62 protein-coding genes, 1 tRNA gene and 1 pseudogene (1 of these 64 running past the window's edge) are annotated in these 54,649 nt (G+C 60.5%); 36 read left to right on the plus strand and 28 right to left on the minus strand.

What is annotated here, in order from left to right; all coding sequences use genetic code 11:
- Positions 1–293 precede the first annotated feature (293 nt).
- Entirely contained in the window at positions 294–1,631 is a 1,338-nt protein-coding gene (gene xseA / locus AAIL66_RS15120; protein WP_156507073.1) for an exodeoxyribonuclease VII large subunit, read from the minus strand.
- A 450-nt stretch (positions 1,632–2,081) separates the two neighbouring features.
- Here xseA and AAIL66_RS15125 point away from each other — a divergent pair, with 450 nt between their 5' ends.
- Both AAIL66_RS15125 and AAIL66_RS15130 read left to right on the plus strand, forming a co-directional pair.
- Positions 2,082–2,714, plus strand: coding sequence for a MotA/TolQ/ExbB proton channel family protein (locus tag AAIL66_RS15125; protein WP_034358265.1), 633 nt, complete (start codon positions 2,082–2,084; stop codon positions 2,712–2,714).
- A gap of 19 nt (positions 2,715–2,733) precedes the next feature.
- A complete protein-coding gene (locus AAIL66_RS15130; protein ID WP_045839514.1) occupies positions 2,734–3,165 on the plus strand; it encodes a biopolymer transporter ExbD in 432 nt (143 codons plus the stop codon).
- 75 nt (positions 3,166–3,240) lie between these two features.
- On the opposite strand, the gene AAIL66_RS15135 is transcribed toward AAIL66_RS15130, so the two are convergent.
- Positions 3,241–4,161 (minus strand): Dyp-type peroxidase, encoded by a 921-nt coding sequence (locus tag AAIL66_RS15135; RefSeq protein ID WP_343497116.1) that lies wholly within the window; start codon positions 4,159–4,161, stop codon positions 3,241–3,243.
- 176 nt (positions 4,162–4,337) lie between these two features.
- Between AAIL66_RS15135 and AAIL66_RS15140 the strand changes: the two genes are divergently transcribed.
- Positions 4,338–4,414: transfer RNA gene (locus AAIL66_RS15140), tRNA-Val, on the plus strand.
- A 146-nt stretch (positions 4,415–4,560) separates the two neighbouring features.
- Here the strand turns inward: AAIL66_RS15140 and AAIL66_RS15145 are convergent.
- Positions 4,561–5,010: an SRPBCC family protein gene (locus tag AAIL66_RS15145; protein WP_034358272.1), complete on the minus strand. Its 450-nt coding sequence runs from the start codon at positions 5,008–5,010 to the stop codon at positions 4,561–4,563.
- 812 nt (positions 5,011–5,822) lie between these two features.
- Here AAIL66_RS15145 and AAIL66_RS15150 point away from each other — a divergent pair.
- Complete coding sequence (locus AAIL66_RS15150) at positions 5,823–6,665, plus strand: CHAD domain-containing protein (RefSeq protein WP_343497117.1); 843 nt, start codon at positions 5,823–5,825, stop codon at positions 6,663–6,665.
- Between the two features lie 21 nt (positions 6,666–6,686).
- Here AAIL66_RS15150 and dkgB read toward each other — a convergent pair whose 3' ends face one another.
- Positions 6,687–7,493 carry a 2,5-didehydrogluconate reductase DkgB gene (gene dkgB / locus AAIL66_RS15155; RefSeq protein ID WP_034358278.1) on the minus strand — a complete coding sequence of 269 codons (807 nt, stop codon included), beginning with the start codon at positions 7,491–7,493 and terminating at the stop codon, positions 6,687–6,689.
- 147 nt (positions 7,494–7,640) lie between these two features.
- Positions 7,641–7,775, minus strand: a complete 135-nt coding sequence (locus AAIL66_RS15160) for a hypothetical protein (RefSeq protein ID WP_274522619.1) — start codon at positions 7,773–7,775, stop codon at positions 7,641–7,643.
- Between the two features lie 144 nt (positions 7,776–7,919).
- On the opposite strand from AAIL66_RS15160, the gene AAIL66_RS15165 reads away from it, so the two are divergent.
- From AAIL66_RS15165 to adk, 6 genes are all read left to right on the plus strand, one after another.
- Positions 7,920–8,822, plus strand: a complete 903-nt coding sequence (locus AAIL66_RS15165) for a LysR family transcriptional regulator (protein WP_343497118.1) — start codon at positions 7,920–7,922, stop codon at positions 8,820–8,822.
- A 179-nt stretch (positions 8,823–9,001) separates the two neighbouring features.
- Positions 9,002–10,411, plus strand: a complete 1,410-nt coding sequence (locus AAIL66_RS15170; RefSeq protein ID WP_034409953.1) for a GntP family permease — start codon at positions 9,002–9,004, stop codon at positions 10,409–10,411.
- A gap of 95 nt (positions 10,412–10,506) precedes the next feature.
- On the plus strand, positions 10,507–11,550 hold the full coding sequence (gene lpxK, locus AAIL66_RS15175; protein ID WP_343497119.1) for a tetraacyldisaccharide 4'-kinase: 1,044 nt from the start codon (positions 10,507–10,509) through the stop codon (positions 11,548–11,550).
- Positions 11,551–11,646: 96 nt separating this feature from the next.
- Complete coding sequence (locus AAIL66_RS15180; protein WP_003054006.1) at positions 11,647–11,838, plus strand: Trm112 family protein; 192 nt, start codon at positions 11,647–11,649, stop codon at positions 11,836–11,838.
- A 3-nt stretch (positions 11,839–11,841) separates the two neighbouring features.
- The gene (gene kdsB, locus AAIL66_RS15185) at positions 11,842–12,618 is read left to right on the plus strand and encodes a 3-deoxy-manno-octulosonate cytidylyltransferase (protein WP_343497120.1); all 777 of its coding nucleotides are present in this window, start codon (positions 11,842–11,844) and stop codon (positions 12,616–12,618) included.
- A gap of 389 nt (positions 12,619–13,007) precedes the next feature.
- Positions 13,008–13,664 (plus strand): adenylate kinase, encoded by a 657-nt coding sequence (gene adk, locus AAIL66_RS15190; RefSeq protein WP_003054002.1) that lies wholly within the window; start codon positions 13,008–13,010, stop codon positions 13,662–13,664.
- Positions 13,665–13,938: 274 nt separating this feature from the next.
- Here adk and AAIL66_RS15195 read toward each other — a convergent pair whose 3' ends face one another.
- The gene (locus AAIL66_RS15195) at positions 13,939–14,922 is read right to left on the minus strand and encodes an asparaginase (RefSeq protein ID WP_343497121.1); all 984 of its coding nucleotides are present in this window, start codon (positions 14,920–14,922) and stop codon (positions 13,939–13,941) included.
- A gap of 82 nt (positions 14,923–15,004) precedes the next feature.
- On the opposite strand from AAIL66_RS15195, the gene lexA reads away from it, so the two are divergent.
- From lexA to AAIL66_RS15215, 4 genes are all read left to right on the plus strand, one after another.
- Positions 15,005–15,676 (plus strand): transcriptional repressor LexA, encoded by a 672-nt coding sequence (lexA, locus tag AAIL66_RS15200; RefSeq protein WP_034358608.1) that lies wholly within the window; start codon positions 15,005–15,007, stop codon positions 15,674–15,676.
- Positions 15,677–15,844: 168 nt separating this feature from the next.
- Entirely contained in the window at positions 15,845–16,264 is a 420-nt protein-coding gene (locus AAIL66_RS15205) for a hypothetical protein (protein ID WP_343497122.1), read from the plus strand.
- A 419-nt stretch (positions 16,265–16,683) separates the two neighbouring features.
- Positions 16,684–16,929, plus strand: coding sequence for a hypothetical protein (locus AAIL66_RS15210; RefSeq protein WP_034358289.1), 246 nt, complete (start codon positions 16,684–16,686; stop codon positions 16,927–16,929).
- 142 nt (positions 16,930–17,071) lie between these two features.
- The gene (locus AAIL66_RS15215) at positions 17,072–17,533 is read left to right on the plus strand and encodes a universal stress protein (RefSeq protein WP_034377594.1); all 462 of its coding nucleotides are present in this window, start codon (positions 17,072–17,074) and stop codon (positions 17,531–17,533) included.
- 304 nt (positions 17,534–17,837) lie between these two features.
- On the opposite strand, the gene AAIL66_RS15220 is transcribed toward AAIL66_RS15215, so the two are convergent.
- The gene (locus AAIL66_RS15220) at positions 17,838–18,164 is read right to left on the minus strand and encodes a hypothetical protein (RefSeq protein ID WP_238585665.1); all 327 of its coding nucleotides are present in this window, start codon (positions 18,162–18,164) and stop codon (positions 17,838–17,840) included.
- Between the two features lie 307 nt (positions 18,165–18,471).
- Here AAIL66_RS15220 and AAIL66_RS15225 point away from each other — a divergent pair, with 307 nt between their 5' ends.
- From AAIL66_RS15225 to AAIL66_RS15265, 9 genes are all read left to right on the plus strand, one after another.
- Positions 18,472–18,918 carry a hypothetical protein gene (locus AAIL66_RS15225; RefSeq protein ID WP_343497123.1) on the plus strand — a complete coding sequence of 149 codons (447 nt, stop codon included), beginning with the start codon at positions 18,472–18,474 and terminating at the stop codon, positions 18,916–18,918.
- Between the two features lie 18 nt (positions 18,919–18,936).
- Positions 18,937–19,245, plus strand: coding sequence for a hypothetical protein (locus tag AAIL66_RS15230; RefSeq protein ID WP_003053988.1), 309 nt, complete (start codon positions 18,937–18,939; stop codon positions 19,243–19,245).
- Between the two features lie 98 nt (positions 19,246–19,343).
- Positions 19,344–19,748, plus strand: a complete 405-nt coding sequence (locus AAIL66_RS15235; protein ID WP_003062872.1) for a hypothetical protein — start codon at positions 19,344–19,346, stop codon at positions 19,746–19,748.
- An 84-nt stretch (positions 19,749–19,832) separates the two neighbouring features.
- On the plus strand, positions 19,833–20,474 hold the full coding sequence (locus tag AAIL66_RS15240) for a heme-binding beta-barrel domain-containing protein (protein WP_034409793.1): 642 nt from the start codon (positions 19,833–19,835) through the stop codon (positions 20,472–20,474).
- A 169-nt stretch (positions 20,475–20,643) separates the two neighbouring features.
- Positions 20,644–20,976, plus strand: coding sequence for a hypothetical protein (locus tag AAIL66_RS15245; protein ID WP_034358296.1), 333 nt, complete (start codon positions 20,644–20,646; stop codon positions 20,974–20,976).
- Between the two features lie 233 nt (positions 20,977–21,209).
- Positions 21,210–21,656 (plus strand): universal stress protein, encoded by a 447-nt coding sequence (locus AAIL66_RS15250; RefSeq protein WP_003062865.1) that lies wholly within the window; start codon positions 21,210–21,212, stop codon positions 21,654–21,656.
- Positions 21,657–21,852: 196 nt separating this feature from the next.
- On the plus strand, positions 21,853–23,331 hold the full coding sequence (locus AAIL66_RS15255; RefSeq protein ID WP_343497124.1) for an amidohydrolase family protein: 1,479 nt from the start codon (positions 21,853–21,855) through the stop codon (positions 23,329–23,331).
- Positions 23,332–23,340: 9 nt separating this feature from the next.
- The gene (locus tag AAIL66_RS15260) at positions 23,341–24,102 is read left to right on the plus strand and encodes a YfaZ family outer membrane protein (RefSeq protein WP_034358301.1); all 762 of its coding nucleotides are present in this window, start codon (positions 23,341–23,343) and stop codon (positions 24,100–24,102) included.
- Positions 24,103–24,460: 358 nt separating this feature from the next.
- Entirely contained in the window at positions 24,461–25,321 is an 861-nt protein-coding gene (locus AAIL66_RS15265; protein ID WP_343497125.1) for a hypothetical protein, read from the plus strand.
- A gap of 491 nt (positions 25,322–25,812) precedes the next feature.
- Here AAIL66_RS15265 and AAIL66_RS15270 read toward each other — a convergent pair whose 3' ends face one another.
- Entirely contained in the window at positions 25,813–26,115 is a 303-nt protein-coding gene (locus tag AAIL66_RS15270) for a hypothetical protein (RefSeq protein ID WP_198528664.1), read from the minus strand.
- Between AAIL66_RS15270 and AAIL66_RS15275 the strand changes: the two genes are divergently transcribed.
- The 3 genes from AAIL66_RS15275 (at position 26,100) to AAIL66_RS15285 (ending at position 27,663) form a co-directional block, all read left to right on the plus strand.
- Positions 26,100–26,447, plus strand: a complete 348-nt coding sequence (locus AAIL66_RS15275; protein ID WP_012838823.1) for a PRC-barrel domain-containing protein — start codon at positions 26,100–26,102, stop codon at positions 26,445–26,447. The genes AAIL66_RS15270 and AAIL66_RS15275 overlap by 16 nt on opposite strands.
- Positions 26,448–26,970: 523 nt before the next feature.
- The gene (locus tag AAIL66_RS15280) at positions 26,971–27,219 is read left to right on the plus strand and encodes a hypothetical protein (protein ID WP_343497126.1); all 249 of its coding nucleotides are present in this window, start codon (positions 26,971–26,973) and stop codon (positions 27,217–27,219) included.
- Positions 27,220–27,468: 249 nt separating this feature from the next.
- The gene (locus AAIL66_RS15285; RefSeq protein WP_003053971.1) at positions 27,469–27,663 is read left to right on the plus strand and encodes a hypothetical protein; all 195 of its coding nucleotides are present in this window, start codon (positions 27,469–27,471) and stop codon (positions 27,661–27,663) included.
- A 333-nt stretch (positions 27,664–27,996) separates the two neighbouring features.
- Here AAIL66_RS15285 and AAIL66_RS15290 read toward each other — a convergent pair whose 3' ends face one another.
- Together AAIL66_RS15290 and AAIL66_RS15295 are read right to left on the minus strand one after the other, a co-directional pair.
- A complete protein-coding gene (locus AAIL66_RS15290; protein WP_034358610.1) occupies positions 27,997–28,377 on the minus strand; it encodes a cupin domain-containing protein in 381 nt (126 codons plus the stop codon).
- A 572-nt stretch (positions 28,378–28,949) separates the two neighbouring features.
- Complete coding sequence (locus AAIL66_RS15295) at positions 28,950–29,195, minus strand: DUF333 domain-containing protein (RefSeq protein WP_034377602.1); 246 nt, start codon at positions 29,193–29,195, stop codon at positions 28,950–28,952.
- A 320-nt stretch (positions 29,196–29,515) separates the two neighbouring features.
- On the opposite strand from AAIL66_RS15295, the gene AAIL66_RS15300 reads away from it, so the two are divergent.
- Both AAIL66_RS15300 and AAIL66_RS15305 read left to right on the plus strand, forming a co-directional pair.
- Positions 29,516–30,733, plus strand: a complete 1,218-nt coding sequence (locus AAIL66_RS15300; RefSeq protein WP_343497127.1) for a GGDEF domain-containing protein — start codon at positions 29,516–29,518, stop codon at positions 30,731–30,733.
- A 149-nt stretch (positions 30,734–30,882) separates the two neighbouring features.
- Complete coding sequence (locus tag AAIL66_RS15305) at positions 30,883–31,662, plus strand: YoaK family protein (RefSeq protein WP_343497128.1); 780 nt, start codon at positions 30,883–30,885, stop codon at positions 31,660–31,662.
- Positions 31,663–31,676: 14 nt separating this feature from the next.
- Here the strand turns inward: AAIL66_RS15305 and AAIL66_RS15310 are convergent, their stop codons facing one another.
- Entirely contained in the window at positions 31,677–32,843 is a 1,167-nt protein-coding gene (locus AAIL66_RS15310; protein ID WP_034358315.1) for a GGDEF domain-containing protein, read from the minus strand.
- 687 nt (positions 32,844–33,530) lie between these two features.
- Positions 33,531–33,704 (minus strand): annotated as a pseudogene (locus tag AAIL66_RS15315) (alpha/beta hydrolase); the annotation flags it as partial.
- A gap of 190 nt (positions 33,705–33,894) precedes the next feature.
- Between AAIL66_RS15315 and AAIL66_RS15320 the strand changes: the two are divergent.
- Positions 33,895–34,914 (plus strand): D-2-hydroxyacid dehydrogenase family protein, encoded by a 1,020-nt coding sequence (locus AAIL66_RS15320; protein ID WP_034358613.1) that lies wholly within the window; start codon positions 33,895–33,897, stop codon positions 34,912–34,914.
- Between the two features lie 25 nt (positions 34,915–34,939).
- Here the strand turns inward: AAIL66_RS15320 and AAIL66_RS15325 are convergent, their stop codons facing one another.
- The 3 genes from AAIL66_RS15325 to AAIL66_RS15335 are packed head-to-tail and all read right to left on the minus strand — an operon-like array spanning position 34,940 to position 37,772.
- Positions 34,940–35,725: a hypothetical protein gene (locus AAIL66_RS15325; RefSeq protein ID WP_343497129.1), complete on the minus strand. Its 786-nt coding sequence runs from the start codon at positions 35,723–35,725 to the stop codon at positions 34,940–34,942.
- Positions 35,726–35,728: 3 nt separating this feature from the next.
- Positions 35,729–36,160 (minus strand): DNA polymerase III subunit chi, encoded by a 432-nt coding sequence (locus tag AAIL66_RS15330; protein ID WP_034377606.1) that lies wholly within the window; start codon positions 36,158–36,160, stop codon positions 35,729–35,731.
- 52 nt (positions 36,161–36,212) lie between these two features.
- On the minus strand, positions 36,213–37,772 hold the full coding sequence (locus AAIL66_RS15335) for a leucyl aminopeptidase (protein ID WP_343497130.1): 1,560 nt from the start codon (positions 37,770–37,772) through the stop codon (positions 36,213–36,215).
- Between the two features lie 23 nt (positions 37,773–37,795).
- Between AAIL66_RS15335 and lptF the strand changes: the two genes are divergently transcribed.
- Genes lptF through AAIL66_RS15360 form a run of 5 tightly spaced genes read left to right on the plus strand, consistent with a single transcriptional unit; the run spans position 37,796 to position 42,644 of the window.
- Positions 37,796–38,905 carry an LPS export ABC transporter permease LptF gene (gene lptF, locus AAIL66_RS15340; protein WP_003062830.1) on the plus strand — a complete coding sequence of 370 codons (1,110 nt, stop codon included), beginning with the start codon at positions 37,796–37,798 and terminating at the stop codon, positions 38,903–38,905.
- Positions 38,902–40,005, plus strand: coding sequence for an LPS export ABC transporter permease LptG (gene lptG / locus AAIL66_RS15345; RefSeq protein ID WP_343497131.1), 1,104 nt, complete (start codon positions 38,902–38,904; stop codon positions 40,003–40,005). The genes lptF and lptG overlap by 4 nt, the downstream gene beginning before the upstream one ends.
- A 3-nt stretch (positions 40,006–40,008) precedes the next feature.
- Complete coding sequence (locus AAIL66_RS15350) at positions 40,009–40,437, plus strand: CbiX/SirB N-terminal domain-containing protein (RefSeq protein ID WP_343497132.1); 429 nt, start codon at positions 40,009–40,011, stop codon at positions 40,435–40,437.
- A 58-nt stretch (positions 40,438–40,495) separates the two neighbouring features.
- Positions 40,496–41,437 (plus strand): CysB family HTH-type transcriptional regulator, encoded by a 942-nt coding sequence (locus AAIL66_RS15355; RefSeq protein WP_003062823.1) that lies wholly within the window; start codon positions 40,496–40,498, stop codon positions 41,435–41,437.
- 55 nt (positions 41,438–41,492) lie between these two features.
- On the plus strand, positions 41,493–42,644 hold the full coding sequence (locus tag AAIL66_RS15360) for a pyridoxal phosphate-dependent aminotransferase (RefSeq protein WP_343497148.1): 1,152 nt from the start codon (positions 41,493–41,495) through the stop codon (positions 42,642–42,644).
- Between the two features lie 118 nt (positions 42,645–42,762).
- Here the strand turns inward: AAIL66_RS15360 and AAIL66_RS15365 are convergent, their stop codons facing one another.
- The 11 genes from AAIL66_RS15365 to AAIL66_RS15415 form a co-directional block, all read right to left on the minus strand.
- Positions 42,763–43,872 (minus strand): YeeE/YedE family protein, encoded by a 1,110-nt coding sequence (locus tag AAIL66_RS15365; RefSeq protein ID WP_343497133.1) that lies wholly within the window; start codon positions 43,870–43,872, stop codon positions 42,763–42,765.
- A gap of 96 nt (positions 43,873–43,968) precedes the next feature.
- Entirely contained in the window at positions 43,969–45,702 is a 1,734-nt protein-coding gene (soxB, locus tag AAIL66_RS15370; RefSeq protein ID WP_343497134.1) for a thiosulfohydrolase SoxB, read from the minus strand.
- Positions 45,703–45,884: 182 nt separating this feature from the next.
- Entirely contained in the window at positions 45,885–46,538 is a 654-nt protein-coding gene (soxX, locus tag AAIL66_RS15375; protein ID WP_343497135.1) for a sulfur oxidation c-type cytochrome SoxX, read from the minus strand.
- A gap of 9 nt (positions 46,539–46,547) precedes the next feature.
- Positions 46,548–47,357: a sulfur oxidation c-type cytochrome SoxA gene (gene soxA / locus AAIL66_RS15380; RefSeq protein WP_034377614.1), complete on the minus strand. Its 810-nt coding sequence runs from the start codon at positions 47,355–47,357 to the stop codon at positions 46,548–46,550.
- Between the two features lie 78 nt (positions 47,358–47,435).
- Complete coding sequence (gene soxZ, locus AAIL66_RS15385) at positions 47,436–47,747, minus strand: thiosulfate oxidation carrier complex protein SoxZ (protein ID WP_003053938.1); 312 nt, start codon at positions 47,745–47,747, stop codon at positions 47,436–47,438.
- Between the two features lie 32 nt (positions 47,748–47,779).
- On the minus strand, positions 47,780–48,235 hold the full coding sequence (gene soxY / locus AAIL66_RS15390; protein WP_034361536.1) for a thiosulfate oxidation carrier protein SoxY: 456 nt from the start codon (positions 48,233–48,235) through the stop codon (positions 47,780–47,782).
- A 47-nt stretch (positions 48,236–48,282) separates the two neighbouring features.
- Positions 48,283–49,353, minus strand: a complete 1,071-nt coding sequence (locus AAIL66_RS15395; RefSeq protein WP_343497136.1) for a c-type cytochrome — start codon at positions 49,351–49,353, stop codon at positions 48,283–48,285.
- Positions 49,337–50,689 (minus strand): sulfite dehydrogenase, encoded by a 1,353-nt coding sequence (soxC, locus tag AAIL66_RS15400; protein ID WP_034409824.1) that lies wholly within the window; start codon positions 50,687–50,689, stop codon positions 49,337–49,339. The genes AAIL66_RS15395 and soxC overlap by 17 nt, the downstream gene beginning before the upstream one ends.
- A gap of 55 nt (positions 50,690–50,744) precedes the next feature.
- Positions 50,745–51,065, minus strand: a complete 321-nt coding sequence (locus tag AAIL66_RS15405) for a c-type cytochrome (protein WP_034358347.1) — start codon at positions 51,063–51,065, stop codon at positions 50,745–50,747.
- 127 nt (positions 51,066–51,192) lie between these two features.
- Entirely contained in the window at positions 51,193–51,684 is a 492-nt protein-coding gene (locus tag AAIL66_RS15410) for a hypothetical protein (protein WP_045839536.1), read from the minus strand.
- Positions 51,684–52,676, minus strand: coding sequence for an MBL fold metallo-hydrolase (locus tag AAIL66_RS15415; protein ID WP_343497137.1), 993 nt, complete (start codon positions 52,674–52,676; stop codon positions 51,684–51,686). The genes AAIL66_RS15410 and AAIL66_RS15415 overlap by 1 nt, the downstream gene beginning before the upstream one ends.
- Before the next feature lie 159 nt (positions 52,677–52,835).
- On the opposite strand from AAIL66_RS15415, the gene AAIL66_RS15420 reads away from it, so the two are divergent.
- Positions 52,836–53,249: a DsrE family protein gene (locus tag AAIL66_RS15420; protein ID WP_034358353.1), complete on the plus strand. Its 414-nt coding sequence runs from the start codon at positions 52,836–52,838 to the stop codon at positions 53,247–53,249.
- Positions 53,250–53,310: 61 nt separating this feature from the next.
- On the opposite strand, the gene AAIL66_RS15425 is transcribed toward AAIL66_RS15420, so the two are convergent.
- Entirely contained in the window at positions 53,311–53,619 is a 309-nt protein-coding gene (locus AAIL66_RS15425) for a metalloregulator ArsR/SmtB family transcription factor (RefSeq protein ID WP_003053925.1), read from the minus strand.
- 234 nt (positions 53,620–53,853) lie between these two features.
- Entirely contained in the window at positions 53,854–54,447 is a 594-nt protein-coding gene (locus AAIL66_RS15430; protein ID WP_034409829.1) for an NUDIX hydrolase, read from the minus strand.
- Positions 54,448–54,541: 94 nt separating this feature from the next.
- Between AAIL66_RS15430 and AAIL66_RS15435 the strand changes: the two genes are divergently transcribed.
- Positions 54,542–54,649: the start of an MBL fold metallo-hydrolase gene (locus tag AAIL66_RS15435; protein WP_343497138.1), read on the plus strand. It continues 831 nt past the right edge of the window; 108 of the gene's 939 nt are visible here — the first part of the coding sequence; it begins with the start codon at positions 54,542–54,544; its stop codon lies off the right edge, out of view.

Raw genomic sequence — 54,649 nt, forward strand, 5'->3', positions numbered from 1 at the left:
TTTTTGGGGGCCGTCCAGTGCCAAGGCGCCTGAGCGGTGACCGCTGTGCCGGCCGGCACATTGCTGTACTACAGACGTCAAGTATTGCACTAACCGAACCATTGTAGAAAGAACTGAGTGGCTGCGCGCCACTCATCAGGACTATTGCGCACGCAGCCAAAAGCATGCGCTCACGGCTTACAGCGCATGAACACTGGCCCCTGTTGCATTGCCTGCGCCGATTGCAAAAGAGTTCTGATGAAGAACCCGGTTAGCGTGCAGGTGTTTTGCAGCCAGCTTGTGGCTGGCGAGCATCAAAGCAGGCGCGGCTGAGTGACCACCACATCCACCGCCCCGTCCGACAACTGAGCCTTCAACGCCGCTCCCGGAACGGCCTGCCTGACCTGGGTCACAGCCCTTCCCTGCTCATCCGTCAGCAAGGCATAGCCGCGCTGCAGCACCAGGCGCGGATCCAGCAGTTGCAAGCGCAGGTCGATACGATCAAGCGCTTGCTTTTGCTGCTCCAGATTGCGCTGGAAGATATTGGGGAAATTGACCTGTAGCGCTTGCTGGTTCTGCGCAATCCGCTGCAACTTCAATAGCATGGAGTGGCGCAGGCGCTGGGCCTGACGGCTGAGCTGCAGCTGGTTGCGCGCCAACTGCTCGCTGGGCCGCCCCAAACGCTGTGCAGCGATATCCAGGCGCTGGGCCTGGCGGTCCAGCACACGCTGCACCGCGTTGTCCATACGGTCCTGGGCCAGAGCCAGCGCACCCAGCCAGACCTCGCGCGGCTGGGCGGCCAACTCGGCCGCAGCCGTGGGCGTGGGCGCGCGCAGGTCGGCGCAAAAGTCGGCAATGGTGAAGTCGGTTTCGTGACCCACGCCGCTGATCAGCGGCACCGGGCTTTGCACAATGGTGCGCGCCAGTTGTTCGTCGTTAAAGGCCCACAGGTCTTCCAGCGAGCCGCCACCGCGCACCAGCAAGATGGTGTCTATCACCGGCTGCCGTGCAGATTCAACACGAAAATCGCCGCTTGCCTCATTTCCCTCTTGCGCCAGGCGATACAGTTTTGATAGCGCCTGCACAAGCGACTGCGGTGCCTGGGCCCCCTGTACCAGGGCAGGAACAATTACCACTGGGATATGCGGCACGCGGCGGCGCAACGCCGTCACCACATCGTGCAAGGCTGCCGCCCCCAGGGAAGTGACCAGGCCAATACCGCGCGGCAAAGGCGGCAGCGGCCTCTTGCGCGCAGGGTCGAACAGTCCCTCGGACTCCAGCCGGGCCTTGAGGCGCAGAAACTGCTCGAACAAGGCCCCCTGTCCGGCTCGCTGCATGCTCTCCACCACCAGTTGCAGATCGCCACGCTGCTCGTAGACGCCTAGACGCCCTCTGACTTCGACCAGCTCGCCATCACGTGGCGAGAAACCGACCTGCTCGGCCGCACGACGGAACATGGCGCAGCGAATCTGCCCGCTCGCGTCCTTGAGGTTGAAATAGCAATGCCCGCTGGCAGCGCGCGAAAAGCCACTGAGCTCGCCGCGCACGGCCACCGGATTGAAGCGCGCCTGCAAGGCATCGCCAATGGCGTGGCATAGCGCGCCAACTTCCCACACATGCGGCGTGGCTGCTGAGTTTGGACGTTCAAACATTGAATTCATGCGGTGTCAGCGAGGTCTTACGCGGGCCGGATTCTCCACAGATGTCGGCGTCCAGCCCTGTCGGCGACAAAGCCAGAAAAATCCTAAACAACACATGAAGAACATCATCCATCTTATTGATTTAAAACAACTTATAAGGCTTTACACAGGTGTCAAACTCGTAACAAGCCTTTAAAGCGAAGCAGATAACCGACCGGCATAGCAACTAGATCACAAAGTTATCCACAGATTTCTGTGATATACGCGAAAGCATTCGCAAAGAATCGCAAGCACTTTGTGCCTGCTCTACCGCTCCAAGCTCCGTGCGCTTCAAGCGCTGCCGCACGATCTTGCTGCGCTGGCTCAAGCCTGCCGTACGAGGCCTGTAAAAACGGGTCGCAGCGGCACGGCAGTGGGTCATAATCGTTGGCTGCAATTTCTGAACGACGAGGGAGAGCAACGTTGCTGTCGATCATACAAGCCGCAGGATGGCCTATCTGGCCTTTGATTGCCTGCTCGATTTTGGCCCTGGCCCTGATTTTTGAGCGCTTTGCCTCGCTGAAAGCCAGCAAGGTCGCGCCGACCAATCTGCTCAATGAAGCGATTTCGGTCTCCACCAAGCACCTGCCCAGCGCTGAAACCACCCAGCAACTGGCCCAAAGCTCGGTATTGGGTGAGGTTCTGGCAACTGGTCTGCGTACCCGCCAGGCACATCCCGAAAGCAGCGAGGAAGAGCTGCGCTCGGCCATGGAGGGCGCGGGCCGCGCCGCCGCTCACAAGCTGGAAAAGTATTTGAGCGCCCTGGCCACCATTGCCTCGGCCGCGCCGCTGCTGGGCCTGTTGGGCACGGTGATCGGCATGATCGAGATTTTCGGCTCCCAGCCCGGAGCCAGCTCCGGCGCCGGCAACCCCGCCCAGCTCGCCCATGGCATCTCGATTGCGCTCTACAACACGGCATTCGGCCTGATGGTGGCCATTCCGTCGCTGATCTTCTGGCGCTATTTCCGCGGCCGTGTGGACGGCTATCTGCTGGGCATGGAACTGGCGTCCGAGCAGTTCGTGCGCCATCTGGGTCGCCTCAAGCCTGCCAAGTAAGAAGCGGAACGCATCCATCATGAACTTCCGTCCTCGTCACCGCGATGAGCCCGAGATCAATCTGATTGCCTTCATCGACGTGCTGCTGGTGGTGCTGATCTTTTTGATGCTCTCCACCACTTACAGCAAGTTCACCGAGCTGCAGCTGACCTTGCCCGTGGCCGACACCGAGCAGCAACGCGATCGCCCCAAGGAAATCATCGTCGGCGTCTCCGCTGATGGCCGCTACTCCGTCAACAAGCAAGGCGTGGATGACCGCAGCGTCTCCTCTGTTGCCGCCGCCCTGTCCGGTGCGGCAACGGCGGGCAATGACAGCGTGATCATCATCAGTGCAGATGCCAACTCCCCGCACCAGTCGGTGGTGACCGTCATGGAAGCGGCCCGCCACGCGGGACTGTCGCAGATCACGTTTGCCACCCAGACCTCGGCCAGCGCAGGCAAGGCCAACTAGGAGCCCCTCGGGGAATGGGCAGCACATGAAAAAACGGGCCAGATGGCCCGTTTTTCTTTGCACCCATGCCATTTCTCAGGCCTGGAGACCCAGCACCGTCAGATCCAGCTTGCCGCCAGAAACCGGCGGGCACCAGAAATAGCAGCCCGTCAGCGGCCTGGAAAAGCGGAACAGTCCATCGCTGATGCCGTCATCCATGCCCAGCATGCGGCGCATCTGAGCCTCGAAAGCGTCAAAGCTGCAGCCAAGGGCGGAGAACATCAAGCCGCTGCGATCACTGCCCTGCGGGCTGACACTCCACCAGGGCATGGAGCGTCGCACCACAAAGGCTTCCGGCTCAAAGCTCTCCTGCGCCGTGCGCTTGACATGGGCCGATTCAGGGGCATCGTCCAGCTCCTCGTTGTCGCTGCGGCGACGACCCACGGCATGGTCCTGCTCCGTGGTGCTCATGCCGCCAAAGGCCGAGTAGTCATGTTCCCACTGCTGCAAGGCCCAGTAGCTGCAGCCGTCCATTCCTGGCCCCTGCTCTGCCGCAATGCCGGCTGCCACGGCCTCATCGTCCTCGGGGTTCTCGGTGCCGTCTTCATAACCGGTCAGATCACGGCCGTGACCGTTGTTCGAACGCTGGTGCACAAAGGCATCCACGATGTGATCAAGCTTGAAGACCGGCGCCAGCAAGTTGGTCAGCTTGGCCGTCAGAGCGATCAACTCACCGCGTTGATCGCCGCGCAGCCACAGGCACAGCGCATAAGGTGTGCTGGGTGCTTCGAACTGCGGGCCCTTGAGGTGCGGGAACTCGCGCATCAGCGGCAGTTTCTTGTCCAGCTGCTGCAGCACCTGCAGGCCCAGACCCGCCACTACCTGCTGACCGTCAACACTGGTCTGCAATTTCTTCAGACTATTCTGCAAATCTGCACCTGCACCGGCCAGGGTAAAGAAAACATAGCGCCCCTGTTCAGGAAGAGACGCCAGAATGCCTGCTTGTGCTTTTGTCATGGGGTTGCCGATTCAATGGTTGGAAAACACATCAAAGTTTAGTAGCGAATCAGCAGCGCCCCGCCAAGCCTTGAGCCGCTTGCCGGATTTGAAAAAATTCAGCCTCAGGCGCAAAAAAGTCGCGACTTTGCCCAAACCACCATTTTTCCGCTGCTAGAATTCATCCCATCGACGACAGGCGCGTAGCTCAGCTGGTTAGAGCACCACCTTGACATGGTGGGGGTCGTTGGTTCGAGTCCAATCGCGCCTACCAAACATCGCAAGCAAAACCAGAGCTTGCAAGCAAGACAGCCCGCTGCAAAGCGGGCTTTTTTGTTTCTGCTCCTCTCTTGGAACGCCGACGCATGGATCACGCCATGCATTGACCTCCGGCCGTCAATGTCGCGCTCTGCGTCGTTTTCACGCTCCGTCAGGGATGCTCGGCTCCACCAGGAGGGCAAGCAGCTGCAGCGACTCCTGCCAGCCCAGATAGCAGGCCTGCTCGGGAATCACGTCGGGAACACCCTCCTGCACCACATGCAGCTCGGTGCCGCAAAACACGGCTTTCAAGTTCACGGTGGTGATCATTTCACCCGGCAGATTCGGGTCCTCGAAGCGGTCGGTATGGCGTATGCGCTGGCCCGGCACCAGCTCCAGAAACTCGCCGCCAAAGCTGTTTTGACTGTTGGCGGAAAAATTGATGAAGCTCATGCGATAGCGGCCGCCCACACGGGCGTCAAATTCATGCACCTGCGCCGCGAAACCATGGGGCGGCAGCCACTTAACCATGGCTTCTGGGGTCGTGAAGGCCCGATAGACGCGTTCGGGCGGAGCTTTGATCACACGGTGCAGTCGAATGGTCTGTGGCATGCGAGACTCCTGAGGTAGAGGCCGCAAGCTTAGCTCTCATCACAATGACTGGCTACCCGCTTCTCGAGGATGCGCTCATCAACCGCTGCGTCGAAACAAGCACCACTACAGAAAGCTCCATTGACCGGTGCGGCTCGACATTCACGAAACCCGGTGAAGGATTCGCCGGCTTTAGGCAGATGGCTGTCCATGGCGCGCGATGACGAGGTCGTCATCGATGCCGCCGACATCAACCACGAGGCATCGTCCAATCTGTGGTGCTTTTCTCCGTGCGATGACTAGTCCCTGGTCCTTAGTGCTGCAGCTCTTGTCGATTTCATCAACCAGGTCATGACAGCCAGGCGAGAGAAATTGAGCGGAAATTCATCCATGCTTTTCTATTGCTGGCATGACGCACAGACGAGGCAGCTACGCTTCAGTCTTGTCTCCAGCACACATGGCCGGCTGCCTTTCGGCTGCGCCATTGACCCCTCTGCAGAGCTCGCCGCCATCGCAGAACATATCGTCAAGAAAGACTGGCTCAATGCAGACTGGGGCAAGACTGGGCCGAACGGCCCTGGTCCAGAAGCAGCCTTGAGCCTGCCCGTGTTCGTTGCCAACCTGTAGCAGCCAAGCCCGGCCTTCAGACTCATCACTGCCCAAGCCAGTCACCGGCCTGAACGCTCCCGCCGCGATTCAGAAGCTGCCCACGGACATAGGGCACGGAACATGGCACACTGTGACAAACAGCGCCGAGAGCAATGCGGACCGGAGCATCGCTTTGCTAGTCGCAAGCTTGTCTCAGCCTCATGAAAACTGCCCCGGGAGTTCGTATGGGCAAAGGCAAACCAGACGCCGCAGTGGCGTTTTCTGCTATCGCATCCCCGCTTGTAGACTCGGCAGTCGAACAGGCCCGGCACATAGCCCGAGAGCCCGCTGCCGAGGGGATTCATCAATTGCGCGTTGCGCTGCGCAACCTGCTGACACTATGGTGGCTCTACCGCCCCCTGATGAGCGCCGAGGAATATGCACGGCAGCGCGGCTGCCTGAAATCGATTGCCGGCGCAGCAGGCAAGGCCCGCGATTACGACATTCTGATCGAGCTGCTAAGCCATCATGACAAATGCAGTGCAGCCGGCATTGCCGCAATATACGTCGCTCGCGAGGCAGCCTTGCAGGCTGGCAGAGAAATCCTGTCGCCTCCGCATATACAGACATGCCTGCTGAAAACTCTGACACAAACAGAGGCAAGCTTGCGCGCCAAGCCTCGCCAGCTGCGATTGGGAGCACTTGCCGAAGCACGGATCGCAAAGTCCAGACGGCAGTTGCACCAACGCATCAAGCGGGCGATAACAGCGAACAAGCCAGATATCGAAGCATTTCACGATGTCAGAAAAGCTGGCAAGAAAACTCGTTATCTGCTGGAGCTGTTCGGACCTCTGCTGCCCAAAGATCATCACCGTCTGCTCAAACGCCTCAAGAAAATCCAGCAACCTCTCGGGGAACTGAATGATCTTGCCGCCAGCGAAAGCCTGCTACGCCAGAACCTGCGCCTGATCTCCGCACCGGATCAAGCGAAAAAGCTAGAACGCTGGCTCAAGAGAAAACGCAAACGTCGCCAGAATACTCTGGCCTGCTCGCTCCGGCAGGATTGGCAGCCCAAGCGGCCCGGTTAAGGGCCTAATACGGCACCAGTATCAGTCCCACACAGGAGCCAGGCCATCAGGGCTGACTTCTCGCCCATTTCGCTCCAGCGCAGCGATCAGCGCCATGTCTTCGGCATCCAGCTTGAGGTCGCGCGCCAGCAGGTTGCTGGCCAGGTTCTCGCGCTTGGTGGACGACGGAATCACCGCATAGCCCAGCTGCAGCGCCCAGGCCAGGGCCACCTGCGCCACCGTGGCGCTGTGCTTGGCCGCGATCTGCGCCAGCACCGGGTCCTTGAGCACCTTGCCGTAGGCCAGTGTCATGTACGAAGTGACCTGAATGCCCTGCTCCTTGAGGAAGCTCGTCAACTTCCAGCCTTGCAGATAGGGGCTCAGCTCGATCTGGTTGGTGGCGATCTGGTCCCTACCCACAGCGGCGATGGCCTGCTTGGTCAGTTCGATGTTGAAGTTGGAGATACCGATCTGGCGGGTCAGGCCCTTGGCCTTGGCCTCGGCCAGCGCCTCCATGTACTCGGACAGCTCCACGCCGTTGCCGGGTGCGGGCCAGTGGATCAGGGTCAGGTCCACATAGTCGGTACGCAGCTTCTTCAGGCTGTCTTGCAGGCTGGGGATCAGCTTGGCGCGGCTGTAGTTATCGGTCCAGATCTTGGTCGTGACGAACAGATCGCCACGTGCCACGCCGCTCTCGGCAATCGCCTGACCGACTTCGGCTTCGTTGCCATAGATCTGAGCCGTGTCGACAGCGCGGTAACCCACATCGAGTGCATTGCGCACGGAATCGATCACGGTCTGACCGGAGAGGCGGAAGGTACCGACGCCGAAGGAAGGAATATGGCTCATGAAATAACTCCTGAATGAGATTGAAGACGGCAGCCAGTCCTGAGCTTGCATGTCTGCTATCAGGCCAGGCTTTTCCGATGCCTGAAGTTTGCCCAACCCATATTTGTAGATTAAGCCCTGTATTTCACAAAATCTTTTGAAATAAAATCAAATATAAAAACTCGAATCTTGCGCCAGCAGTGACCAGTCTTCATCATCTTTGATAGCAACACGTGCCCCACCAGACATGGCTGCCATGCCCGCCGCGGGAATGCTGGCTTGGGTGCCATCGGCAATCACCAACAGTCATTCCACCGAAGTGAATTCGGCAATGCACCGGTGACCAGGGCGAACAGAGCCACAGACGAGCTCCCAGGGCGGTGCACTCGGTTGATATTTGCAGATCAAGCCTGGCATCTCCTCAATTTTCTTGAACTGAATTCAACAATGAAGACCACGCTCGATGAATTGCAGGCCTTTGTGGCCGTCGTGGACACGGGGTCCATCACCGCAGCTTCGGAGCTGCTGGGCCTGACAATTTCGGCTACCAGCCGCACGCTGGGGCGTCTGGAAGAAAAGCTGCAGACCACGCTGCTGCGCCGCACCACCAGACGTCTGGAACTCACCGAGGAAGGCGCCACCTTCTTGCAGCATGCCCGTGCCATTCTTGCATCGGTGGACGAAGCGGAGGAGCTGATGGCGGCGCGGCGCATGCGGCCGGCGGGAAGATTGCGTGTCGATGCAGCCACCCCTTTCATGCTGCATGTGCTGGTGCCGCTGATTGAGGGATTTCGTACGCGCTACCCCGAGGTGGAGCTGGAGCTGAACTCCAACGAAGGCATCATCGACCTGCTCGAAAGGCGCACCGACGTGGCATTTCGCATCGGCGTGCTCCAGGACTCCACGCTGCACGCCCGCCCTGTGGGCATCAGTCGCATTCGCGTGCTGGCCAGCCCGGCCTATCTCAAGCGCCGCGGCATGCCCGCCAGTCCGACACAGCTCGCCCAGCACAGCCTGCTGGGCTTTACCCAGCCCGAGTCGCTCAACGACTGGCCGCTGCGCGACGCCGACGGCAACGCCGTGCGCATTCGCCCGGACATTGCCTCCTCCAGTGGCGAGACACTCCGGCAAATGGCGCTGGCCGGCCTGGGCATAGTCTGCCTGTCGGACTTCATGACCCGCGCAGACCGCGAGCAAGGAAATCTGGTGCAGTTGTTTGGCAAGCAGACACTGGACATCTGCCAGCCCGTCAATGCGGTCTACTATCGAAACACCGCACTGGCGGCGCGCATCACCTGCTTTGTGGACCATGTGGTGGAAACGCTGGGCAGCCGTCCCTTCGGGACCTGAGCGGCGCAAGCCGGCGAATCAAAGACGATGGCGGCTGTCATACCTGTGTCGCGATGACGCTGCGCAATGGGCCTGCAGCGCAGCACTTGCAGCGAGGCTGTACCGCCGCAGCCCCGGCACAGGCTGCGCTGCTTTTGACTTGAACGCCGTGACTGTACGGTTTGCTTAGAGAGGTGCATGTGATCAGCATTTTGGGCATCGTTCTTTCACTCGGTCTGCTCATCACTTTGGCCTATCGCGGCGTCAGTGTGCTGCTGCTGGCACCACTGACAGCCCTGCTGGCCGTGGCCTTCGGTGCACCGGAGCTGATGCTGGCCAGCTACACCCAGATCTTCATGCTCAGCCTTGGCGGCTTTGTCATCGCCTACTTTCCGCTGTTCTTGCTGGGCGCAGTCTTCGGCAAGCTGATGGAAGCCTCGGGGGCAGCTCACATCATTGCCCAGGGCATTGCGGCAGCACTGGGCGAGCGGCGCGCCATACTCGCCGTGGTGCTGGCCTGCGCCGTTCTCACCTACGGCGGTGTTTCCCTGTTTGTCGTGGCCTTTGCGGTGTACCCCATCGCCCAGGCGCTTTTCCGGCGTGCCGACATCCCGCGCCGCCTCATGCCGGCCACGATTGCGCTGGGAGCCTTTACCTTCACCATGACAGCGCTGCCCGGCACGCCGGCCATCCAGAACGCGATTCCCATGCCCTATTTCGGCACCACGCCGTTTGCCGCGCCGGGACTGGGCCTGATCGCCGCAGCCGTGATGCTGATGCTCGGCCTGTGGTGGCTGCACTGGCGCAGCGCGCAGGCGCGCTCCAGAGGCGAAGGCTTTACCGCCGAGGATGAAGCCCAGCAGCCGGCGGACGAACCTGCTCCAGAAGCAGAGGCCGCCCCCAGCCATCTGGAGCTGGGCAAGGCCTTGCTACCTGTTGCCGTGGTGATCGCTCTGAACTACCTTTTATCGGTGCATGTGCTTGCAGGTCTGGACACGCGCTATCTGGCCGAAGCCCGTTTCGGCGCCACCAGCATCGAGGCGCTGCGCGGCATCTGGGCCGTGATTGCGGCCCTGACCGCGGCAATCTGCCTGCTGGTTGCCCTGTGGTGGGGCCGCCTGCCACAGCTCAAGCAACTGCTCGACGAAGGTGCCAGCGCCTCGGCCCTGCCGCTGCTGAACACAGCCTCCCAGGTCGGTTATGGAGCGGTCATAGCCTCGCTGGCAGGCTTCACGCTGATACGCGATGCGGTGCTGAATATCTACCCGGACAACCCGCTGATCTCGATGTCGATCGCCATCAATGTTCTGGCCGGCATCACCGGCTCGGCCTCGGGAGGCATGAGTATTGCCCTGCAGACCCTGGGCAGCACCTGGCTGCAGATGGGCGAGGCTGCAGGCCTGTCGCCCCAGTTGCTGCACCGCGTCACGGCCGTCGCCACGGGGGGGCTGGACACCTTGCCGCACAACGGCGCCGTCATCACCCTGCTGGGCATCTGCCGGCTCACGCATCGCCAGTCCTATCTGGACATTGCCATGGTGGCCATCGTCCCGGCCGTCGCTGCCCTTGCCGTCATCGTGGCGCTGGGCAGCCTGTTTGGCAGCTTCTGACCTCAGGCTCCCGGGATAAGGACCCAGGTATTTGCGCATCACGCAGGCCCGCTGGCGGCGGGAACTCCGGCCGCGCCCGTATGATCCCAACCCCTATGCCTCAAAACACCGTCCAAGCATCCTCCTCGCAACATGGCTTGCGCGCCCTCTGGCGCCAGCGTGGAGCGGGTGCCTGGCTGCTGTGGCCGCTATCGCTGCTCTATGGAGTGCTGCAGGCCTGGAACGCCAGGCGCATGCTCGGCCGCCAGCAAAGCACGGGTCTGCCAGTCATCGTCGTCGGCAATGTGATTGCGGGCGGCGCGGGCAAGACCCCCGTGACTCAGGCCGTGGTGGCCCACCTCAAGGCCAGGGGCTGGCAGCCGGCCATCATCTCGCGCGGCTATGGCCGCAGCATAGAGAGCGGGCAGGATTGCCGTGAGGCTCTGCCGGACAGCCCCGCCAGCGAGGTCGGCGACGAGCCCGCCCTGCTTGCGCGCAGCACCGGCGTGCCGGTCTTTGTCGCCTCCAGGCGCCTGGAGGCGGCGCAAGCGCTGCGCCAGCGCTACCCGCAGGTCGACGTGATCGTGAGCGACGACGGCCTGCAACATCTGGCTCTGGCACGCGATGTGGAGCTGTGCGTCTTCAATGATGAAGGAGTCGGAAACGGCTTTCTGCTGCCCGCAGGCCCGTTGCGCGAGCCCTGGCCTCGCCCGGTGACGGCCACACTACATGCCGGCCGGCCGCCCCGGCCACTGGGCTCTTCACCGGCGTTCGCACTGCAGCGCAGCCTGGCCGACACCGCCCACAACGGCCATGGTCAGAGCATCCCGCTGCGCAGTCTGGCCGCTCAGAGCCCGGAGGCCGTGGCCGCCGTGGCACGCCCCGAGTCCTTTTTTGCCATGCTGGCTGCCCAGGGCATCACTCCGGCGGCAACCCAGGCCCTGCCCGATCACTATGATTTCGAGAGCTTCTCGCGCACGCTGGAAAATGACAAACCCTTGATTTGCACCGAAAAAGATGCCGTCAAGCTCTGGCGCACCCATCCTGAAGCCTGGGCCGTGCCCCTTAAGCTGCAGCTGCCGCAGGCCTTCTGGGAGCTGCTGGATGCGCAGCTGGCCAAGGCCAACGCCAATATTCGCCGCGATGGCAAGCCAGCCTGACTATCATTGAGCCTATGGATCAACGACGTTTGATCACCTCTTTTTGCAGCGCCAGTTCACTGCTGGCGCCCTCATCCCGTTTTGCAGGAATACTCCATGGACGCCAAACTTCTCGAACTGCTGGTCTGCCCCGTCACCAAGGGCCCGCTGCGCTTTGACCGCGAGCATCAGGAGCTGATCAGCCACAGCGCGCGTCTGGCCTATCCCGTGCGCGACGGCATCCCGGTGCTGCTGGAAAACGAAGCCCGCACCCTGTCCGACGACGAGCTGGAAGAAGAAAAGCAATAAGCCATGAGCTATACGGTACTGATCCCGGCCCGCCTGTCCTCGACCCGTCTGCCCGGCAAGCCCCTGGCTGATATTGCCGGCCTGCCCATGGTGGTGCGCGTGGCCCAGCGCGCGGCTCTCGCCGGCGCAGCCCGCTGCGTGGTGGCGGCCGACGACGAGAGCATTGTGGCGGCCTGCGCCCAGCATGGCGTCCAGGCCATCCTGACCCGCAAGGATCATCCAAGCGGCAGCGACCGTCTGGCCGAAGCCTGTGCGCAACTGGGCCTGTCCGGTGACGATGTGGTCGTCAATGTGCAGGGCGACGAGCCGCTGATCGACCCCAAGCTGATCGAGGCTGTGGCGCAACTGCTGCTGGCCCGTCCCGAAGCCAGCATGGGCACAGCGGCTCATCCTATTGATAGCCTGACGGATTACCGCAACCCGAACGTGGTGAAGGTTGTCTGTGACGCCAAGGGTCTGGCCAGCTATTTCAGCCGCGCACCCATCCCCTGTTCACGCGACCACGGCGATGAAGCCTGGTGGCAGACGGCGGCCCCCAAGGCCGGTCACACAGGTTTCACACCGCTGCGCCATATTGGCATCTACAGCTACAAGGCCGGTTTTCTGCGCGAGTTCCCACAACTGGCACCCGCCCCCACCGAAGCCATGGAGCAGCTGGAGCAGCTGCGCGCCCTCTGGCACGGCCACCGCATTGCCGTGCATATCACGCCCGATGCACCGGGTGCCGGCGTCGACACGCCCGAAGACCTGGAGCGTGTGCGCGCTGTTTTTGCTGGTTGAAAAAAGACCTGCGCACTTTGGCGACACCGGTCAGCAGGCTGTCTTCATCCGGGGCCGCTCACGCATCAAGCCGGCAGCTGCCCAGTCCGCGCGCGCAGTCCCAAAGGGCCCTGGGCCAGTCCAGGAAAGCGCTGATCGCTATACTTTCCGCATAGTCCGAATAGCATATGTAACGGCTTCGGCACCTGGATTACAACTACAGCAATCGCGTTTGCAGCGGATACATGCCTTCAATTGGCCGCACTTGTGACAGCCTTGACTGAATTGTGTAAGCCTGTGTTGGTCTTGTGCGTGCTATCCTTGCCCGCGAAAAAATACGGCCCGGGGACTACGGACGACCACCCGTCTGCCCGGGCCAGCAAGAATTTCTACTCTCCTCAAGGATTTCCATGAAACTGATTTTGTTGGGTGCACCCGGCGCCGGCAAAGGCACTCAGGCGGCCTTTATTTGCCAAAAGTACGGTATCCCTCAAATCTCAACGGGCGACATGCTGCGCGCCGCCGTCAAGGCTGGCACCCCTCTGGGTCTGCAAGCCAAGGCCGTGATGGACGCCGGCCAGCTGGTCAGCGACGATCTGATCATCAACCTGGTCAAGGAACGCATTGCCCAGCCCGACTGCGCCAAGGGTTTCCTGTTTGACGGCTTCCCCCGCACCATCCCCCAGGCCGACGCCATGAAGGCCGCCGGCGTGAAGCTGGACTATGTGCTGGAAATCGATGTGCCTTTCGATGCCATCATCGAACGCATGAGCGGCCGCCGCAGCCACCCCGCCTCGGGCCGCACCTACCACGTCAAGTTCAACCCTCCCAAGGTGGAAGGCAAGGACGATGTGACCGGTGAAGATCTGGTGCAGCGCGAAGACGACAAGGAAGAAACCGTCAAGAAGCGCCTGGACGTCTACAGCAACCAGACCCGTCCTCTGGTGGACTACTACAGCAACTGGGCCAAGGCCGACGCAGCAGCGGCCCCCAAGTACCGTGCCATCAGCGGCACAGGTAGCGTGGAAGAAATCACCGAGCGCGCTCTGGCCGCTCTGGCTTCCTGATCGCCCTGATCACTCGCTCATGGAGCCTTGCCGACCTTTGTCGGTCGGGCATCTCTGGGCAAAAAGGCCGGTGTCTTCACCGGCCTTTTTTGTTCTCAAACCTCAAGCTTCCTTCCGTTAGGCCGGAATCCATCCGATGCGGGCAAACTGCACCGAGGTGGAGTTGGCGCCATCAATATTCATAGCTATTTGCGCTCATAATCATTAGTTTTTAGATAAAAAACATCATAGATTCTTGGTAGTACGAAGGATAGAAGCTCTCAGAATAAGAGCATCAACCCAATGCGCGAGGCCAGCCCATCAGCTCCAGCATCAGGCTGATTCTGGCCTTGGCCATCGGCAGGCTGCTCACACGGCCATCCCGCGCTCCCTCAGCCTGCACCACCTGCCCCTCCTCGCACCGGGTCGTGATGCGCAAAGCCATGCCTTGCGCCTGCGCCCAGTCCAGAGCTGGAGCCAATGCCTGATGGACCGTGCCATTGCCCGTGCCCACCACCACCACGGCACGCACGCCTGCCGCATACCAGGCCTGCATCACCGCCAGCGCCACGGCACTGTTGCAGCCCGCATGGCTGTGCAGCAACTCCACCTGGGGCCATTGACCTGCGGGCGGTAAAGCGATTGCAGGCAAGCCAGCCGCAGCAGCCCTAGGCAGCGCGCCCGTTGCCCAGCGCACCCGTCCCACTTCCACCCAGCCCTGCGGGCCGGTGCCACTGCCATCAAAGGCATCCACACGGTAAGGATGCACCTTGCGCACCTGGCGCGCACTGAACACCCTGCCCGCCACCACCGCCAGCACGCCCCGGCCAGCGGCCTGTGCATCGGCCGCACAGGCCACGGCATCACGCAGATTGCCGGGGCCGTCAGCGGAGATGGCTGTGGCCGGGCGCATCGCACAGGTCAGCACCACGGGCTTTGACGGACGCAGAACGCATTGCAGAAACCAGGCGGTTTCCTCCAGCGTGTCCGTGCCGTGGGTGATCACGATGCCGCTCAGATCATCACGCGCGAGCAGCTCGGCACATCGCAGCGCGAGTGCATGCCAGGTCGCGTGATCCATATCCTTGCTGTCCAGCTGCGCCAGTTGCTCCGCCTGCAGCGACGCAGCAGCAACGCGTTCCAGGTCCGGCACGGCCTGCAGCAGTTGGGCCACGCCCAACTGGGCCGCACGGTAGCCCACACTGGTGCCAGCCTGCTCGGCGACACCGGCAATCGTGCCGCCCGTGCCCAGGATGACGATATTTTTGTCACGTTCCACTTGCAGTCCTCTTCAAACTGATTAAAAATACAGGTACTGGATGAACACACAGTATTCATCATCGATCGATCAAGGAATGCCCATGGACCACCCCAAGCTCACTCCCCGCCAGCAGCAGATTCTGGACCTCATCCAGTCCAGCATCGCTCGCACGGGTGCGCCCCCTACCCGGGCCGAGATTGCCAGCACCTTTGGCTTCAAGTCGGCCAATGCTGCAGAAGAGCATTTGCAGGCACTGGCCCGCAAGGGCGTCATAGATCTGGTCAGCGGCACATCGCGCGGCATTCGCCTGCGCGCCGATACCGTGCGCACCATCAATGCGGCACGCGGCACCAGCTTTGCGCTGCCGCTCACGGCCCTGGCCCCGCTGGTGCTTCCCCTGGTCGGCCGCGTCGCTGCCGGCTCGCCTATTCTGGCCCAGGAACATATCGATCAGAGCTATTCGGTCGAGCCCAGCCTGTTTGCAGCCAAGCCTGATTACCTGCTCAAGGTCCGCGGCATGTCCATGCGTGACGCGGGCATCATGGACGGCGACCTGCTGGCGGTACAGGCTACGCATGAAGCGCGCAACGGCCAGATTGTGGTGGCCCGCCTCGGTGACGACGTGACCGTCAAGCGCTTCAAGCGCACGCCTCAGGGCATCGAGCTGCTGCCCGAGAACCCCGACTACAAGATCATTCACGTCGATCCTGAAGAGCCATTCGCCATCGAAGGCCTGGCCGTAGGCCTTATCCGCAACAGCATGTTCATGTAACGGGCAGACGGCGTCCCTCCGTCCATGCAGCGGAGGCACCGAGCCTCTTTCCCTCTCAAGCCCAGGTGGTAGGCGCGAAGCCGTTGAGCTTCGCCCTGGGCGGAGCTTTGCCTGAAGAACGCAATCCTGCCTTTATCCATGCCGCAAGGTCATCAAAGGAGTTGCTAAATGGGATTCGCCACATCACTGCAGTCTTTGACACGCCGGACCCTGAAAAGCCTGTCGCCCATGCAATCTTTCCCCTCGGACTTGCGTTGCGGCGAGGACGGCGCAGCCGCCACGCAGCCTGCTTCCCTCAATGCCCGTGGGCCGAAGGCAACGCGGATCGGCATTCCTTTCATGCGCGCCAACCGCAGCTGCGGCCGTCTCGCCGGCCATGCGCTTCGCATTCAGTCCGTTGCAGCCACCCAGCTACATGTGCCGATGACCGCCGAACCTGCGCAGGTCGGCGCTCCGCGACTGCTCAAGATCGTGCAGCGTGAGCCGCGCAGTCAGCCCGAATGCCTGCTGATCTCGGGCCGCATGGCCGATGTCTGCGCCGCGCTGGAGCGTATGGCACTCCATGAGCAAACAGCCCCACAAGTCTGAAAGCACAGTGAGGTTTGACGGCCTGCACTTATGCGGCCCCGAGCCCGACCCGCGATAGGCCTGCAGGCGGAGCAACAAAGCTTCCATATGCATCCAACAGGAAGCCATTTCAGCGCTCTTGGCCCATTGGCTGGCAGATATGACGCCAGACGACTCTGCCAGCAGTGCATAGGCGAAAAACTCGATATCGCCAAAGCAGACCCTCTGCCTTGGCGCCGAACGATCTGGATCGCCATGTAAATTTTTTACTGATGCTCTGCAGGGGCCTGTCCGCCGAAACGCATTTCGCACAAGCCTCGCAGCCTTCTATACTCCTTGTCAGGCGCGAATATGCGTCAGAGCGGATACCCGGATCAGGGTATTGCGGCACCTCTTCGACAGTGGAAACATTCATATACACATGTCAACGAGGGCGTCTTATGAGTGCCTACCGCAAGCTCTTGCAGCACATACAGGCCAAAGACGCCAATGGGAACCTGCGCCTGATTCTGGTCTATCAGAGCTTTGATGAGGTCGACATGCCGCATGGCGTCTCCATACGCCCGTCTGCCATTTACTTTGAAACTGCCGATCACCAGGAGGTCAACTGGCTCAATCCACAGCAGTTCGAGATAGAGGCCACTGGCGAAATCCTCAATCGCGTTCCTCCTTCGCCCGAGGAATGAGACAACTCGACGCGACCGCCCCGTTACAGAGTCTTACCTCCTGTCTACAACTCTGCTGCATTCAAGAACTAGGCATTGCGCGGCTCGAAATATTGGAATAAATTGATTCTCAGGCACATCTTCCGGCATCAGGAGGCTGAACATGTTCAAGCACCTGCTCATTCCCACCGATGGCACCAAACTGTCAGAGGCTGCCGTGCGTGCTGGCGTTCTGCTTGCGCGTGAACAAGGCGCCAAGGTGACCGGCCTTTATGTCATGCCCGATTACCGCGCCATCATCTACGGCGCGGACGCGCTTCTGACTTACAACAGCGCAGAGTTCGAGCGAAGTGCCAACAGCGATGCAGATGCGGCTTTGCAGTTCGTTGACCAGATTGCCAGACCTGAAGGCGTACCCTGCAACTTTGTGCGAGTCACCCACGCCTCTGTTTACCAAGCCATTGTTCACCAGGCGCAGGAATTGCAGTGCGACCTAATTTGCATGGCCTCACACGGTCGCAAAGGTATCGGCGGAATTTTGCTGGGCAGCGAAACCCAGCGCGTTCTGACGCACAGCCATGTCCCGGTGCTTGTACACCGGCCCGCCTCCACCGGCAAACATTAAGGAGCCAGAAATATCGAATCGCAGTCCTGCATGTCGCACGCTTGCCTCGATACAAGATGAGCAAGCGACTAGCAAGTCATGGCTGCAAAATGCAGGCCAGCCAGTCAGGAGCTGCTGGCCGCCCCCGATGGGGCAACCTGTCAACCGTTCAAACGCGTCAGCAACAGTGCAAGAGCGATAAACGGCGATTGAGGCCAAAGTAACGCCTCTGCCAAATATTCAAATGCATTGACTGTGTGAGCTGCAGAACCGGATCGAGAGGACCCCGAAACTTGCCCGCCTTGCGCGGGCATTTTTTTGGCTGCTAGGCACATCGCTCCGATACTTCTCCCAATCGCTCACGATGCCCAGGCAAGGTGAACAGAATCTGGAGATTCTGCGAGTCCATTTGCTGCACCACGATGGAGCCGTCTTCGTGCAGATAGATCCGCACAGAGCGTGCATCATCCAGATCCCAGTGCGCAACGCTCGTATTCACCCCCCGCCAGCCATGCTCCTCGCACAGCCGACGCCGGCGCAAGGCCTTCAAAAATTCCTGCGAAGCACCAAGCTCTGCATTGGTTTGCACCCAACTGTCGATCACCAACTCATAAGCCATCTGCTGCGTATGGCAAGGCTTGGCCAGCTTCATGTGCCTGATCCAGGCATCTAGACGGGAGGCAAAAGTGTATTGCAGGTGGTGGGACATGGGCTTTTTTTGAATTCAGTAGGGCACAGGGCTAGATCGCCACTTGCGCATCAAAAATCAGAATTTTCCTACGCCCAATTTACCGAAAAGTGCAGCAGAAACAAAATCTACATCACCAATAGGTTCAGGGTTTAACACTGCTTGATGACTGGCCTGAGAGACAACTGGCAAAGCGCGACTGGCCAGAGCCACGGTGAACCCTGAGCCTGCACGGCGACATATCTCAAGGATTGGATAAGCTGGCTTTTGGATGCTTGTCAGCTGCTCAGCCGCCGCATTGCCAAGTATTTCGGGAGTACTTACCGATGACTGGCCTGTTGGAATTCAGGCAAGGCGATTCAGCCCTGCTTTCGATGATTCAGGCCTAGAGCATCGTCTTCCTGAAATTCAATGCGCACCTCTAAAAATTGTCATCATCAAGCAACTTCTACGCTCAAACCCATGCCGGCTCAGAATAGATTTCATTAAAAAAATCTATCTTTTCACTCAGTTACTTAGCACGGCCACTTCATCAAAAAAAGATGACAGCGGCACCGGCAAAGCACCTCCCCAGCGCTTCAAAGAAGCTCACACATCAGATCTGCTCTATCCATTAGCGCGATCTGTAAGTGCCTACATACTTTCTTACATCCGCTTGATACAACATCAGTCAAATGCAATGAAATGTCAGCTCGCAGGTCCTGCGGCAAGTCGTTGAGCAACAGGGAGTGTCGTCATGAGAAAAGTTAATCCTGCCGCCAAGAACGCGAACCGCGCTTTTGTCCGTCTGCACACGTATGTGACCAAGCAATTCGACTGGGATCTCTTCACCAAGGACTACCGGGTAGTCCTGCACACAGACGAGGACGGAGGCGTCACCCTCTATATCGTCAAGGTCTTCGACAAGGATGGACAGCCTGCCGCACTAGGCCCAAAGATCCCTAACCAGATTACGTTCTCTTACCGTCAGGCTCCCATCATGTCGGTATGGACAGAGTTCTTTAACGACGGCAAATTCAGTTGGCGCAATGTCTCCTGCCGCTAGGGCGCGGCGGCGGTGGAGGATGTTGGCTTGGCTGTCGGCATGGACACCCGCCGCTGCGCCAGAAGCGCCATCCTGTCCAACACATTCAGGAGAGTTGCATGACCCGCTTCCAACCGATGCTTGCAACTGCTGCCCTGCTCAGTCTCATGACGCTACATCTCAGCAGCAGCTCCATGGCACAGGCCGCCTTTACAACCCCGGGCGGCTACACCAACTCCTACAGCGGCCAGATCACGGGCAACGGTATCGTGCAATACGGACTCGAAACGCGGCCCTTCCAGCGCATGACCGTCACGCTCAACACCAACAACCCGTCCAGCCAGATGAACGTCTTCAAGGACGGCTCTGCCCAGCCTCTATGCCAAGGCTCGGCCAACAACAACATCTGCACCTTCCGCATCGAGCGTGGTGCCAGCTATCGCGTGCTGATCTTCCTCACGCGTGAAGCCGCCCAGCGTGGCGAAAGCGCACGCTTTACGCTCACCACCGAAGAAAGCACCTGACAGCTTGACTGCCGTCAAGAACCCCTCAGTCCATGGCTTGTAAACTGGCTTCAACAGATTCAAAGTGAAAGCCCGTTACACAATATGGAAAACTTTCCCAAGGACATCTACACCGAGCCCACGCCCGATGTGAATACCCTGGCCAACCTCGGCCCCCTCACCGGCATGGCTGGCATCTGGACCGGCAAGCGCGGCCTGGATATCAACCCCAAGGCTGACGGCCCCGAAAAGCAGGCCTTTATCGAGCACATGGAGTGCCAGCCTATCGATGCGCAAACCAACGGCCCACAGCTCTTCTATGGCCTGCGCTACCACACACGCATCGTCAAGCCCGATGACGTGGAAACCTTTCACGACCAGGTCGGTTACTGGCTGTGGGAGCCTGCCACCGGCAACATCATCCAGACCCTGACCATCCCGCGCGGACAGACCGCCATGGCCACGGGCAAGACCACGGCCGACGCCACCAGCTTCACTCTCAGGGCCGAGCGCGGCTCCACCGTCAACGGTATCTCCAGCAACCCGTTTCTGGAGCATGCCTTCAGAACCGACGCCTATACCATCACCGTCACCAAGCACTCGGACGGCACCTGGTCGTACGAGCAGGAAACCACGTTGACCATCCCCGGCCAGAGCAAGCCTTTTTCCCATACCGACCGCAACACCTTGCACAAGATTGGCGAGCCCACGCCCAACCCAACGGCAAGGGCCGCAGTTGAAATCTGATTAGCGCTCTCAAAGGACTCCACGCCCTGGCCGAATTCACTGGATCCGCAGGGCGCACACTCCCCGATTACCGCATCGCCCGCGATGGCCCTACGCAGCTGACCATGGTCCTTACGGGCAAGAAGGCGCTTGCCTTCAAACTGGCTTATATGCATGTGCCTTTCAACGCATGGAGGCCATTCGCCGCAGGCTGCCGGCATTCGGCGCTTGGAGCTGGCCTTCAATCTGGTCGCGAAGGCTGCACCGCGCTGCGTTCAAGACCTCTATACAGGGCGATGCCGACAAATGGCAGCACAGCAGCCACCTGCCCAACCTGAATTACGGCCGCCCCACCCTGCGCCATGTACCGCCGGTTGTGACCGAGCTGAGGCCGGCCTCCTTTGACAGCCTGCCATGGCGCATTGCCGACGGCGAGATCATCGGTTCGACCGATGCCCAACTGGCCAGGCTGGCAACAGCCGCAGGGCATGCTGCGCATGACGTTCGGATAGTCTGCTTTTGATAGCTTCTGCATGACGTTCGGATAGTCTGCTTTTGATAGCTTCTAACGCTTTATGGATAAGGGCTTGAGGCGGCTTCTACCTGCGCCTTCATGAATTTGATTTCCATCAAGAAACCGTCTGAATACTCATTTCAAGGTGTTGCATTAGCAGCCCTGGAGTGTGAGTATGAGCTCAGTGATCGATCGAATTGATTTGGCAACAAGACGCGCACCTATGCGCAAGGAGGCTGGATATGTTCAAGCACATTTTGATTCCTACGGACGGCTCTAAGCTCTCTGAGGCCGCGCTGCGCGCGGGCATACAACTGGCCAAGGAACAAGGCGCACAGGTGACGGCGCTGTATGTGATGCCGGATTACGCAGCCATGATTTACGGAGCGGAGGCGCTGATCGCCTACAACTCTGCGGAGTTCGACAAGAGCGCCCAGAAGGAAGCAGATCAGGTGTTGCAAGCTGCCCTGGACATTGCCAAGACCGAGGGCGTGGCCTGCCAGACGGTGCGGGTCACGAATATCTCCATCAATCAGGCCATCATCAAGCAGGCGCAGGAGGGTAACTGCGATCTGATCTGCATGGCATCACACGGCCGCAAGGGCATTGCCGGCATTTTGCTGGGCAGTGAGACCCAGCGCGTACTGGTCAACAGCAGCATTCCAGTTCTGGTGCACCGCCCGGTTTAGGCCTGATCGACTGCAGCGCAGCCACTTCCCGGCCGCTCTCACAATGCAAGCAACGCCCCATCGCCCTCGTGCGGTGGGGCGCTTTTTCATGGGCCGATCGTCGTGTAGCATCGGTGCATCAAATTGTGAACCTTTGGTTCCATTTGTCACGCCGGCAGCGGCGTCTCTGGTTCATTTTGAAAAAGGGAAAACGCAGATGAGTCACGCAATCGCAACCGATGCCGGCCTGGCGTGGCGGACCGGCCCGATTCGTCCGAGAGCCTGCACCTGCGGCAGCGTGGTGTGCCAGTTGCTGCATGAGCGGGTGATGAGCGATATGTCGCGCCGCATGTTTGTGGGCGGGGTGGCGGCCATGATGGCGCCATTTGTGGCCCTGCATGCTGCCGAGACAGGCGTGGGCGGGGCGGCCAGGCTGGCCGACCGCCCCGTGTTGCTGACCAATCTGCGCCTGTTTGACGGTACGGGCAAGTCGGTGCGTCAAGGCGTGCAGGTGCTGATCCAGGGCAAGCTGATTGCCGCCCTGCCCTCCGCCGGCGAGAAGATGGAAGGTGCCCAGGTGATCGACTGCCAGGGCAAGCTGGTGATGCCGGGCATGATCGATACGCACTGGCACACCATGCTGGCAGCCATTCCGCAGATGACGGCCATGACGGCAGATCTGGGCTATCTGTATATCTCCGCCGCGCAGGAGGCGCAGCGCACGCTGATGCGCGGCTTTACCTCGGTGCGCGACGCGGGCGGCCCCGCCTTTGCGCTCAAGCGCGCGATCGACGAGGGCATGGTCCCGGGCCCGCGCATCTATCCCAGCGGGGCGATGATTTCTCAGACCTCGGGTCATGGCGATTTCCGCCTTCGCAGCGATATTCCGCGTGCGGCGAACGAGCCGCTGAGCATGGTGGAGCAAACCGGCGTGGCCATGATTGCGGACGGCGAGGCCGAGGTTCTGCGCCGCGTGCGCGAGCAGTTGATGCTGGGAGCATCGCAAATCAAGATGCTGGCAGGCGGCGGCGTGGCATCGCTGTATGACCCGCTGGACAGCACCCAGTTCACCGAGAAGGAGCTGCGCGCCGGCGTGGAAGCCGCCGCAGACTGGAACACCTATGTGATGTCGCATGTTTACACGCCCAAAGGCATCAAGCGGGCCATCAAGGCGGGCGTGAAGAGCATCGAACACGGCCAGTTGGCCGACGAGGAAAGCGTGCGCATGATGCGCGACGAGGGCGTGTGGTGGAGCCTGCAGCCATTTCTGCAGGACGAGGACGCCAACCCCTATACCGATGCAGTGCGCCGCGAGAGCCAGTCGCGCGTGGCCCAGGGCACGGTGCGCGCCTATGAGATGGCGCAGAAGTACGGCATCAAGACGGGCTGGGGCACGGACATTCTGTTCAGCCCCAAGGGCACTGTCACACAGGGCAAGCAGCTGGCCAAGCTGACGCGCTTTTACGACCCCATGACGCTGCTGAAGCAGGCCACGGGCACCAACGGCGAACTGCTGGCCCTGTCGGGCGAGCGCAACCCCTATCCCCAGCCGCTGGGCCGCATCGCCCCTGGCGCATTTGCCGATCTTCTAGTGGCCGATGGCGACCCGACGGTTAATCTGGACTTCCTGAGCAGCCCGGAACAGAACCTGCGCCTGATCATGAAGGACGGCAAGGTGTACAAAAACACCCTGTAAGAGAGACAAATGACCCAGTACATCAACACCACTCCGGGCATGGCAACGGCAGCGCTGGCCGCGAGCCTGCTGGCAGGCACGCCGGCCTGGGCACAGGACAAGACGGCAGCCGATGCATGGCGCTTTCAGCTCACGCCCTATGTATGGATGACGGGGCTGGACGGCAGCGTCCGCCCGTTCAGAGGAGCGCCAACGGTGAGCGTGAACAAATCGTTCTCGGACATTCTGGAGGAGCTGGACGCTGCAGCCTTTGTGAACGGCACGGCACGCAAGGGGCAATATGTGCTGCAGGGCGACTTCAGCTACGCCGCTACATCGGACAAGGCTGCCCTACCCTTAGGCCTGAGCGCAAATGCCAAGATTCGCCAGACCTCGTTGACGATGACCGGCGGGCACAACTGGATGCTGAGTCCGCAGTCGAGCGTTGACCTGATGGCGGGCCTGCGCCTATGGCAGATCAAGGCCGAAGTGAGTGTGCCAGGGGTAGGTTCGGCGCAGTCCAACACCTCGTTCGTCGACCCAGTGGTCGCCGCACGCTGGCGCTACGATATTGCGCCGCGCTGGTCCACCTTGGTGTATGCCGATATGGGTGGGCTGGATGTGGGCTCGAAGTTCACCTGGCAGGTGCACGGCTCGGTGAACTACCAAGTCAAGGAAAACATCTTTGTGTCCGTGGGCTACCGCCACCTGAGCGTGGACTACCGTGACGACGGCAAGCGACTGGACTTCAGCCAGAGCGGCCCGATCGTCGGTGCGACGTTCAGGTTCTGATAACCACCAGCGGATAGCCAACACCCAGCCCGTCAGACCTGCGGCTGCAACGCCGCATGCAGCAATGGCATAGGCGATGGCAATCGCTGCGGGCGAACCAGGCTGCACCAGGCCCTCTATAGCACTGGATTACCTGGTGCGCGATCTCTCTCCGTTTCAGCGCATGGAGTCACCTCGACCACCGGAGAGTCAGAGCCTGAAATCGCGCTCGAAACACCACCACAGGACAAACCAGGGGCGTGCGCACTCATTGCTGCAGCCTGCCTTTCCTTGCTCCGTCAACCGCCCACGCCGGGCGACAATGTCAAAGCAGCACCAACTGACCAAAACAAGAAATCCGACAGGCCACAAGGCATCAATGAACCGCACCGAATTTCTGCAACAGCCCGAAGTCATTGGCTTTACCGACTGGCTTGCAGCCACACTCCCCCAGCGACGGATTCAGTTGAACATTCGCTCTTCCAGCTACGTCCCCAAGGGCTTGATGGCCACCACCCGTTTTGCCGATCTGGTACCTCGCCACTACCGCTGGCGAGCGACTGGCCTGGCAACGGGCGACTGGGCCGAGTCGTGCATCAAGACAAGCGCTCTTTCTGCCAAGCTGCGCGCTGCCGTGCAGGCCAACGATGCGACAGCCACCCTGGCCGCCTGTAGCGATGTGCTGGACTGGGGCGGCGAGCGCAACCCCAAAGAAGGTGCGCGGCCCTTTCTTGTGGGCCTTGGCACTAACATCAGCCACTACATCGCCCAGACCCACCAGGAAATGGCGCTTGGCTCGGCCAGCCTGCGCACCGGCTTTCCGACAGTGCGGCTCATGAACTCCATGCTCACCAAGGTACACGCCTTTTATTCGGCCGAAGGCTTGCCCATCTATGACTCACGGGTCAGCGCCGCAGCGGCTGCACTGGTGGAGTTCTGGCGCCGCAGCAGCGGCAGGCCCCACCTGCCCGATACGCTGAGTTTCCCGCTGGCCGGCGGCAGCCAGAAGCCCCAGCACAAACTGGCTTGCCTGTTTGACCAGCCACCCTCGCCGGGCACCCTGCTCTACACCAGCCAAAGCACGCCCCAGCGCTGGGCTGGCGCCAAGGTGCGGCTGGCCTGGGTAATGGCCGAGACCCTGCGCAAGACCCCCAGCCTGTTTTCAGGCCAGCCCGATCGCATGCGCGCCATGGAAGCTTCACTCTTCATGGTGGGCTACGACCTGAACTGCCTGGCCTGAACAAAACAGCCCCTGCCAACCAGTGGTTGCAGGGGCTTTTCTCCGCATCCAGGCATTTAGGTCAGATAGGCCTCCAGCGCTTATCCGTCAAACGCCGGAAGCTATCAAAACGGCTAGCTCTGGAAAAAGCCAATGGGCCTGTCGAATGCGGACAAGGGCAAAACGGCAAGACTGGCGGAATCACGGCAACGCCCTTCACCAAGGCATAAGGCCGGCCGGTGGACCCGGTTCAGGGTACTGCGGTTGGAGCGACTTGCATCGGGGAGGCAGCGACCGCAATCCTGAATGAGCCCGGAACCCACCACATCCTGCTGCGCGTCCGGATGAATACTGTGAGGAATATCGAGAGTTCCGCCTCAAACGTAAACCAAATGCTACGTAATGGCCGTGAATTCACAAAATTCAGCGTTGCGCCACGTTCTCCTACAGAAGGGTTTTCCATGACTCGGCGACCATGCATCCACAGCAAGCCAACCCGGTTTGCTGGTCACCTACCTGAAGGAGTGAAGGACATGACGCAACAGGCGAACCAGCAGCACAGCCCCAGCCAACAGGACAAGCAGCAACAGCAGCAGCAAAACCCTGGGCAACGCCAACCAGGCCAGAGCACCAGCCAACCCGGCCAGCAGCAACAGCAAACCCCAGGACAGCAGAAGACCCCTGCTCAGCAACAGCAGCCTGGGCAGCAGCACAAAATGCCCCAGCAGTGAAAGTGAGCGCCTCAGCGCTGGCCCACCTTGCCAGCGTTGTTCTGTACCACGCAAAGAAAGGAGCAGGAATGCAACCAGCCTCACCTGTCATCTCATCCGATCGTGTCAACGGCACCAACGTCTACAACCCCAACGGCGACAAACTGGGAGCTATCGACTCACTGATGATCGACAAGCTCACCGGCAAGATTCGATATGCAGTGATGCAGTTTGGCGGTTTCCTGGGCATCGGCTCAGATCTCTACCCACTGCCGTGGGATAGCCTCAAATACGAACCCAGCCAAGGCGGGTACGTGGTTTCCGTCACCAAGGAACGGCTTGAAAACGCCCCTCGCTACGAGGGAGGCACATTGCCCGAATACACCGACGACTACGGCCGCCGTGTTTATGACCACTACGGTGTGCCCTTTGTCTAACCCCGGCACGCAACCACACATGCGCTAGTGCCCAAACTCAAGAAGAACCGCAGGCCGGTCGGCGCCGGCCGCCAACCAGTTGGAGTTCAGCCCACCTCGCGGTCGGCTTTTTTTTGCGCGGAGATTTTCAAATGTAGCCTCCTGGCCCCGCGGGCCTTAAGCGCGACCTCTCCCCGCAGGGTCAAGCGGGGCCATCTGGTGTGATGGTTCCTGGTACAAGGTATTGCTCAAAATCGAGGCCTGAAATACGCTTTTCCAATACCGTAGTGCACAAGCCGTGAGCTGCGGTCTGAGCGGTCACACCAGATGGTGATGATATCCATTGCTTTCTGCCGAGCCTGAGGTTCTCTACCCTCCCTCTGCTTCCCCAGGCACGCCGCAAGGCATCGGCCTTTACACGCAAGCCCACCAGCCAACGCTGGTGGGCTTTTTCTTTGCCGGTAGACGCTCAGTGCGGCCACGCAACACATGAGGTCGATGTCTGTTGACGCGCTGTACAAGGGAAATTTAAACTACTGTACAAATGAACAGCACTGATAAAAATAACAGTAAAATTCAAAGCAACAGCTTGCTGCGCCAGAGCGCGAAGCGCGTTCACTCCATACCTTTGTTGGTTTCACCTGCTCTCAAGAGCGCTGGTCTTTTTTATCCGCCCCCGCCCATCCAGCGGGCCTGCTTCTCGCCAAAAGGAGACTCCATGCTGTACAGCACCGTTCCTCAACCCGTTGATGAAAACCTCGTGCAGCGCCTGCGCGAGAAGGGAGGCCTGTGAAATGGCCACACATCCCCACCGCCCTGCTCGCGCTGCTCCTGACAGTCCTGCTCTTGATCGCCCCGGCCTTGGAACAAAGCTACTGACCGCCGCGCAATGGGGCCTCTGCCTCCTGGGGATCTTTTGCCTCATCGGCGTGGCCGTCGTCATTGCCACCACCCCGCAAGCCTGGCCGCTGTAAACGGTCAATCTCATCGCTTTTGATAGCCACAGGCGTTTTCCTGACAAGCGCCAGACCGGAGAAATATCATGGAAAAGATCATCGAGTCCCTGATCCTCGTCGCCGCCATCTTCATGGGCGTACTGTGGCTTGCCACCCCCAACGCCCAGGCAGACGAACCCACCACCCTCACCAAATCCGTGCGCGACGAGTTCGCCTGCCCAGGCATGCACGCCGAGTGGCTGGACGCCCACACCGTCCAGTGCCTGCGCGAAAAGCCCTGATCTACCGCCCCGCTGCCCCCGCGAACAGCCCATGCCCCATCGACACCGTACGGCAACAACTACAGCACCGCGACAGCCAACACAGCCGGCTGCTGCCTGCTATGGAAAGCAAGGCTGCTAGTTCAACCCAGACGATGCCATCAGTAGCAGCACACTTTCAAATGCAGATAGGGCAGGCGCAACGCAATCGCCAATTCAGAAGCTCGGAAGCGCCCGCCAAGCAGACAGAAGCCCGCAAGGTTCCAGACCTAGCAGGCATTTTTGCCAAGTGGTTGGCATGTAATACCGCTACCTCAATCTGCTATGGCAAGCCCGCAAGCACTTGCGCGAACGTTACTCGGCAGGTTTTGCGTAGACCTCTGCACTCAGCACCTCAAGGCCGACAAAGGGTTCAGTCCCTTCGACCCAGGCATCGTGACCAGGTGGGATGGCGTAGGACTCCCCTGCGCTGAGCATTTTCTGAGAGCCGTCCTGCATTTGAACGGTGAGCTTTCCCGAAACGACGTGCCCCACATGCGAGAGTTGGCAGTATTCGGTCTTCACCACGGGCTTGATGCATTCGGACCAGCGCCATCCGGGCTCAAAGTTGAACCGTCCAATCGTGTAGCCCTGAAGCTTTACGAGCTCCACGCGAGTTTTGCTAGGTGTGCGAAGTTCATCGGGCTCGCTGTGTGACCTGACTTCTAGCTTCTCAACGCTGACTGGAGTGGCCATGATTTTCTCCTTCATAAGAGCTGCACCTCAAGCCCCCAAGGAATTCTTCAGGTATAGCTGGTGAGCCGAAGGACAGCTAAAAAAACTTATCACTACGTCATTCGCATGGCATTGCCAGGAGCACTTATCAGTTACCAATTGCTGCATGCGGCACGGCACCGTCTGCGCCGTCCAATCCACGGCTGGCAGCAAAAAGCATGCTTTGACATACAGGGTGCCTACGCGGCCCATCTAAAGTGCCACAAGTTCGCACAGATTTTTCAGATTTGCATACAGCCAGCAGATCGAATGCAGCTGCAGCAAGAGCGGCATGACTTCTTTGCGCAGACCCAAGACGGCGCGATGCTGACTGTTTTGGGCACAGCCAACGCCTTACCCATTGGTAAAGCTGGCTGAACTGTCCAGCCCCTGCCCACCCTGCCTGCGCCGTATGGTTTTTTTGTCTGCCATTCACGGAGGCGCGATGGGTCGCGCCGACCTCTTGGCCTCAGCGAGGTACATGCCCGAGCCACCCACCGCGCACCAAGAACCTACTAGCACTTGAGCCCGCTGATGTTAGGACTACGGCTCGGTTACTTTGCAGGGTGGTCGCGGCGGAACAACTCCCACTCGTCGATTTCTGTGCCGTTGGGCAGCACGCAGATGCCGCGCTCTCCGGCAGTGGTCTTCTCGATGCGGGTCTTGCCGCCCAGCTTGGCACAGTACACCGATGCGGGGTTGGCCATGCCGATCACAGGCGCAGCGGACTGAGGCTGGGCGCAACCGCTGATGGCCAGTGCAGAAAGTACTGCGCTGGTGGTTCCAAGTGCTTTTTTCATGGACTCAATGTAGCAAATTCCGCCTTTTTCATGGAGCCGCAAAAAATCCTGACTCACATCAATTTCTCGTTTCCTTCATACATATGGGCTAAGGGTTGGCACCGACGATGCTGGCGACACTCTGTCAGCCAATGTCACTTTTAATTATTTCACCTCCAAAAGAGGAAAAGTGAACTGTCAGAAATCGCAAGAAGTTGTTAATTTCTGATCCGGAAGATGAGCGGCTGACACATTAATGGCCGCCTTGGCATTTAGATTTGACTAGAGATATGGCCAGTCTGGCCTGTCTGTTGGTGATCACTAGCAGAAGGGCTGTGTGTATGCATACGAGCAACGACCACATCTTTGTGTTGATGCCATCTCTGTCCCTGCTCTTTCTGGCCGGTCTGCTGGGAGTGTGCTGGGCGACCCAGCCCAAGCAACGCTTTCTACTCTGGCTGTGCGCCTCTTTCCTGCTAACCGCAATGTCTATCAGCATTCGCAGCGTGCTGAAGTTTGAAGTCCTCAATCATTATGTGGTTCTCGTCAACGCACTGTTTCTGGCGGGAGCTTGGTGTTTTACCAAGAGCTTTTCAGAGCGTCGGTGCGTACCCACATATCCGCTTGCAGCATTTGTCTTGTGTGCCGCGACGCTGGCCTCGCTCTACTATTTTGCCAATGTGGCACAGAACCAGGTGGGTCGGCTGCACACATTCGGTATAGGCGTAGCTCTGATGCTCTTGCTGCCAGTGCCGGCAGTTCTCAAACGAGGCCTCACCAACGACTGGCTGGATAGGATTTTGCTGTGGTCCTATCTGTCTTATGCCGTCTTTACCATGCTGCGCCCGACGCTGGTCGCAACTTTCGCGCATAACGGTCTCGCCGATGCCATGGATGCCAACTCAACCTATTGGCTGACAACGCTGATGAGTATTTTGCTTTTTGCATTGCTCTTCACGGTTTTAGTCTGTGCAGTCACCATCAGGGACACAGTCCGTCAACTGCGCACTGAACGCGACCTGGATGCTTTGACCCAGATACTGAATCGCCGCGCATTCAGTGAAGCCGCACAGCATCGCCTGGCCGACCAGCGCCTGTATCCCATGGCGCTTCTGGCCAGCGATATTGATCATTTCAAACGCATCAACGACAACTGGGGGCACGACAAAGGTGACGCGGTCTTGCAGCTTGTCGCCAAAGCGATGCAGCACAATGTGCGCAGCAACGATCTGGTTGCACGCTTCGGCGGTGAAGAGTTTATGGTTCTGCTGACAAAGATCGATTTGCTAGGTGCCGAGCAAGTCGCCAAGCGCATTGGCCTGGAGTTGAGAAATGACCAGGAGCTATTGCCGAAAGGGCCAGCCCTGACGCTGAGCTTTGGCATCACTTCAATCAGCAATGCCGACCAGCTTGAAGGTGCACTGAGGCAAGCCGACCAGTTGCTGTATAGCGCCAAAAATGCTGGCCGAGACCGCGTTCATGTGGAAGGCCGCAGCTACCCAGACATCAGCTTTGAACACACCATACCGGCAGACCACCCCATGGCATTGCTGACGTAAGCCGGTGAATTCGCTGGCCAATGCCATCCGCACCAGGCAGCTCACGTATCCAAGTTGGCCCACAATGACTCCTGCATGGTCGCTGACAAACCAATTTGTCAGCATTGATGCACCCCGTCATGGGTGCACTTTTGTCAGTGGAATCCTTGATGCGCAGACTTCGCCATCTCACCAACCGGCATCGCACACCGTCCACCAATATCGCCCTGGGTCTGCTGCTGGCCTTTAACGCGGGCGCGGTCAACGCTGGCGGCTTTCTTGTGCTGCGGATGTATACCTCGCACATGACGGGCTTTGCCTCTCAACTGGCTGACGGCCTGGTGCTTGAGAACGCCAAGCTGCTGCTGAATGCGCTTGGTGCCATCATCGCCTTTACAACGGGCGCGGCCGTCTGCGCGTTGCTGGTGAACTGGGGGCGCAAACGCCATCTGTACAGCGTCTATGCCCTGCCGCTGATGCTGGAGGCCGTCATGCTGATTGCCTTCGGCCTGATGGGCACAGTCACCTTGACATGGAATACGCCCTTCGCAGTGCCGCTGACCGTGCTGCTGCTGTCCTTCATGATGGGTCTGCAGAATGCCGTGGGTTCCAAGACATCCGGCGGCAGCACTCGCACCACGCACATGACCGGCAATTTCACGGATCTGGGCATGGAACTGGGCAAGATGTTCTTCTGGAAGCGCCACGCCAACGCCGACCTGCAACTATCACCCCTGGTTAGGCATGGCTGGCGCCGTATGAAGGTGTCCGCAGGGCTGATCTTGATGTTTGTGCTGGGCGGCATTACCGGTGCGCTGGGCTTCAAGCATATCGGCTTCATCTGCGTGGTTCCGCTGGCCGCTCTTTTGCTTGTACTGTCCGTGCCACCATTTATGCGTGACGCAGCGCAATCCGCCGAGCGGCCGTCACTCTTCAGCAAGAAGAGCTGAGTGCATCCTGTATCTCACGCCGCTGCCGCGACGTCCCCGGGTCCATGCACGACGACCTGATCGCGCCCAAGCTCCTTGGCCTTGTAGAGTTGCTGGTCAGCCCTCATTACGGCTTCGCGCAGATCGCTGCCGAATGGGCTGACAACGATACCCATGCTCAAGGTCACGCGCTGACCATCGGGCAATGGCGCAATGATCTCGACCGCTCCGGCACGAATACGCTGCGCCACACGTTGTGCAGTCTCAATGTCGGCATGGGTCAACAACAGCACAAATTCTTCGCCTCCAAAGCGAGCCACCAGGTCGGTACCACGGACACTTGCCTGTATGACTTCCGCGACGGCCTTGAGTACTCCGTCGCCATACTCGTGCCCCCAGTTGTCGTTGACCCGCTTGAAGTGATCCAGATCCGCCACCACGATGGAAAGCGGCTGCGCTTTTCGATCCCGGGCCAGCGGGTCTGCAAACTCCCAGAAGCCGCGACGATTCAACACGCCAGTCAGCATGTCGTGATTGCGTTCGTCTCTGAGTGTGGCCATTGCATCCCTCATCGAAACGATGAGCATGAGGCCCGAGAACACCAGGCTGAACAATAGCGAGCCCAGCATGGTGACCAACCAGTAAATGGAGCTGAGCATGTCCTGGAGCTCAGTGAATCCAAGAAACAGCACCATGATGGGCCTGAGCACTGTATAGATCGCAAAGGCCCCGTAGGACCGGTAAAGCAGCTTCTCCAGCCCGTCACGTCTGACTTTTTTTAGCGCGATGGCAGGAAACGGTATGAAGTGAATGACGCCAAGCCCTGTGTTCAGCCAGAGCACACGTGCAGCAATGTTGTCCTGCACGATGCTGTACTCGTAAAGAGCAGCAACCACGATGATCGATACCAGGGCCGAGATCTTGGGATATGAGGAGACGGAAAACTTTTGAGCAACGCCCCAGGTACAGAGCCAGGCACCAAGCAGATAAATGGGCCCGGTGTAAACAGCCCACCGAACCAGTTGTCCGTGAGGTGTCAAGCATTGCCAACCCAAGGCAAGCCCCGTAAGTGTCAACCCACAAGCCGTCGAGAGCAGAAACACGGAGCGGCGCTGTGCAAGCCAGCAAAAAGCCATGAGTGCGCCCAGTGCCGTTATGCATACCGGCGCGACCAACAAGTACAGCTGCAAATTGCTAGGCATGAATTGGCGGATCAGAAAAGCTCATTCACGCGGCAACGCAATTGTGGTGACCCATGCTCTGAGACTCAGAAGGTGGAGTCCATTTGATAAGTGGACTGATAAACACCCGAATGTTAACAATTGTGCCGAGAACCCTGCAAATCTCCTCCAAAACACATCGGTTTCCCTGGTTCGTCACGAGTCCGTCAAGAAGCAGCAACTCGCGATCACCCCACCCGCAGCACTCGCCTCGGCCCCACCTTTGAGCGGGCTTTTCATGACTGAATCAAGGATGTACCTCCGAGGCATTCGCTCCCCAAATCATCGCCAAAGAAGTCGCTGCCCAACTGCCGGGCCTGTCCGGGAAGACCTTTGAGCGCCTTGTACGGCAAGACGACCTGCCTCAGCCTCGGCAAATCAGCGCGGGACGCTGGCTGGTTAGCGATCTTGACGACTGGGCGAACAAGCACTCTTTGTCCCGATTGCAGTCGCCGGAGCACACCGGCGCCCAAAAAGCCTCTCCGCAGTCACACAGCATCTGCTTGAACAACGGCCTCGAGCCCCAGTGCCAGACTGGCTACAACCATTGCTGCTTCTCGGCGTCATATTTGTGGCAGTTATAGATGCCAGCCGCACCGGGAATCACATAACCCGAAATAGCGCCCCTCACATCCTCTGGAGGGGCCTGGATGCATCGGTGAAACAGGTACTCGGCCAAGTCCCGAACCTGACCTGTCTCATACGCCCGTCTACCAGGGACTTATACCTATAAACCCAACTTTTAGCTGACGCAACAGCCTCCAGTCGCAACCCTGGACAACCTTGGATCACAATAGCATTCCCAGCGGACAGAGCTTTTGCGGCATGGGCATCAAGATAGATGCAACCTCCTTGGGCCAGCGTAGCTTTCAAAACCTGCGCCAAACCTACGCTAAGCTCTGGAGTGTGTAGGGTGCGCGTAGGGAATCTGGTGGCGTCGATTTGGCGTAAGTTTTCACAGAAGCAATCCTAAGCCTTTGATCGCATTGAATTTCATTCAATAAACTCAGCCACTTATTTAAGGATTCCAGTGGTGAACATCGTTATCCTGGACGATTACCAAGACGCGGTTCGCAAGCTCGATTGCGCCAAGCTGCTCGATGCCTTCAACGCAAAGGTCTATACCAACACCATCAAGGGCGTGGGTCAGCTCTCGGTTCGACTGCGCGACGCGGATGTCATCGTCCTGATTCGCGAACGCACCCAGATCTCGCGCCAGTTGCTCGATAAACTGCCCCGGCTCAAGCTGATTGCCCAGACGGGCAAGGCTGGCGCCCATATCGATGTGCAGGCTTGCACCGAACGTGGCGTGGCGATTGCAGAGGGCGTGGGCTCTCCCATTGCGCCGGCAGAGCTGACCTGGTCTCTGATCATGTCGGCCATGCGCCGTCTACCGCAGTACATCTCCAATCTCAAACATGGTGCATGGCAGCAGTCCGGTCTCAAGGCGGCCTCCATGCCGCCCAACTTCGGACTGGGCAGCGTGCTGCGCGGGCGCATGCTGGGTATCTGGGGCTACGGCCGCATCGGGCAACTGGTGGCGGGCTATGGCAAGGCCTTTGGCATGCAGGTCTGTGTCTGGGGCAGCGAAACCTCGCGCCGCAAGGCCGAGGCCGATGGTTATCTGAGCGCCCCGTCCAAGGAAGTCTTTTTCGAGCAATGCGATGTTCTGTCGCTGCATCTGCGCCTGCACGATGCGACGCGCGGCATTGTGACTGCACAGGATCTGGCACGGATGAAACCGACAGCCTTGTTCGTCAATACCTCGCGCGCCGAACTGGTGGAGCCCGAAGCATTGCTCTGTGCCTTGAACCGTGGCCGCCCGGGCCTGGCAGCGATCGATGTATTCGAGAGCGAGCCAATCTTGCAAGGCCATGCCCTGCTCAGACTGGAGAACTGCATCTGCACGCCCCATATCGGCTACGTGGAGCAGGACAGCTATGAGCTGTATTTCCGTGCTGCATTTGAGAACGTTGTGAACTTTGCCGACGGCCAGCCCAGCAACATTCTGAATCCTGAAGTTTTCAGCGGCCCACTGCGTTTGAACCGCTAACCGCTAACCGCGAGAGCTCGGCCGACTACTGCCGGGCTTGGGCTTGCTGCGCCAGCTCGGCCTCCACGGCTTCGTAGACCGATTGACGCACCACGGTCTCCACTTCTTCACGAAGACGAAGCACCATGGATCGGGTCTGTGCTTCCACAACCTGAGCTATTGCTTCCTTGAGCTTGTGCTCCAGCACAAGGTCCACTCGTTGCATGAGCCGGTGGACCAGATATTCTTCGGCCACCACGGCACCGTGCTCATCCAGTGCCTGCTGCAGGCCGACTGCCCCAAAGACCGGGGCGGGTTCAACAGCCTGCTCCACATCTTGTGCTTGGACGAGTGGCTCGGCAGCTTCCTCATCGAGTACCTCAGGCCCGGGTTGAAGTTCTTCATCCTGGGGTTGGCCAGCGTCCGTAACGGATGGCTGCTCCGCCTGGTCTGCAAGCGGAAATGCCTCCACGAGTTCGGCAGTTACCAACTCAGTCTCAGGCTCCACCTGCCCAGCCATGCTCTGCGCAAATGACTGCTGCGGCGGCAAGGATTCCGGCAAAGGGGGCAACTGATGCGGAATACCTGCAGGCCGGCCACGGCCGTAGAGACCATCCGCCAGCCATGAGGTGTGAAACGACGGCCTCGCCAGAGGGACAACGCTGTCTCCCAGCGTCCGCGGGCCTAGCACCTGCTGCACAGCTCCGTGAGACTGCTCCGGCGACGCCGACTGAGCGCTGTCCGCAGTGTCTTCGAGCGCGGCAGCTTCGGGCTGAACCACCTCGGTCAGGGTGGGGACGAAGCGTGGCGGAACTTTGGATGAGGAGTTCATGACCTAGCCCTTGAGATTCAGATCGTGCCGGACAATGGAAAAACCACGCGCTGCATAGTCGCGCCAGCGGGCACGCGCATCCTGGCGATCCATCTCATCGCCGGAAGAAACGATTTCCACCACGCGCGCGAAGCGCTCAAACCCCGATGGCACCTGCGGCGTGAGATTGACCAGCACATCGTAATGAGGCAAGTCCTGCAGGTGTTCGGCCAGGATGACGGGAGAAGCAGCAAGCATCTGCGCTCCATCCGACTCGCAAGCATGCGCGAGAAAATCCGTGGCCGACACGCTCCACAAACGGGGCGAAAGCCGGCTCAGCGCAGCTCCATCCCCCAGAACCACGATGCGCGCACCATGACGCAGAGCCTTGCGTGCGAATCGGCACACATAGCCCAGCTTGTCTGGCGCATTGAAATGAAAGGCAATTTCTGTCACAACTCTTGGCGGCAGATGCGGCCTGAAACCAGGCCGCATCTGCCGACTTTTCTTAAGCCGAAGCCTTGGCAGTCACACGCGTACGGCGCGAAGCCGCAGGTTTGGCAGCACTCTTGCGAGCCACCGGGGTCCTGGCAGCAGTCGCTGCTGCAGCGGCAACCCGGCCTTCCTGACCCAGCAGATATTGCACCAGCAGGCCTACGGGGCGACCCGTAGCTCCCTTGGCAGCACCGCTCTTCCAGGCAGTACCGGCGATATCCAGATGTGCCCAGGGAATATCGCCCACAAATTTCTGCAGGAACTTGGCGGCCGTCACCGCACCTGCGGCGCGCCCTGCCACATTGCCCATGTCCGCAAAATTGCTCTTGAGGCCATCGGCGTACTCCTCGTCCAGAGGCATGCGCCAGCAAGGATCGAGCGCCACATCGCCAGCGGTCTGCAACGCGGCTGCCAACTCGTCACTGGTCGAAAACAGGCCGCTGCGCAAACCGCCCAGAGCGATCACGCAAGCGCCAGTCAGCGTGGCCATATCGACCAGCGCAGAAGGCTTGAAGCGCGCTGCGTAATGCAGCACATCGCACAGCACCAGGCGGCCTTCTGCGTCCGTGTTGAGGATTTCGATGGTCTGGCCGCTCATGCTGGTCACCACATCGCCGGGCTTGACGGCTGCACCGTCGGGCATGTTCTCGCATGCAGGGATCAGGCCCACGACATTGATAGCCGGCTGCAGCCTGGCCAGCGCCTGGAACACGCCCAGCACGCTGGCAGCACCGCCCATGTCGAACTTCATCTCGTCCATCTCGGCTGCAGGCTTGAGCGATATGCCGCCGGTGTCAAAAGTGATGCCCTTGCCCACCAGCACGATGGGAGCCACGCTCTTGGCCGCACCGTTGTAGTGCAATTCGATGAAGCGCAGGGGTTCGCGCGAGCCCTGGGCCACCGCCATGAAAGCGCCCATGCCCAGCTTGGCCACATCGGCAGGGCCGTGAATCTTGCAGCTCATGCGTGCTGCCTTGGCAATGCTCTTGGCAGCGTTGGCCAGCAAGGTGGGCGTTGCATGGTTGGCCGGGCGGTTGGCCCATTCGCGGGCCATGGCCACGCCCTCCTGCTGCGCCACTGCGGTATTGAAAGCAGCGGTAACAGCAGCCGTCTTGGACGATACGCCCAGCACGAGCTTGGTCAGCGCAATGGGCTTGGCCTGGGATTTGGTGTGGGTATAGAGGTAGGTCGCATCGGCAACCGCCTGTACGGCAGCCGCTACAGCCTGGGCATCGGCATCAAAGGCAAAGCTCACAACGGCCTTGGCAATGCCTTCGGTCTTGAGCACCGCGCCGCAGCCGGCCAAGGCATTGCGCACGTCCTTGGGAGTACCAGCTCCCGCGCCCAGCAGCACCACACGGCGTGCGGCAATGGCGGGCACTTGGTACAAAGGCAATTGCTTGCCGCAAGACAGGGCAAAATCACCCTGCTTCACCGCATGAGCCACCATGGCTCCGATGGCGTCGCTGCCGAATGTGCCCGATGCTGCCTGTTCAGAAACCAGCACCAACAGCAGATCACATTTTTCACGCGCTGCGGCGGCAGCGGTCAGAGCCTTCAGTTCAAAGTTCATAATCGGTGTTTTCCTTTTAGCCAATGTTATTCGATTCATCCATACGCAAAGAGCTGGCCCGCAGCTTTGGTGCGACGGCCGTGGTTCTGATCACTGTGGTGATGACCATGATGCTGATCCGCACCCTCGGTCAGGCTTACAAGGGCAGTGTCAGCCCTTCCGACGTGATGCTGGTCATGGGTTTCACCGTGCTCGGGCAACTCCCGACCATTCTGGGCCTGAGCCTGTTTGTCGCCATTGTGGGATCTCTTTCCCGCATGTACCGCGACAGCGAGATGGTCATCTGGTTTGCCGCCGGCCAGGGCCTGGCCAGTCTGCTCAAGCCCTTGCTGCGCTTTGCCTGGCCAGTGATTCTCATCACCGCCGTGCTGGCCCTCGGCGTGCTGCCCTGGTCCTATCAGCAAATCGAGCAGATCAAGACCCAGTTCCAGCAGCGCAGCGACTTGGATCGCATCGCACCCGGCGAGTTCCAGGAATCGGCGGGCGGCACACGCGTGTTCTTCGTCGACAAGGATTCCCCTTCTGACATGGCGGCCAGCAATGTCTTCGTGGTCTCGCGCGACCCCGGCAAGGAGTCCGTGACCTCCGCCAAGGGCGCGCATCTGGCCGTCATCAAGGGCCAGCGCATGGTGATCCTGGAGGACGGCCAGCGCATGGAGACGCGCAGCGACGACGGCTCGGTGCGCATCACCGAATTCAAGGAATACGGCGTGCAGGTCGACAACGACAACCCCGTCACCATCGAGGAGATGGCGGCGCGCAGCATGCCCACCAAGGACTTGATCGGCAAGGACGAGCCGATCGCCCGCTCCGTGCTGGCATGGCGCCTGGGCCTGCCCTTTGCCGCGCTGAATTTTGTCATTCTGGGCCTGGCCATCTCCAGCGTGAACCCGCGTGCGGGCAATAGCAGCAGCCTGATGATCGCCCTCTTCGCATTTATCGTTTACTACAACCTCATGACCCTGGGCGAGAGCTGGGTCAGCGCCAACAAGATAGGCATGTGGGGCATTCTGGGCCTGCTGCATGGAAGCATCCTGATCGTCAGCGTGCTGGTACTGCTGGCGCGCCACTTCCGCTGGTCACCGCGTGACCTGCTGCGGCGCTCGGGCAAGCGTCAGGAGAGCGCACGATGAAAGTTCTGCGCAACCTGATCTATCGCGAAGTCATACAGGCCGTTCTGTACGTCTCGCTGGCCTTTCTGGCGCTGTTCTTCTTTTTTGATCTGGTCGATGAGATGCGCTGGGTGGGTAGCGGCAATGCAGGCTACACCGCCACGCGCGCGCTGCTGCTCGTGACTCTGTCCATTCCGGGCCACCTCTACGAGCTGATGCCGATTGCCGTGCTGATCGGCGCCATCTTCGTGATGGCAAAGTTCGCCCAGAGCTCGGAATTCACCATCATGCGCACCAGCGGCATGGGGCCCTGGCTGGCGCTGCGCACGCTGCTGGTACTGGGTATGAGCTTTGTAGTTCTCACCGTGCTGGTCGGTGACTATATTGCGCCTGCTGCCGACAACTTCAGCCAGAAATTGCGCGTGGTCGCCAAGGGGCAGATCTCCCGGGGCGCGACAGGCGCCTGGCTCAAGGAAAAGCAAGGCGATCACTCCGTCGCTATCAACGTCGGTGCCGTCAAGGCCCCTGGAGATTTCGTCAACGTGCGCATTTTTGAATTCGACAGCAAGGGCCGCATCGCTGCGCAGATCAACGCTCAATCTGCCCAGGTCGATGAAGACAAGGAGCTGTGGACCTTGAATGGTGTGCAGGGCAGCAAGGTCGCTCAAGAGGGCGATGTCACCAAGCTCAGCCGAATCAGCGAAGCCAGCATGAACTGGCCAACCAAGGTCACTGCGGCCATGGTCTCGGGCGCGCTGCTCAAGCCCGATCGCATGACCACGATTGCACTGTTCCAGTTCGTACGCCACCTGCAGGACAACGGCCAGGCGGCGCAGAAGTACGAAATCGAGTTCTGGCGCAAGGTCTTCTACCCGCTGAGCTGCCTGGTGATGGTGGTTCTCGCCCTGCCTTTTGCCTATCTGCATTTCCGCTCGGGCGGTATCACGGCCTATGTGTTTGGCGGGGTGATGGCCGGCATCAGCTTCTTCCTGCTCAACAACGTGTTCGGCTATATCGGCACCCTGCAGTCCTGGTGGCCCTGGCTGGCCGCCGCGGCGCCGGGCCTGCTCTACACCGCGCTATCGCTCTCGGCCTTTGGCTGGCTGGTACTGAGGCGCTAGGCCATGAACGACGAGCAACGCCCTTCTCCAGATCAAACCGGTCTGATCCTGCTGGCCCATGGCTCCAGAGACGCTCTCTGGCGTCAGCCCATAGAGGCCGTGCATCAGCTGGTAGAGGCAATGCGCCCCGACCTGCCCTGCATCTGCGCCTATCTGGATGCCTGCGCACCGGATCTGCCTGCAGCCACGCAGACCCTGATTGCGCAAGGTGTCAAACATCTGATCGTGCTGCCGCTGTTTCTCGGTACCGGCAAACATGCACGAGAAGACATTCCGCGCCTGCTGGACGAATTGCGCCGACAGCATCCCGGCTGTCGGTTCGATCTGCAGACCGCGGCGGGTGAGAATCCTCGCGTCACGTCCCTGCTGGCGCAGTTGGCGATAGAGGCGGCAGCCGACACCGAAGCGCTCAAACATACAGATTTCAAATAAAAAATAGCTTCTTTAGATATTTGAAGCATAATGATGCAAGTTCTTAGTCCATGCCGTCATGAACCTGCATCAATTCCGCTTCGTTCAGGAAGCCGCCCGCCGCAATCTCAACCTCACCGAGGCGGCCAAGGCCCTGCACACCTCCCAGCCCGGAGTCTCCAAAGCCATCATCGAGCTTGAGGAAGAGCTGGGCATCGATATCTTTGCGCGCCACGGCAAGCGTCTCAAGCGCATCACCGAGCCGGGACAGGAAGTCCTCAAGAGCATAGAGCTGATCATGCGCGAGGTGGGCAATCTCAAGCGCATCGGCGAGCAATACAGCGCCCAGGACAGCGGCACGCTGAGCATCGCCACCACCCACACCCAGGCCCGCTATGTGCTGCCGCCCGCCGTGGCACGCCTGCGCGAGCTCTATCCCAAGGTCACCATCAGCCTGCACCAGGCCACTCCTGCCGAAGTCGCACGCATGGTGATCGACGAAGTCGCCGAGATCGGCATGGCCACCGAATCGCTGGCCGACTATCCCGATCTGGTGACCCTGCCCTGCTACGAATGGCAGCACGTGCTGGTCATCCCCACGGGCCACCCGCTGGCGCAGAAAGAGCGCATCACGCTGGAGGACATCGCCCAGGAGGCCCTGATCACCTACCACCCGTCGTTTACCGGACGCGGCAAGATCGACCAGGCCTTTGAGATGCGCCGCCTGCACCCGCACATCGTGCTGGAAGCCATCGATGCCGACGTGATCAAGACCTATGTGCGTCTGGGCCTGGGCATTGGCATCGTGGCCGAGATGGCCATGCGCGACGACCCCGTCAATGACCTGGTGGTACGCCCCGTCGGCCATCTGTTCGGCACCAGCGTGGCCCGTGTGGCCATCAAGCGCGGCGCATACTTGCGCAACTTCGTCTACAGGTTTGCCGAGCTGCTCAGCGACCGACTCTCGCGAGACCTCATCATGCGCGCCATGAACGGCAGCGTGGACGACTTCGGGCTCTGATCCGGCCCGCCTCAAGGGCTGGTGCCTGCGTGCCCGGCCCACGCATTGCAAGACCATCGTGACTCCCAACTTCCCCAGCAAGCTGCCCAATGTGGGCACCACCATTTTCACCGTCATGTCGGCGCTGGCCGCCGAGCATCAGGCCGTCAATCTGGGCCAGGGCTTCCCTGACTTCGGCTGCGACCCCAGGTTGCTCGACGCTGTCAACGATGCCATGCGCGCCGGTCACAACCAGTACCCGCCCATGGCGGGCTGGCCCGCGCTGCGCGAGGCCGTGGCTGCTAAGATCGAAACACTGCACGGCCGCCGCTATGACGCGGGCAGCGAAATCACCATTACCGCCGGTGCCACCCAAGCCATTCTCACAGCCATCCTGGCCACCGTGCATGCAGGCGACGAAGTCATCGTGCTCGACCCCTGCTACGACAGCTATGTGCCCAATATCGAGATGGCCGGCGGCGTGGCCGTGCGAGTGCCGCTGACGCCCGGCAGCTTCCGCCCCGACTTTGCCAGGATCGCGGCCGCCATCACGCCGCGCACGCGCCTGCTGATCATCAACAGCCCGCACAACCCCAGCGCCACCATCTGGACCGATGCGGAAATGCGCCAGCTCGAAGCCCTGCTGGCGCCCACCAATGTGCTGCTGATCAGCGACGAGGTCTACGAGCACATGGTCTTCGACGGTGCCGAGCATCTGAGCAGCGCCCGCTACCCGGGCCTGGCCGAGCGCGCCTTCATCGTCTCCAGCTTTGGCAAGACCTACCATGTCACGGGCTGGAAGGTCGGCACCGTGGCCGCGCCCGCCGCCCTCACCGCCGAATTCCGCAAGGTGCACCAGTTCAATGTGTTCACCGTGAACACGCCCATGCAGGCGGGCCTTGCGCAGTACATGCAGGACCCTGCGCCCTATATGGAGCTTTCGGCCTTCTACCAGGCCAAGCGCGATCTATTCCTCGGTGGCCTGCAGGGCTCGCGCCTGAAGCTGCTGCCCACGGCCGGTACGTATTTCCTCTGTGCCGACATCTCCTCGGTCTCGGATCTCAACGAGGCCGAGTTCTGCCAGTGGCTGGTCCGGGAAATCGGTGTGGCAGCGATTCCGCTGTCGGCCTTCTACGGCGACGGCTTCGATCAGCGCGTGGTGCGCTTCTGTTTTGCCAAGAAGGACGAAACCCTGATCGAGGCAGCCGCGCGCCTGCGCAAGCTCTGAAACGCTGCGGCCCATAAAAAAAAGGAGCACCTACTGCGCTCCTTCCCTCATTTTCAGCATGTTTTCATGCTGATTCTGTTTGTCAGAAAGCGCAAGCAGCTATTGAAATTGCCGTGCTTCATGCCGTCTGTGCCAGATGGCGCAGCATCAGCACCGCCCCCAGCACAATGCCGGCCAGCGCCACAAAGCTGCCCAGGCTGAGCATGGAAATCGCACTGATGCCCTGGCCCACGGTGCAGCCCATGGCCGTCACGCCGCCCACGCCCATCATCAGCCCTCCCAGAAGATGGCGGGCCAGATCGCCACGGTCGGCAAAGCCCTGCCACTGAAAGTCCCTGCGCCACAGCGCATGGACAAAGCTGCCCAGAACCACGCCCGCGACCGAGGCAATGCCCCAGGTCAGCACCTTGTTGCGGTCGCTGAAGAACATCAGCCAGTCCAGCGTGTGCGCTACCGGTGTGACAAAGCTGAAGGCCTCGATGCGACCGCTATAGGTCGCGGCATAGACCTGCTCCAGCGTCTCGGGGTGTTCGGCCACCAGCGCCAGATGGCCGCCTAGCCACCAGGCCGCCGTCACGCACAGGCCGACCAACAGCCCGCCCAGCAGCACGATCCGGCTGCGCTCGGCGCCGGGCCGGGGATCGAAGGCCAGCAACAGCAGCAAGCCCCCCAGGCCCAGGCCCAGCACGCCGCGCAATGGCGTCAAGGGCCAGGCCATATGGCCGGCCAGCCATTCGGGCAGCAGGGTCGGGGCCGGGAATTCAAGATGCACGCTGTCCAGCCAGCGCACCCGCGCCACGGCGGTAATGCCCTTGAGCGTGGCAAAGGCGGCCACGCCCATGACCAGCAGCACCACCAGCGCCTTGAGACTGCCGCTGCCCAGCCGGGTCAGATTCCTGGCCCCGCAACCCGATGCCAGCACCATGCCGCCGCCAAACAACAGCCCTCCCGCCAGGGCCGACAGCCACAGCAAGCGGCGGCTGGCATAAAGGGCATCGCCCACCTGCAACTGACCCCACAGCGCCAGCGCCGTGAAGCCCAGCATGCTCACGGCGATGGCCATGCACCACTGGCGCGCCCGTCCCCAGTCCTGCAAATACACCACATCGCTGATCGCGCCCACGGTGCAAAAGCGGGTCTCGCGCATCACAAAGCCCAGCACAGCGGCCAGCAACAAAATGGCCACCAGAACGGTGGCCGTCAGGGAATCAAACTCGGCAGGACTCATGCGGGCATTGGACGGCGCGGCCCGGCTTCAAGGCAATGGCATATACCCCAGCCCGCGCAATAACACTGTCTTAATCGGCTTTCCAATCAGCTTTCATCAGGCCTTGGCCAGCCCCTGATTGCCGCCGACATTGATCAGTCTTGGCTCGTCAAGCCGGCGCGGCCCGAGCGTCTTGCGGTCCTTGAGCCAGGGCTCGACCAGCTCCCAGATCGGCTTGTTGCCGGCCGTCCTGGCTTCCTCGGCCACCGGCGCCCAGCCGGCCACCTTGTATTTCTTGTCCGCTTCCAGCAGCTGACCGTTCAGGCGCATGTCGCTGATGCGCTGGCCCGCGCCAGCCGCCGGGTCGCACTGGTATTGCAGACCGCCCACGCGCACCATGTCGCCGCCCTGCTGGTAGTAGGGGTCGGGGTTGAAGAGATTGTCGGCCACGTCTTCGAGCACGGTCTTGATCGTGGCCCCCGTCATCTCGGTCACCGTGGCATAGGAATAGGTGGTGGCCGTCATGTCCATCAGCCATTCGCGCGTGATGTCCTGCCCGGCCAGCAACGATGTCCCCCAGCGAAAGCCCGGCGAGAAGGCAATCGGCGCATTCTGCACCTCCATCATGGCGTCCAGCAGCAACTGGTCGCCCGTGCCGTTGAAGTTGCCACGGCGGTACAGCGTGCCGTCGGTGCGCGCCAGCACTTCGCCCAGCCGGCTTTCATAGGGCGCACGCACTCGGGTGATCAGCGCCTGCATCTGGGCATCGGCCGGCAGGATGTTGGCGAACACCGGCAGCAGTCGGTACTGGAAGCCGCGCACCTTGCCGTCCCTCACATCGAAGTCCAGCACACCGAGAAACTTGCCGTTCGAGCCCGCGTTGGTGACTATGGTCTTGCCGCCCGCGTTCTGCACCAGCGTGGGCACAGGCATGCCGTCATGCGTGTGGCCGCCCAGGATGGCGTCTATGCCGCGCACGCGGCTGGCCATCTTGAGGTCCACGTCCATGCCGTTGTGCGAGAGCACGACCACCACCTTGGCGCCCTTGGTGCGAACCTCGTCCACCATCTTCTGCAGATTGTCGTCCTGGATGCCGAAGCTCCAGTCCGCCACCATGTAGCGCGGGTTGGCGATCGGCGTGTACGGAAAGGCCTGGCCGATGATGGCCACGAGCATGCCGTTGATCTCACGGATCACATAGGGCTTGAACACCGGATCGCCGAAATCGGCGGTCTTGACGTTTTGTGCCACAAAGTCGAGCTGCGTGCCGAAATCCTTGTCGATGATCTCCTGCACGCGCTGCATGCCGTAGGTGAATTCCCAATGGCCAGTCATCACGTCCACGCCCAGCAGCTTGCAGGCATCCACCATGTCCTGGGCATTGGTCCAGAGCGAAGTGGCAGAGCCCTGCCAGGTATCGCCGCCGTCCAGCAGCAGTGCGCCAGGACGCGAGGCGCGCATGCGCTTGACCAGCGTGGACAGATGGGCAAACCCGCCCACCTTGCCGTAGCGCCTGGCCGCCGCCTCGAAGTCCAGATAGCTGAAGGCATGGGCCGACGCCGAGCCTGGCTTGATGCCCACGGAGCGCAGCAGATGCTCGCCCACCAGATGCGGGCGCTGGTTCTTCATCGCAGCGATACCAAGATTGACACTGGGCTCGCGGAAGTGAATCGGGTTGAGCTGAGCATGGCAGTCCGTCATATGCAACAGGGACACATTGCCGAACGGTGCCACCTCATACAAGGCCTTGTCGGCCAGCGACTGATCGGCGTAGGCATAGCGCTGCAATCCCATGCCCGAGACACTGGCTGCCGCCAGCACTTGCAGAAATTCGCGTTTGGAAAGACTCATGGTGATATCCGTTGGTACTTGTGCCAACCAGGGACAAGCGCGGGCATTTCCGTCGACAGGACGCTCCGCGCTATCCAAACTGGCACAAGCCATGTCCGCAATGCTGCGCCGCCCGGTCTCGTCCCCCTGCCGGATGGCTCAGCACTGCGAGACGGGCAAGCAGCAGCGCCGCTTGAAGAAGGCTATTTGTTGACGGGAGAGGCAGGATCGACAAGCAAGGCGACAAGATCTCGTGTCTGCGCTTCGGTGAGGATGCCGGAGTGACCGAAGCGGGGCATGCCCGAGCAGGCGTTGTAGGCCTTGGCGTTCCAGATCTTGCCCCAGGTGTACTCGACGATGGCTCTGGATTCGGGGCTACCCGGATCCTTGATGCCGCGAATCTTTCCATAGTTGTAGAGACTGGGGCCCAGCGTGCCAAAGGAGATTTCTTCCTTGCTGATCTGGTGGCAGTTGTAGCAATTGCCGCCATTGGCGCTGCCTGCCTTGTCGCTCCAGGTCATGCCACGACCGTTCTGGGCGATTTTTTCACCCTCCTTCCAGTCGCCGAGCAGCTTGCCATCCTGAGGCCATTTGACGGTCTTGAGATTGGCAGCTTCGATGGCTTGCGCACGCTCAGGCGCAAGCGGCTTGCCGGATGCATCGGCAGCACTGCAGGCCGCATTCGATTCGTCCTGCTGCAGGCGATCGACCTTGGCGATGCCCTGATCGCGAAAAGAGGTCTGCACCATCTTGGTCGTCAAGGCATCGATGTCCGCAGCCCCGTCGACGGAGGCACAGCCCAGCACCAGCAACGATGCGGCTACGGCCAGGTACGGCATGTGTTTTTGCTTGCGCATAGGGCCTCCTTATCGCTTGATGGCCGGTGCGGTCGACGTCCCGCCCTTGCCGTTGACGCCCATGAACACACCCAGCGCCACCGTCACGTCGCTGGCGTAACCGGGATAGGGAAAGCGCTGCTGACGGAAGCAGTCGTTGAGGCGGCGCTGCATGCTCCAAAGCTCGCCCGATGAGACCCGGTAGGCGGGCCATGCGCCAAAGCCTTCCGCAGCCCCGGGGTTCCTGGTCAGATTGGGCAGATCCTGCATGCGGATTCGCTTGCCATCCGCACCATGGCAGGAGGCACAGGCAAAATCATGCGGGCCGCCGCGCATATAGAACATGCGCTTGCCTGCCTCGTACATCTGCCTTTCCTGCGCATGGCCCTGGGGCAGGTTGAACTTCATGCCTTTGGACTGCGATGAAATCCAGGCCACCAGCCCTTCCATGTTCTTTTGCTCGTCCTTGCCGAACGGTGTTGCCGCAATCTTTTGCGCGTCCAGCCCCTGCAGCCTTTCCATGCAGGTCAGCAGGCGCGACTCCAGATCCTGCACCTTGCCCGTGTCGGCAAAATAGCGCGGCAGCTCCACAAATGCGCCCTTGACCACGCCCGCCCCCTTGCCCAGATCGCACTGCTCCATGGACGCCTTGCGGGGGCCGCGCTTTTGCTTCCACAGCTCCTCGCCCTTCATCTCGAACAGCTCGGCAGGGTTGCCGTCCTGCAGCATCTCGCGGTACTCGGCAATGCCGTCGGCTGTGGACTTTTGCGCCAGCACCGGCGCGGCCATGCACAAGGCCAGCACGACGGCAGCCGCCTGGCCCGGGGAGGAATGTCTCATGGGGCACCTCTTTGTTTTTTGATTGATTCTGGACTGGGGTGAAGGCTGGCCGACGGCCAGCCGCTGTCTCTGCCGTGCTCAGCTCACGGTCGCTTCATCGGTGCGGGTCTCGCCCTTGTTGTCCTTCCAGCTCACCGAGATCTTGTCGCCAGCCTTGGCACCCTTGACCACGAACTGCAGAAACGGGTTCTTGGAAACCGCAGGCCCCCACTCAGCCTGCAGCACCTGCTTGCCGTTGTGCGCGGCCGTCACCTCCTGAATAAACCAGGCGGGCACGGTCTTGCCTTCCGCATCCTTGCGCTGGCCGGTCTCCATTTCATGGGACATCAGCACGCGCACGGTGGTCTTGTCACCTGCAGCCTGGGCACGAATACGCATTGGATCAGCCATGTTCTTCTCCTTTTTCAGATGATTGGTTGCAATCAACCGCCGCAGCCACCGAGGGTGACCTTGACTTCCTTCTTGGCATAGAAAGCCTTGCCGTCATTGGTGATGGCCACGGCATACACATCGGAGGACTGCCCCAGCTTGGCGCGGGTCAGGAAGTTGGCTTCCAGCGCCTCGTTGACGGTGAAGGCCGCAACCAGCGTGTTGGGGTTCTTTTCCACCAGCACCAGCATCTGCTTCACATTGGGCAGGCTGGTCGCTGCGCCCAGGGGCACGACGGCCCCGTTTTCGGCGATGTCGGGCGCCGTCAGCGTCACGTCCTTGCTCTCGGCAGGCGCAGCAGCTCCCATGGCCTTGAGCACATCGGCCACGGTCTTGGCGTCGAAAGCGGTCTTGTTATAGGCAGCCTGCGCTGCTTGCGGCAGCAGGCCGGCGGCCACCAGCATGCCGAGCACGGCCGCACTGTTCCTGAGGGCGTCTCTACGTTTCATCTTTGTCTCCTTTTCATTCACTTCACAGTCGCACGACACAAGCTGCATCAGGGCTTGGCGCCCGCCGCCAGCCACTGGGCAATCACCTTGGCATCAGCATCGCTGAGATTGGGCTGGGGCGGCATGGGTGTTGATCCCCAGACGCCGGAGCCTCCGACCCTGATCTTGTTTGCCAGATAGTCCAGCTGGCCACCGTGCTTGCTGGCAATTTCGCTGAAGGCCGGGCCGACGAGTTTCTGCGCCATGCCGTGGCAAGCCATGCAGGCGTTCTTTTCCAGCAATGCCGTCGGTGCCGCACTGCCCGATTTCCTGTCAACCGCAGGCTTGACCGCCTTGCTTGCACCGCCATCGGTCTCGATGCCGCGCTGGGCACCGACCAGCCGGTTCTGCTGAGCCAGATTGCCGTGGTTGTTGCTGGCATGCTCGGGCAAGGCCGAGCGCAGCCTGGGCTCGGGGCCGCAGTTGCTCATGCAGGCAGTGGCCTGCACATCGGGCCTGGCGCTCTTGCCGAACTCATTGCCGGGCCACAGAGCATGCCGAGTCGTCATGCCATTGCGGTTGGGCAGCTTGCGCTGCACCTCGGCAATGTTCGTGTCGCTGAGCGTGAAGCTCTCGGGCACCACGCCACCGAGGTTGAGCAGATAGGCCGTGACGGCATACACCTCTTCGGTGGACAGCGACTTGGGCGCATTCCAGGGCATGGCACGATTGATGTAATCCCACAGCGTGGACACCGTGGCCACCTTCATCATGGTCGTGCGGCCCGGAAAGGCCGGATCCTTGAGCCGCGCCACATGTCCGGTCTTGATGTCCTCGGCCGTGGTGCCGCCGACCAGCGGGCTGAACACCTCGTTGGATTCGCCGAACACCCCATGGCAGGATGCACATTTGGCTTCCCACACATCCATGCCTTTTTGCACCGAGCCCGAGCCTGCGGGCAGCCCCTTGAAGTCGGGGCGCACATCGATATCCCAGGCCAGAACCTCCTTGCCCGTGGCATTGCGGCCCACGCCGGGATAGCGGTCTTCGGCAGACTTGCTCTGCGCCGCAGCGGGCCCGGCGGCCACGCCCATGGCAAGCAGCGTCAGCAGCACCAGCGGTTTACGCAAGCTGAACATTGGCGACCTCCCCGTTGGCTCGTACCGCCCAAGACTGGATGGAGTTGTTGTGATAGATGGAGCGCGTGCCGCGCGCGGCACGCAGTTGCTGGTAGGTGGGCTGCACATAACCGGTCTCATCCATGGCGCGGCTCTGGATGATGCATTCCTCGCCATTCCAGACCCAGTCCAGATTGAAGCGCGTCAGGCATTTGCCCATCACCGGCCCTTCGAGCCGGGCCGTGCGCCAGTTCCGACCGCCATCCACGCTCACATCCACGCGTTTGACCTTGCCACGCCCCGACCAGGCCAGGCCCGTGATGTTGTAGAAACCCTTGTCCAGCAGCATCTGGCCGCCGGACGGCGTGGTGACCACACTCTTGCACTCCTGAATGCTGGAATACTGGCGGTGCTGTCCGTCGGGCATCAGGTCCACATAGTGGATCGCCTCGTCCTTGGCTGCATAAGGCATATCGCCCACCTCGATGCGGCGCAGGTATTTCACCCAGCTCACGCCCTGCACGCCCGGCACCACCAGGCGCAGCGGATAGCCCTGCTCGGGCCGCAGCATCTCGCCGTTCTGGCCGTAGGCAACCAACACTTCGCCCGAGGTAATCAGCTCTACGGGGATGGTTCGCGTCATCGACGAGCCATCCGCCCCCTCGGCCAGAATGAACTTGCCCTTCTTGAGATCGGCACCGGCCATCTCCAGCAGCGTAATCAGGGGAACGCCCGTGAACTCGCTGCACGACAGCATGCCGTGTGTGTACTGCACCGTGGGCACGGCCACATTGCCCCACTCCATGCCGGTGTTGGCGCCGCATTCTATGAAATGAAAGCGCGACACCGAGGGCAGACGCATGATCTCGTCCATGGTGAAGACCTTGGGATTCTTCACCAGACCATTGATCATCAGCCTGTGCCTAGAGGGGTCGATGTCCCACCAGCCCTGGTGGTGACGCTCGAAATGCAGACCGCTGGGCGTGACGATGCCGAACAGCGACTGCAGCGGCGCAAACGATACCGAGGCCTGCTTGGTCTGGGTCAGACCCGGGCTCTGGCGGCGCTGCACATTGGCCTCGTACCTGGAGGGCTTGCCGTAGCCGTCGGTGACCACCGGCTGACCCAGGCCCTTGCTGTGTGCGGGCAGCTCCAGAATATTGGGGTCTCCCTCAGCGCTCACGGCCTGCCGACCCTGCGCATGGACGGCTGCAGCGCTGGTCGCCGCGGCCGCGAAAGCCCCGCGAATGAAGTCACGCCGACCTGCCCGGGCTTCGGCAAACACCGTACCTACATCGTCCGCCCGCACAAAGTTTTCGGGTGCCTTGCGCACCTTGCCCATCAACTGGCTTTGCATAAGCTCTCTCTTTGATCTTTGGTGGCGCTTACCGGGAAAGCACGACACGCCTGTTTCATTTGGAACCCTTGAGAATCCAGGCCGCCAGCGTCTGGGTGTCCGCATCGCTGAGTGCTGGCTGGGCTGGCATGGGCACCGGCCCCCATTTGCCGGAACCACCGGCCTTGATGCTTTTGACCAGATAGGCCTGTGCATCGGCCTGGGCCGCATATTTCCTGGCCACATCCTGGAACGCCGGGCCTACCAGTTTCTTGTCCGCCGCATGGCAGGCCATGCAGGCGTTCTTCTGCGCCAGCGCCTGATCCGCCTGCGCCAGTGCAGGCACAGCCAGCCCCAGCAGCACCGTCAAGCCACTCAGCCAGGATGCAGTTTTCATCGCTTTGGTCTCCTTATATTTATATATAAGCATGTTGTTATTTAAAGTATCCGGCAGCTCACCAGATTTGAGATCCCGCGCTAACCCTCGTTATTCCCGAACAGGAATAGCGATACCAATACCCGGCTCAACGCCCCTGCACCGCTGCCCGGGCAGTCTTCATGCGCTCATCCAGATAAGCGCCATAAAAATCGGGGATGGAGCTGCCAATCAGGCGATCAGCCACTTCCCGTCGTCCTGCTCCATGAAAAAGCACGGTGGGAGCAACCTCGATCTCCAGTTGCCTGACCATGTCGCCATGCGTAGTTGCCGTGCCATCCCAGCTCTGCAAAGGCTCACGCGACAGAAAGTGAATCTGAGTCACCAGAGCCCCGGACTGCTGCAACGGCAGCAGGTAATGTTCGCGCACGATCTTGCAATACGGGCAGCCATGCAGGCTTGCCATCACCACCAACGGCTGCTTGCGGGCCAGCGCCAAGGCCAGGTCGTGCTGCAGACTCTGACTGGTGGGCAGCAGGCGCTCAGAGGCATCGAGCGCCGCCCACGCCGGGGCCGCGCCCGCCAGCAGCAGCTGCAAGCACAGTCTTCTGCGGGCACGAAAGGAGCTGGCTGTTTCCATCACGGCTTTTCCTGCTCCATCAGCAAAAAGGTGTTGTAGGCATTCATGCGATTGGCCTCCTTGAACAGCGGGTAAGCCGAGAACCTGGACCAGTCCGTCGCCTGATAGGCCTCGTCAAACGGGTCAAGATTGGCTGCGGCCTTGCCCATGGCCTCGCGCAGATAGTGCAGATAGTCTCGCGTCAGCTGCATGTCCTGGCGCGGCTGCTCGGAGGCCGGGCCGTGACCCGGCACCATGACCTTGACGGGGAGCTTGAGCAACTCATCCAGCGCGGCAATCCAGTGGCGGCTGTCGGCCTGGCCCACATAGGGAATGCGGTTGCGAAACACCACATCGCCGATGAACAGCACACCGCTTTGCGGCAGGAAGATGGCCGTATCCTCCGGCGTATGCGATGGCCCCATATGCTGCAGCACAAAGTCCACGCCCCCCACCTTCAGCGTAGAGCTATCACCTGCCACCCATTGACTCGCGGGCACCAGGCGCGTGCCCTGGTCGACCCAGGGCGCCAGATCCTTGCGCGAAGCCTCAAGCCGCAGATGCGCGGTTTCTGAGTTGATGTATTCACGCGCCTGGGCATGGGCCACGATTTTTGCGCCCAGGGCCTCGAACACCTGCAGGCCATAGATGTGGTCGGCGTGATAGTGGGTCAGCAGCACATGGCTGATGGGTTTGGGCGTCAGCGTACGGATTTTCTGCACCAGCTCCTCGGCCAGTGCGGGCGAACCCAGCGCGTCGATCACAACCACGCTGTCATGGGTGATGACAAAGCCCGCATTGGAGATGAAGTTGCGATTGGCCGCACTGCCCAGCGCCGATACGCCCTGCACAAAAAACACATTGGCCGCCACCTGCTGCAACTCCATCACGGGCGCGCTGACCGCTTGCGGAATGAGCGACCTGGGGGCTGCATCATGCGCTGCCGCTGTACCTGTCGCTGCAATCGCTGCCCACACAAAGCTCCTCAGCGCAGCTCCTGCCCAGCTTGTCATGGCTTTGTCTCCCTTGCATGGGCAGCGCGTCATGCATGAATGCCGCCACTAGCGCTTGCCCTATTTTTGAATGTTTGCGTCATCGTTAATATAAGCAAGTGGCAATATTTAACCAAGGGCATCTTCCCTGATTCCCACAGACACCACAGGAGACATTCCATGAAGCGCCAGTTCGTTGCCCTGAGCTTTGCCCTGTGTACGGCGATTGCCGCCGCTCAGGATGTGAAAGTGGTCTATCACGTCAACACCGGCGTGGAGACCGCGGCCGCCATACTCGCCAATATCAATAACGAACTCAATGCCTCGCCCACGGACAAGATCGTGGTGGTCACCCATGGGCCCGGCATAGACTTTCTTCTGAACAATGCCAAGGACAGCAAGGGCCGCGAGTTCAGCGGCCAGGTCAGCGCACTGGTGGGGCGCGGCGTGGAGTTCAAGGTCTGCAACAACACGCTGCAAACGCGCAAGCTCGATGCCTCAAGCCTGCTGATGGAGGCCTCGCTCGTCCCCTCGGGTGTGGCCGAAGTCGCACGCCTGCAGGCCAAAGAGGGCTTTGTCTATCTCAAGCCCTGAGCAGCATACGGCCATGAAAAAAGGCGCCTGGTGCGCCTTTCTTCTTTTGGGGCTCAAGCCATCAGTTCTGTTCGATGGCAATCTGCACGCAGATGGTGCGGCACATATGGACGACCTTCTCGTTGGCGATGAAATAGTAGATGCTGACCCCTTCACGCCTGCGGCCCAGAATGCCGGACTGGTACAGCGTGTTCAGGTGCTGAGACATATTGGGCTGGGTCGTGTCTATGGAAGCCAGCAGCTCGGAGACGTTTTTTTCTCCGTTGCACAGCGCGCTGATGATCTTCAGCCGCATGGGCGCAGCCATGGCTTTGAACAGCTCGGCCGCACTCTCGAAAACGCTGTCATCCTCAAGCTCTGACGATTCCATGAAACACTCCTGAACACCGCTTCAGACTGCAACCTTCAAACAGAGGTGGTAGGCCATGGTGCATGGCACCAGTTTATAGGAAGGTCATGCAGCGCCTGTCATCACCCGACGACAAACACTGATTGGCATCAGGCAATCCCGAAAAAGAAGCAGCCAGCGCCTAACTGATATGAATTTCAAGCACTTTCATAGCTGAAATCCATATTCAGCGTATGCAAGCAGCTATCAAAAAAATCAAGCCGGCCTCCACTCCAGAGACCAGGCACCGCTTTGCACGTTCTGCAGCCACAAGCAGCAGCTCAGGGTTTTGGCATCCGTGACCTGGCCGCTACGCACGCCGTCCAGCAGCTCGTCAGCCGTCATGCTGCAGACATCGAGAAACTCGTCGGCATCGAGCTGGCGCTCGCCCGCGGTCAGGCCGCGCGCGAAGAAGATGTGAATGACTTCGTCGGAGTAGCCGATCGCCAGATGCATGGGGCCGGCATAGGCCCATTCGCGCGCGCTGTAGCCGGTTTCCTCCAGCAGCTCGCGCTGGGCGCAGAGCAGCGGCTGCTCGCCCGCATCGAGCTTGCCTGCGGGAAACTCCGTCATGACCCGGCCCACGGGGTAGCGAAACTGCCGCTCCAGCAGCACGCGGCCATCGTCGAGCAGGCCTATCACCACCACGGCGCCGGGGTGCACCACATACTCGCGCGTGGCCTGACCGCCATGGGGCAGGCGCACGGTATCGAGCCTCACCTGCAGAAAACTGCCCTGGTGCACCAGCTCGCTTTTGATGGGGTGCTCGATCAGATGGGCTTCCTGAGCCTGTTTGTCTTGTTGGGTCATCTCCGACTCGTCTTTCAAAGCGCTGTGGTGACAGCGCAAATACATCCAAGGTCTTAATCTTCGCAGAAGCCGGCTTCACTTTCCCCCTCAGACCATGATGCATCCCATCGACACAGCCCAGACAGACATACAGCGCCACCAGTTTGGCCGCGTGACGGTGTTTCGCGGAGCCAAGGGTGGCAAGTATCCGGACGGCAACCAG

Origin of the sequence: Comamonas sp. F1-6 (assembly GCF_039581415.1) — a bacterium.
GTDB classification, from domain to species: domain Bacteria; phylum Pseudomonadota; class Gammaproteobacteria; order Burkholderiales; family Burkholderiaceae_C; genus Comamonas; species Comamonas thiooxydans.

Coding starts and splice junctions, on each gene's coding strand:
- xseA (WP_156507073.1), bottom strand. CDS start 1,631: ATGTTTGAACGTCCAAACTCAGCAGCCACGCCGCATGTGTGGGAAGTT.
- AAIL66_RS15130 (WP_045839514.1), top strand. CDS start 2,734: ATGAACTTCCGTCCTCGTCACCGCGATGAGCCCGAGATCAATCTGATT.
- AAIL66_RS15135 (WP_343497116.1), bottom strand. CDS start 4,161: ATGACAAAAGCACAAGCAGGCATTCTGGCGTCTCTTCCTGAACAGGGG.
- AAIL66_RS15145 (WP_034358272.1), bottom strand. CDS start 5,010: ATGCCACAGACCATTCGACTGCACCGTGTGATCAAAGCTCCGCCCGAA.
- AAIL66_RS15150 (WP_343497117.1), top strand. CDS start 5,823: ATGGGCAAAGGCAAACCAGACGCCGCAGTGGCGTTTTCTGCTATCGCA.
- dkgB (WP_034358278.1), bottom strand. CDS start 7,493: ATGAGCCATATTCCTTCCTTCGGCGTCGGTACCTTCCGCCTCTCCGGT.
- AAIL66_RS15165 (WP_343497118.1), top strand. CDS start 7,920: ATGAAGACCACGCTCGATGAATTGCAGGCCTTTGTGGCCGTCGTGGAC.
- lpxK (WP_343497119.1), top strand. CDS start 10,507: ATGCCTCAAAACACCGTCCAAGCATCCTCCTCGCAACATGGCTTGCGC.
- AAIL66_RS15180 (WP_003054006.1), top strand. CDS start 11,647: ATGGACGCCAAACTTCTCGAACTGCTGGTCTGCCCCGTCACCAAGGGC.
- kdsB (WP_343497120.1), top strand. CDS start 11,842: ATGAGCTATACGGTACTGATCCCGGCCCGCCTGTCCTCGACCCGTCTG.
- adk (WP_003054002.1), top strand. CDS start 13,008: ATGAAACTGATTTTGTTGGGTGCACCCGGCGCCGGCAAAGGCACTCAG.
- lexA (WP_034358608.1), top strand. CDS start 15,005: ATGGACCACCCCAAGCTCACTCCCCGCCAGCAGCAGATTCTGGACCTC.
- AAIL66_RS15205 (WP_343497122.1), top strand. CDS start 15,845: ATGGGATTCGCCACATCACTGCAGTCTTTGACACGCCGGACCCTGAAA.
- AAIL66_RS15210 (WP_034358289.1), top strand. CDS start 16,684: ATGAGTGCCTACCGCAAGCTCTTGCAGCACATACAGGCCAAAGACGCC.
- AAIL66_RS15215 (WP_034377594.1), top strand. CDS start 17,072: ATGTTCAAGCACCTGCTCATTCCCACCGATGGCACCAAACTGTCAGAG.
- AAIL66_RS15220 (WP_238585665.1), bottom strand. CDS start 18,164: ATGAAGCTGGCCAAGCCTTGCCATACGCAGCAGATGGCTTATGAGTTG.
- AAIL66_RS15225 (WP_343497123.1), top strand. CDS start 18,472: ATGCTTGTCAGCTGCTCAGCCGCCGCATTGCCAAGTATTTCGGGAGTA.
- AAIL66_RS15230 (WP_003053988.1), top strand. CDS start 18,937: ATGAGAAAAGTTAATCCTGCCGCCAAGAACGCGAACCGCGCTTTTGTC.
- AAIL66_RS15235 (WP_003062872.1), top strand. CDS start 19,344: ATGACCCGCTTCCAACCGATGCTTGCAACTGCTGCCCTGCTCAGTCTC.
- AAIL66_RS15240 (WP_034409793.1), top strand. CDS start 19,833: ATGGAAAACTTTCCCAAGGACATCTACACCGAGCCCACGCCCGATGTG.
- AAIL66_RS15245 (WP_034358296.1), top strand. CDS start 20,644: ATGGAGGCCATTCGCCGCAGGCTGCCGGCATTCGGCGCTTGGAGCTGG.
- AAIL66_RS15250 (WP_003062865.1), top strand. CDS start 21,210: ATGTTCAAGCACATTTTGATTCCTACGGACGGCTCTAAGCTCTCTGAG.
- AAIL66_RS15255 (WP_343497124.1), top strand. CDS start 21,853: ATGAGTCACGCAATCGCAACCGATGCCGGCCTGGCGTGGCGGACCGGC.
- AAIL66_RS15260 (WP_034358301.1), top strand. CDS start 23,341: ATGACCCAGTACATCAACACCACTCCGGGCATGGCAACGGCAGCGCTG.
- AAIL66_RS15265 (WP_343497125.1), top strand. CDS start 24,461: ATGAACCGCACCGAATTTCTGCAACAGCCCGAAGTCATTGGCTTTACC.
- AAIL66_RS15275 (WP_012838823.1), top strand. CDS start 26,100: ATGCAACCAGCCTCACCTGTCATCTCATCCGATCGTGTCAACGGCACC.
- AAIL66_RS15280 (WP_343497126.1), top strand. CDS start 26,971: ATGAACAGCACTGATAAAAATAACAGTAAAATTCAAAGCAACAGCTTG.
- AAIL66_RS15285 (WP_003053971.1), top strand. CDS start 27,469: ATGGAAAAGATCATCGAGTCCCTGATCCTCGTCGCCGCCATCTTCATG.
- AAIL66_RS15290 (WP_034358610.1), bottom strand. CDS start 28,377: ATGGCCACTCCAGTCAGCGTTGAGAAGCTAGAAGTCAGGTCACACAGC.
- AAIL66_RS15295 (WP_034377602.1), bottom strand. CDS start 29,195: ATGAAAAAAGCACTTGGAACCACCAGCGCAGTACTTTCTGCACTGGCC.
- AAIL66_RS15300 (WP_343497127.1), top strand. CDS start 29,516: ATGCATACGAGCAACGACCACATCTTTGTGTTGATGCCATCTCTGTCC.
- AAIL66_RS15305 (WP_343497128.1), top strand. CDS start 30,883: ATGCGCAGACTTCGCCATCTCACCAACCGGCATCGCACACCGTCCACC.
- AAIL66_RS15310 (WP_034358315.1), bottom strand. CDS start 32,843: ATGCCTAGCAATTTGCAGCTGTACTTGTTGGTCGCGCCGGTATGCATA.
- AAIL66_RS15325 (WP_343497129.1), bottom strand. CDS start 35,725: ATGAACTCCTCATCCAAAGTTCCGCCACGCTTCGTCCCCACCCTGACC.
- AAIL66_RS15335 (WP_343497130.1), bottom strand. CDS start 37,772: ATGAACTTTGAACTGAAGGCTCTGACCGCTGCCGCCGCAGCGCGTGAA.
- lptF (WP_003062830.1), top strand. CDS start 37,796: ATGTTATTCGATTCATCCATACGCAAAGAGCTGGCCCGCAGCTTTGGT.
- lptG (WP_343497131.1), top strand. CDS start 38,902: ATGAAAGTTCTGCGCAACCTGATCTATCGCGAAGTCATACAGGCCGTT.
- AAIL66_RS15350 (WP_343497132.1), top strand. CDS start 40,009: ATGAACGACGAGCAACGCCCTTCTCCAGATCAAACCGGTCTGATCCTG.
- AAIL66_RS15355 (WP_003062823.1), top strand. CDS start 40,496: ATGAACCTGCATCAATTCCGCTTCGTTCAGGAAGCCGCCCGCCGCAAT.
- AAIL66_RS15365 (WP_343497133.1), bottom strand. CDS start 43,872: ATGAGTCCTGCCGAGTTTGATTCCCTGACGGCCACCGTTCTGGTGGCC.
- soxB (WP_343497134.1), bottom strand. CDS start 45,702: ATGAGTCTTTCCAAACGCGAATTTCTGCAAGTGCTGGCGGCAGCCAGT.
- soxX (WP_343497135.1), bottom strand. CDS start 46,538: ATGCGCAAGCAAAAACACATGCCGTACCTGGCCGTAGCCGCATCGTTG.
- soxA (WP_034377614.1), bottom strand. CDS start 47,357: ATGAGACATTCCTCCCCGGGCCAGGCGGCTGCCGTCGTGCTGGCCTTG.
- soxZ (WP_003053938.1), bottom strand. CDS start 47,747: ATGGCTGATCCAATGCGTATTCGTGCCCAGGCTGCAGGTGACAAGACC.
- soxY (WP_034361536.1), bottom strand. CDS start 48,235: ATGAAACGTAGAGACGCCCTCAGGAACAGTGCGGCCGTGCTCGGCATG.
- AAIL66_RS15395 (WP_343497136.1), bottom strand. CDS start 49,353: ATGTTCAGCTTGCGTAAACCGCTGGTGCTGCTGACGCTGCTTGCCATG.
- soxC (WP_034409824.1), bottom strand. CDS start 50,689: ATGCAAAGCCAGTTGATGGGCAAGGTGCGCAAGGCACCCGAAAACTTT.
- AAIL66_RS15405 (WP_034358347.1), bottom strand. CDS start 51,065: ATGAAAACTGCATCCTGGCTGAGTGGCTTGACGGTGCTGCTGGGGCTG.
- AAIL66_RS15410 (WP_045839536.1), bottom strand. CDS start 51,684: ATGGAAACAGCCAGCTCCTTTCGTGCCCGCAGAAGACTGTGCTTGCAG.
- AAIL66_RS15415 (WP_343497137.1), bottom strand. CDS start 52,676: ATGACAAGCTGGGCAGGAGCTGCGCTGAGGAGCTTTGTGTGGGCAGCG.
- AAIL66_RS15420 (WP_034358353.1), top strand. CDS start 52,836: ATGAAGCGCCAGTTCGTTGCCCTGAGCTTTGCCCTGTGTACGGCGATT.
- AAIL66_RS15425 (WP_003053925.1), bottom strand. CDS start 53,619: ATGGAATCGTCAGAGCTTGAGGATGACAGCGTTTTCGAGAGTGCGGCC.
- AAIL66_RS15430 (WP_034409829.1), bottom strand. CDS start 54,447: ATGACCCAACAAGACAAACAGGCTCAGGAAGCCCATCTGATCGAGCAC.